The organism is Microvirga sp. CF3062 (assembly GCF_036314045.1).
Taxonomy (GTDB): Bacteria; Pseudomonadota; Alphaproteobacteria; order Rhizobiales; family Beijerinckiaceae; genus Microvirga.
This window is the reverse complement of sequence record NZ_JAYGGN010000014.1, coordinates 1-40,652: the sequence shown is the minus strand read 5'-3', so window position 1 is coordinate 40,652 and position 40,652 is coordinate 1. Positions and strand designations below refer to the sequence as shown.

Genomic DNA, 40,652 nt, shown 5'->3' with positions numbered 1-40,652 from the left:
TCGATGTATCTTACAGCAATTGTTGCCAATCGCCCGCAAGGACACCGCCGCCTACGCTTCTCTTCCCCTCTCAACAATGTCAAAGAGCATGCATCTTTCGATGCAATCGATAAAAGAGACTTCCGCAGAACAGACTTTGTTCCCGACCGAAGTCGGGCCCAGCAGCCCGGTGTCTGAGGAAGCTCTTGGCGCCGTTCGCATCAGCGGCGGCGTCGATGGGCGGTATATAGGCTGAACCTCTTTGGCCTGTCAACGGACTTGTGAAAGTTTTTTGACAGCCTGCGGAGCCGTCATTCCGGAAGGCTGTCGCACAGGTTTTTCCGGCGCTGCCTCACTGCGGACACAGAAAGGCAGGAAGCAAAGCCGCGGCAGGCTCCCCTTCTTAAGGAGTTGGTGTCCTGCACAAGCTTATCTATTGACCTGTGCGGTTGCCGTCTCTTGTGCTAGATGGCCTTCTGGTGTCTGTGACAGCAACCCACACGCATCGACACTCGACAGGGACCATGAGCCATCTCCCCCCCGATGACAGCCATGCCAGAGGCGCCCGCAGGAACGCGTCGCATCTGTCGTCCGGCATCGATCTCGGGCATGAGCCCCCCCTGAACAGCAGCGGCAACACGGCCCTTGAGATCGACAAGTGGGAGGTCAATCTGCGCTGGCTCGGCGCCAGTGTTCTGACCGGGGTCACGGGAGCCGCCCTGATCGGGGCTTCCATCTATATTACCTTCGAAGGTGCGACGATCTCTGCGCTGCCGCCCGAGCGGGCGGCCCTGAGCGGCCGCGCCCTCTCGGCCAGGGATGAGGAGCGGGCGGCGAATGTCGCCCGCAAGGCCGATCGGCTGAACATGACGGAGAACACGGTCTCCGCGCGCCAGAGCTTCAAAGCCCCGATGACGATCCGCAACGGCGAGCGCGAGGCCATCAAGGTTCGCCAGTTTGTGCGGGTCGCCACGAACCTGTCGCTCACCTCCGGCACCTATGCGGCCGACATTCCGCCTTTCAATCCCTTGCGCCTGTTCGCCGAAGAGACGGAAGGACGGGTCGAGCCGGCCCCCGAGGTCGCCGATGCCGATGTCTCGGTTCTCAGGCGCGATCTTGCGCTGGTCGCCGTCGAGGCGAGCGCCCCGTCGCTGACTGACAATGACGTGCTGGCGATCCTCGAGGAGGAACGTCGGGTCTTCAACGAGGCGGGCCGCCGAACCACCGTGCCGATCCCCGCTCAGCAGATGCTGTCCAGAACGCTGCGGCCGCCGGAGGCCTTGGGCGACGCCCTCGGCTATGCCCGCGTGGTCGATGCGCCCTTCAGCACGATCGAGGTCCGGGTCGTGCCGGAGAACGTGACAGATCTTCCAAAGGTCGAACAGAAGGCCATGCCTCCTCTCGTCGAAGAGCGCGACGTTGTTCTCCGCAAGGGGGAAACTCTCGAGACGGCCCTGCGCAGCTACGGGGGAAGCCCGGAGCAGATCGCCGCCATCACCGCCGCCCTCTCGGCCCGGATGAGGGTGGAGGGCATGACCGAGGGCCAGCGGCTGCGCATCCTGATCGCCCCGGGTCCTCGCCTGGGAGATCCCCGGCAGATCGTGCGCGTGATCGCGTTCGGCGAGCGCGGCATCGAAGGGATCGCCGCCACCAACGATCGCGGCGTCTTCGTGTCCGTCACGCCTCCCCAGGATCCAGCGACGCAGCAGATCGCGGATGCGTCCGAGGAGGAAGGCGAGGAGGATGGCCGCGGCGGCGTACGTCTTTACGAGAGCCTCTACGAGACGGCTCTCAAGAACGACCTTCCCCGGCAAACCGTGGACGAGCTCGTGCGCATCTTCGGCTACGACGTCGATTTCCAGCGCCGGGTCTCCCAGGGCGATTCGTTTGAGGTCTTCTTCGGCTCAGACGACGAGAACGGGGCGCCGGAAGTTCTCTACGCCTCCCTGACAGTGGGCGGGGAGCCGCGCCGCGTCTATCGCTATCAGGGCGACGATGGCACCGTCGATTTCTTCGATGAGGCCGGCCGCTCGCTCAAGAAATTCCTCATCCGCAAACCGATCGCCGACGGCATCCTGCGCTCGGGCTTCGGCTCGCGCTACCACCCGATCCTGGGCTACTCGCGCCCCCATACCGGGGTCGACTGGGCCCACAGAGTCGGCACGCCCATCATCGCTGCCGGCAATGGCACCGTTATCAAGTCGGAATGGGATTCCGGCTACGGCCGCCGGGTCGAGCTCCAGCACACCAACGGCTATGTGACCGCCTACTCGCACATGTCGAGCTTCGCCAAGGGCATTGCACCCGGGAAGCGGGTACAGCAGGGGCAGATCATCGGCTATGTGGGCAATTCAGGCCTCTCGACAGGCCCGCACCTCCATTATGAGGTGATCATCAACGGCAGCTTCGTCGATCCGCTGAAGATCCGCCTGCCCCGCGGGCGCGAGCTCGAGGGCCGTGGCCTGGTGGAGTTCAAGCGTCAGCGCGAGCAGGTGGACGAGCTGATGTCTCACAGCGTGGCCGCCGTCAGCCTCTCCCAGCGCGCCGAACTCCGATAAACTCGCATGCTTGAGCTGTTCGCGATCGTCCTGCCGGTCTTCGGCCTGATCGGCATCGGCTATGTCGCGCGCCAGACAGGCTTCGTCTCCGAGCGGGTCGGCGAAGGGCTGTCCGAGTTCGTCTTCACCCTCTCCCTCCCCTGCCTGATCTTCCGCACTCTCGTCCAGGCCGAGATCCCGGCGGTCCAACCCTGGGGCTACTGGATCTCGTACTTCGCCGGTGTGGCCGTAGTCTGGCTTCTGGCCACCATGATCGGCCGGCATTTCTTCGGCATCAAAGGCGTCTCCGGCGTCGTCGCAGGCTTCGCGGCGGGCCAGGCGAACACGGTCTTCGTCGGCATCCCAATGATCCTCAAGGCCTATGGCGACGAGGGCGCCGTGCCGCTCTTCCTCCTGATCGCTGTCCATCTTCCCGTCACCATGACCCTGGCGACGATCCTGGCCGAGGGACGGCAGGCCTCGCCCCTTCTCATCCTGCGCCGCCTCGTGACACACCCGATCGTCGTCGCCATCCTGGCAGGATCCGCCTTCCGCCCGATCGCCTCCTATGTGCCCGCACCGGCCTGGCAGGTGATGGACCTGCTCGCGAGCGCGGCCGTGCCCTGCGCCCTGATCTCCATGGGAATTGCGCTGCGCCGCTACGGCCTGCAGATGGGCTGGAAGCTGCCGACAATGATCTCGTTCCTGAAGCTCGTGGTGCATCCCCTGGTGGTGCTGCTGCTCGCCACGCATGTCTTCCAGATGCCGCCGGTCTGGGCCGGCGTGGCGGTGCTCTTCGCCTCCTGCCCGTCGGGCATCAATGCCTACCTGTTCGCCGAGCGCTACGGAGAGGGCGTGGCCCTGGCTTCCAGCGCCGTAACGCTCTCGACCTTCCTGGCTCTGGGGAGCACCCTCGTCTGGCTCTACGTGCTGGGAGTCGGCTGAGGCTTAGAAACCGAGGCGCTGCCGAATGGCCTGCGGCGTAGCGCCTGCGGCCCGCAGCTCCGCCAAGGCCTGCGACTGACGGCTCTTCGCCAGCTTGTCGCCCTCAGGATCGAGCACGAGCCCGTGGTGATGATAGAGAGGCGTTGGGAGCCCGAGCAGGACCTGCAGCAGAACATGGAGATCGGTAGCGGCTTCGAGATCCTGGCCGCGGACCACATGGGTGACGCCCTGCAGCGTATCGTCCACTACCACGGAGAGATGATAGCTCGTCGGCGTATCCTTGCGCACGATGACCGCATCGCCCCAGCGCCAGGGATCTGCCGCCATCCTCTCCTCATGGCCGTCACAGTCGAACCTGTGATAGCCATGCGGCCCTGGCAGCAGCTTCTTCAGGGCCGCCATATCGAACCGCCAGGCATGACGCTCGCCGGCTGCGATGCGCGGTTCGATTTCGACGGCCGATAAGTTTCGGCAGGTGCCGGGATAGAGCGGGGCGCCGTCCGGATCGTGCGGCCAAGCCCTGCCGGTCTCCGCCTCCCGGCAGGCCACCGCCTCCGCAATGTCCTTGCGGGAGCAGAAGCAGGGATAGGCGACTCCCCTCCCCTTCAGGGTGCGGAAGGCAGCGCGGTAATCGCCGAAATGCTCCGATTGGCGCCGGACCGGCTCTTCCCATCGCAACCCGAGCCAGGCGAGATCCTCATAGATCGCTTCCTCGAATTCGGGACGGCAGCGGGTGATATCGATATCCTCGATGCGCAGAAGCAGGCGGCCCTCGAAGCGGCGGGCGAAATCGGCATTGAGCAGGGCCGAATAGGCATGGCCTAAGTGAAGCCGTCCATTGGGGCTGGGAGCGAATCGGAATACGGGCTTCGTCACGGGAGCCTGTGGATCAGAAGGAGCGAAAAAAGAATGGCCACCCTCCTCGAAACGGACGCGGTTCTCAAGAGGGGCCTTAAGGCACTGTCGAAGGCAGACCCGGTCATGGCGCGCCTTTCCGCCGAGGGCGCCATGCCGCAGCTCCGCAAGCGCCCGCCCGGTTTCGAGGGGCTAGCTTGGATCGTGGTGGGTCAACAGGTCTCGACTGCAAGCGCCGCGGCGATCTGGGGTCGCCTGCGAGCGCTGCTCGAACCTGCGACCCCGGAGGCCTTTCTGCGGCTGTCCGAGGAGGAGCTGCGGGCGGCAGGTCTCTCGGCCGGCAAGGTCCGGACTCTCCGCGCCGCCGCAGCGGACATCATCGAAGGGCGGCTGCCGCTGGACGAACTCCATGATTTTGCGGCCGACGAGGCGCACAGCCTCCTCACGCGGGTGAAAGGGATCGGCCCCTGGACCGCCGACATCTATCTCCTGTTCTGTCTCGGGCATCCGGATGCATTTCCGAGCGGGGACCTGGCCGTACAGGAGGCGGCCCGCCTCGCCTATGGCCTGGAACAGAGGCCGGATGCGAAGGCGCTCACGGTCCTGGCCGAAAGCTGGCGGCCTTGGCGCGGCGTCGCCGCCAAGGTGCTCTGGGCCTATTACCGGATGGTCAAGGCGCGGGAGGGAGCACCGGCTTGACGGGCGGGCCGTTCCGCCATGCAATCGATGCGCCTTCAACGATCGGGGATACGCTTCATGACCAGCATCGACGGTCCGCGCCTGGCGCCGCAATCCGGCGTGGTGAAGCAGCTCGTGGTCTTTCTCCACGGGCTGGGAGCGGATGGAAGCGACCTGATCGAGCTCGGGGAACAGTGGCGTGCTTGGCTGCCTGACGCCGCTTTCGTGGCTCCGCATGCGCCCGATCCCTGCGGCAATGTGCCGATGGGCCGGGAATGGTTCCCACTCACCCTGACCGATCCGAGGGAGTTCTGGCGCGGCGTGACCTATGCGGGGCCGGGTCTCGATGCCTTTCTGGACCAGGAGCTGGCCCGTCATGCCCTGCCGCCCTCAAAGCTCGCCCTCGTGGGCTTCAGCCAGGGCGCCATGATGGCGCTCCATCTGGGCCTACGCCGTCAGATGCCGCCGGCTGCCGTCCTGGGCTATTCGGGCCTGCTCGTGCTGGAAGACGGTGAGGGGCCGGAGGGCCTGATGCCCCTGGCGCGAACGGCTCCGCCGATCCTGCTGATCCACGGAGACCAGGACGACGTGGTGCCGGTCGAGATGTTCTTCTTCTCGAAGGAGGCCCTGGGTGCTGCGGAAATCCCCTGCCAGTGGCATCTTTCGGCGGGGCTCACCCACGGGATCGACGGGGAGGGCCTCCGGCAGGGAGGCCTCTTCCTCGCCCAGTCCTTCGGCCTTCCTTACCCTGAGACAGCTTAGGCCCTGGCGACCGCAAGCGCCGCATGGGCCCCGGCGCGCAGCATGGAGATGTCGCTGCCGATGGCGACCATGTGGAAGCCCTTGGCGGACAGCTCTGCCGCCCGCGCGCCCGACACCGCGTAGATGGCCGCGATCTTGCCGGCGGCCTTCACCCGGGCGAGGGCATGATCCAGCGCCTTGTCCACCTCGGCGCCGGTCGGGTCCAGCCCCTTCCCGCCCGAGAGGGCGATCGACAGGTCGGAGGGGCCGATGAAGACTCCGTCGATCCCCGGCACCGCCAAGATGTCGTCGATGATGGCAAGCGCCTCCCGGGTCTCTACCATGGCGAAGGAGACTGTCGTCTCGTTGGCTACCCGGAGATACTCGCCCGGTTCAAGCCCCGTGAGGGCAAGCGCCCCATAGGCGCCCCAGCTGCGCTCGCCCACAGGTGGGAACTTGGTGAAGGCGGCAAGCCGCCGGGCATCCTCGACGGTGTTGATCATGGGGGCGATGATGCCCGACACCCCGGCGTCGAGGTAGCGCGACGCGGAGGCGAAGTCCCCGACCGGGATGCGCACCAGGGCCGGCTTTCCCGCTGCCGCGATCAGGGGAATGGCCTGAAGAGAGGCAGCTAAATCGATGGAGCCGTGCTGCGTGTCCAAGGTGACGGCGTCGAAATCCTCGCGGGCCAGAATTCCGGCCACGGATGGGTCCGGCAGACCGCACCAGGCCGTCAGAACTGGCGTTCCGCCTTTCAGGCGCTCTGGGAACGATGAAGTGGTCGGCATGACGCCCTTTCGGCAGATTGCGGGTTCTGGGGCAGGGTGGCGGGTGAAATGGGCCGTTACCGGCCCACCTTGACCTCCTCGATCGCGCGCCCGGTCAGCTCGTTGAGCTTGGCCTGAAGCTCGGCATCGCCCGTCGTATTACCGGCGCCGTCGAGATCCCGGCGAACCTTGCGCAGGACATCCGCATCGCCAGCCTCTTCGAAATCCGCCAGCACGACGCTCTTGGCGTAAGCTTCGGCTTCATCGCCGGTCTTGCCCAGATGCTCGGCAACCCAGAGCCCAAACAGCTTGTTTCGGCGGGCGGTCGCCTTGAAGCGCAGATCCTCGTCGTGGGCGAACTGCTTCTCGAAGGCGTTTCTCCGGTCGTCGAAAGAGGTCATTCCGTCATTCTCCTTAGCTTTAAGCCTTCATGCGATATAAGGGCGCACTCGCGCGGATGCCAGACACTCCCCATCTTTAAGATCGGCGCCTCGATCTCGCTTGCCGCCTTCAACTCTCCTCCGCGTTGTGCTTGCCCGAGGGATCGGATAGGTTGCTTCTTCAAGCGGAGCGCCGGTAAATAGCCGCGCTTAACGCCAGCCGCGGATCTAAAAAATGAACGTCCCCAGGAGCCCCGGCAAATGGATTTTCTCAAACCTCGGTACACGCCTATGAATCGTCGCCGTCGCATCTATGAGGGCAAGGCGAAGGTCCTCTATGAGGGCCCGGAACCCGGTACGCTCATCCAGCACTTCAAGGATGACGCGACCGCCCTCGATGCCAAGAAGCATGAAGTCATCGACGGCAAGGGCGTGCTCAACAACCGGATCTCGGAATACCTGTTCCAGCATCTGAACGACATCGGCATTCCGACCCACTTCATCCGCCGCCTCAACATGCGCGAGCAGCTGATTCGCGAGGTGGAGATCATCCCGCTGCAGGTTGTCGTGCGCAACGTCGCGGCAGGCTCGCTTGCCACCCGCCTCGGCATCGAGGAAGGCACGCAGCTTCCCCGCTCGATCATCGAATTCTATTACAAGAACGAAGCTCTCAGCCACCCGATGGTGTCGGAGGAGCACATCACCGCCTTCGGCTGGGCTTCCCCTCAGGAGCTCGACGACGTCATGGCGCTTGCCATCCGGGTCAACGACTTCCTGTCCGGCCTCTTCCTCGGCGTCGGCATCCGCCTCGTCGATTTCAAGCTCGAGACCGGCCGTCTCTGGGAAGGCGAGATGATGCGCATCGTCGTCGCCGACGAGATCTCCCCGGATTCCTGCCGCCTCTGGGACATCAAGTCCAAGGACAAGCTCGACAAGGACCGGTTCCGCCGGGACATGGGCGGTCTGGTTGAGGCCTATACGGAGGTCGCCCGCCGGCTCGGCATCCTGTCGGAGAACGAGAACCCGGTCACCGGCGGCCCGCGCCTCGTGCAGTAAGCGGCCCTTTATCAACCTTCCTCAAGCCCGGCCCCGTGCCGGGCTTTTGTTTGAAGAGTGGTATACCATTTCCCTCCGAACCTGTTTCGCGCATAAATGACGGCCATGCCCTTCCTACAGTTGCGTTCCTGCCTTTTGATCCTGGCCGTTGCCCTCTCGTTGAGCAGCTGCGGCTACATACCCCGGCCCGTGGCGGGTGTGCCGCCCGGCACGCCCTGGGACGCCTTGCCCCTACGCAAGTGGCTGGCCGAGGACCGGGCCGAACCCGTTGCCCTGTCTTTCTGCGCTCCTCCCGAATGCAGCCCCGGCCTCGCCGTGAGCGTGATCCGCCTCACCGGCAAGGATGCCGAGGTGACCGAGGCTCTCCTCAAGGAGCCAGAACGGTTGGCGCGGGGCCTGCGCTCGCCGGCAGGGCGCGCGAAACCGGTGAAGACCCGGATCACGGTCGAGCGCCTGCGAGACGGCCCGTTGCCGGGCTTTGCCATCGATCTTGCCCCCGCCGACGGCGGTAAGCCCCCTGCCTATGGCGCGGCGTTCGGAAAACGCGAGGGCGAGATCCTGTCCGTGGTCCTGGTCATCGGCGAGGCTCAGGACGCCGTGCTTGCCACGGCCCGGCAAGTGGCTGCCCGTGAATTGGGCTCATAAGTTTTTGGCTTGCCGCACGATCTTGCGGTGAACCGCACTCACTTCACCGGATCGTGCTCCGAGGCCGTTGTCTCTTACGCTTAATGCCTTTATGGCGTGGGGCACATCTTGAAACAGCCCGAGGCCCCCATGAAAGCGCGTGTCACCGTGACCCTCAAGAACGGCGTTCTCGACCCCCAAGGCAAGGCCATCGAAGGCGCGCTCAAGTCGCTGGGCGTCGAGGGCATCGACGGCGTGCGCCAGGGCAAGGTCTTCGACATCGAGCTTGGAACCGCCGACAAGGCTCAGGCCGAAGCCCAGCTCAAGGCCGCCTGCGAGAAGCTGCTGGCGAACACCGTCATCGAGAATTACCGCGTCGAGCTGACCTGACCGTCATGCCCGGACTTAATCCGGGCATCCACGTTTGTCCGCGCCTCAAGGCGTGGATGGCCGGGACAAGCCCGGCCATGACGATAGAAGGATGAACTGATGAAATCTGCCGTCATCGTCTTCCCCGGCTCCAATCGCGAAGGCGATGTGGTGCGGGCGCTGAAATCCGCTGGCTCTCAAGCTGAGAAGATCTGGCATGCCGAGACCGAGCTGCCGAAGGGCACAGACCTCGTGGTTCTTCCCGGCGGCTTTTCTTATGGCGACTACCTGCGCTGCGGCGCCATCGCAGGTCGCGCCACGGTGATGGATGCAGTTCGCGCGCATGCAGCGCGCGGCGGCTTGGTGCTCGGCATCTGCAACGGCTTCCAGATCCTGTGCGAGTCGGGTCTTCTTCCCGGCATCCTGATGCGCAACGCCAACCTCAAGTTCATCTGCCACCGTCAGTTCCTGCGGGTGGAGCGCAACGACACCGCCTTCACCAGGGCTTATGCCAAGGGCCAGCCGATCGATGTCTGCGTGGCGCATGGCGAGGGCAACTACACGGCTGACGAAGAGACCCTGAAGCGGCTCGAAGGCGACGGCCTCGTGGCCTTCCGCTATGCGGATGCGCAGGGGCACATCACGCAGGATGCTAACCGCAACGGCTCCATGAACTCCATTGCGGGCATCTACTCCGACAAGCTCAATGTGCTGGGCATGATGCCCCATCCGGAAAACCTGATCGAGGACCTCGTGGGCGGCACCGATGGGCGAGGCCTGTTCGAGAGCCTCGTGTCGTCCTTCTCCCGCGCTGCCTGATTTCTGAACTTATGGTCGCATTCTTCGGGCGGCGAACCGGTTTACACTTCGCCTAAGAATGCTCAAAAAACGAGACCCCGATGATCCGCAACGACGTCGCCATCACCCCGGAGCTGGTCAAGGAGCACGGGCTGAAACCCGATGAGTACGAGCGCTTCGTGAACCTGATCGGCCGCGAGCCGACCATCACCGAGCTCGGCATCGTGTCGGCCATGTGGAACGAGCATTGCTCGTACAAATCCTCCCGCATCCACCTGCGCGGGCTGCCCACAAAGGCACCGTGGGTGATCCAGGGTCCGGGCGAGAATGCAGGCGTGATCGATATCGGCGACGGGCTCGCCTGCATCTTCAAGATGGAGAGCCACAACCACCCGTCCTTCATCGAGCCCTACCAGGGCGCGGCGACGGGTGTGGGCGGAATCCTGCGCGACGTGTTCACCATGGGCGCGCGGCCCATCGCGGCGCTGAACTTCCTGCGCTTCGGCGAGCCGGATCATCCCAAAACCCCGCACCTCGTCTCCGGCGTGGTGGCGGGCATCGGCGGCTATGGCAATTCCTTCGGCGTGCCCACCGTGGGCGGCTCTGTGGGCTTCGACAAGCGCTACAACGGCAACATCCTGGTCAACGCCATGGCGGTGGGCCTCGCCCGCACGGATGAGATCTGGTACGCGAAGGCCACCGGAATCGGAAATCCGATCGTCTATCTCGGCTCCAAGACCGGCCGCGACGGTATCCACGGCGCCACCATGGCGTCCGCCGAGTTCGACGATGCATCGGAAGAGAAGCGCCCCACCGTGCAGGTGGGCGACCCCTTCGCCGAGAAGCTGCTGCTGGAAGCCTGCCTCGAGCTCATGAAGTCGGGTGCGGTCATCGCGATCCAGGACATGGGTGCTGCAGGCCTCACCAGCTCGGCGGTCGAGATGGGCGCCAAGGGCAATCTTGGCATCGAGCTCGACCTCGACAAGGTGCCCTGCCGCGAGGAGGGCATGACGGCCTACGAGATGATGCTGTCCGAGAGCCAGGAGCGCATGCTCATGGTCTTGAAGCCCGGCATGGAGAAGGAGGCGCAGGCCATCTTCCACAAATGGGGCCTCGACTTCGCGGTGATCGGCAAGACCACCGATACGCTCCGCTTCGTCATCAAGCACCAGGGCGAGGTGAAGGCCGATCTTCCGATCAAGGAACTCGGCGACGAGGCGCCTCTCTATGACCGCCCCTGGGTGGAGAGCCCCAAGTTCCCCGTCATCGCTCCCGATAGCGTCAAGGCTCCGATGTCCGAGGCCGAGGCGCTTCTCAAGCTCGTCGGCTCGCCGGACCAGTGCTCCAAGCGCTGGGTCTGGGAGCAGTACGATCATCTCATCCTCGGCAACACGGTCCAGGCGCCTGGCGGCGATGCGGCCATCGTGCGCGTCGAGGACGGGCCGAAGGGCCTGGCGCTCACCACCGACGTGACGCCGCGCTATTGCGAGGCCGATCCGTTCGAGGGTGGCAAGCAGGCTGTGGCCGAAGCCTGGCGTAACATCACGGCGGTGGGCGGCCTGCCGCTGGCCATTACCGACAACCTCAACTTCGCGAGCCCCGAGCGGCCCGAATCCATGGGCCAGTTCGTGGGCTGCCTCAAAGGCATCGGCGAGGCCTGCAAGGTGCTCGATTTCCCCGTCGTGTCCGGCAACGTGTCCCTTTACAACGAGACCAACGGCCAGGGCATCCTGCCGACGCCTGCTATCGGCGGCGTGGGTCTCCTCGACGACGTAACGGTGAATGCCTCCATCGCCTTCAAGCGCGAGGGCGAGGCGATCATCCTCATCGGCGAAAGCCAAGGCTGGCTCGGACAGTCGATCTACCTGCGCGACGTCTGCGGCCGCGAGGAAGGCGCTCCGCCGCCGGTCGATCTGGCGAGTGAGAAGCGCAACGGCAATTTCGTGCGCCAGCTCATCCGCTCCGGTCAGGTGACGACCGTGCATGACCTCTCGGACGGCGGCATCGCGCTCAGCTTAGCCGAAATGGCCATGGCAGGCGGCGTGGGCGCCGAGATCACGGCTTATCCTGAGGGCATGCCCCTCCATGCCTTCCTGTTCGGCGAGGATCAGGCCCGCTACCTCATCGCCGTCGATGAGGACGTGGCCGCCGACATCCTCTACGAGGCCGGCGCCATCGGCATTCCGGCCGTGACGCTCGGGCTGACCGGGGGCGATGCGTTGATTCTGCCTGGGCAGCAGGCCATATCGGTGAAGCAACTGAAGGCGGCCCACGAAGCCTGGCTGCCAGCCTACATGACCGGCAAATCGTGACCGAAAGGTCGTAAGGAGTTTGATCCATGCCAATGGACGCGCGTGAAATCGAGAGCATGATCAAGGCCGCCCTGCCGGATGCGGTGGTGGAGATCAAGGATCTGGCGGGCGATGGCGACCATTACGCCGCCACCGTCACGTCCTCGGCCTTCAAGGGCAAGTCGCGGGTGCAGCAGCACCAGTTGGTCTATGCAGCGCTACAGGGCCACATGGGCGGCACGCTGCATGCCCTTGCATTGACGACGCTGGCACCCGACAATTGAAAGCATGAGCCCGGCGCCTTGACCGCCGTGGAACAGGAGACATTCATGGCTGACGCCAACCAGATCATCGACAACGAAGTGAAGTCCAACGACGTCGTTCTCTTCATGAAGGGCACGCCGCAATTCCCCATGTGTGGGTTTTCGGGGCAAGTGGTCCAGATCCTCAACTACCTTGGCGTGCCCTATAAGGGCGTCAACGTGCTCGAGGACGAGACCGTCCGCCAGGGCATCAAGGACTATTCCAACTGGCCGACCATTCCCCAGCTCTACGTGAAGGGCGAATTCGTCGGCGGCTGCGACATCACCCGCGAGATGTTCCAGGCCGGCGAGCTGCAGCAGCTCTTCGCCGACAAGGGCATCCAGGTTCAGCAGAGCGCCTAAATCAAGCGCTCTCCCTAGCGGAGTCGAGGCGGGGCCGGTGCCCCGCCTTTTTCTTTTGAAACAGCGTGAGCTGGTTCCCTTCACCTCTCCCCGGTGGGGAGAGGTCGAGCGTAGCGAGGGTGAGGGGGAGAGCGCTCTCCGGATAGAGCTGTAACCCCTCACCCGGACCTGACGGTCCGACCTCTCCCTCAGGGAGAGGTGAGACGGCGTCACGCCTGCCGCTTAATCAATGACCTCTCTAGAACAGGGGGCGTCTTATGTCGCATTCCGTCTAAGGCCCCGTTTCCGGCACAATGGCCGCTCTGACTGGATCGGCCGCTGCCACAACAAACAGAATGCAGCGGCTTGAATTGGGGGCTTTTCATGCTGGAACCGGAGACGAACGTCGTCGCCTTCAAGCCGCGCGCGGCCGTAGTGCATCACCCTAAGAGCCTCATGGAGCGGGTCTATGCCGCCGGCTCGCTCTCGTTGCGGGCCGACGACCGGGCCACCAAGGCGGCAGCCGTGATGCTGCAGGCGCTGGGCTTCCTGGTGATCGAGGAGATCACGGCCGACGGGGCACCGCGCCGGCTCCAGCGCGGGGAGGCCAAGGGAGCCATGGACCGGCCCTGGCGGCTCTCGAAGCCGGCATTTTCCGGAACCATCGGCATTCCCGACGGCGGGGCCGTTCCGACCTAGCTCTGACTGTTCTGTTGGTCCTTGGCCGACCTGGGTGTAGCCTGTCCAGAGCGGTATCCGAACTCGGCCTTGAGCGATACCGAGTGGTTCAGGTCTGCTGCCTGCCGATCTGAACGCCCATACGATCTGGAAGGGGACCCGTGAATGTCGCCCGCCCAATCCCGGATCTGCAAAGGCTGCTGGCAGCAATTGCGGGTTCCCGTGCCTCTGCACGGTCTGGCCTCCGTGCCGTTTCGTGCCTTCGGCATCCGCCCGAGCCGGATGAACCCGAACACCTGCACGGTCTGCGAACTCATGTTCACGCGCATCATGAAGGCGCGCAAGATCCCGGTCGACGTCTCCATCCTGTTTGCCGATCTCCGGGGTTATACGGCCCTGTCTCAGTCGCTTCCGCCAGACGCGGTCTCGTCCCTGCTCGATGCCTTCTATGACGAATGTGCCGAGGCCATCTGGGACTATGACGGCCTCCTCAACAAGACCATCGGCGATTCCATCATGGCCATCTTCAACTTCCCGATTCAGCAGCCTAACCACGCCGAGCAGGCCGTGCGGGCGGCCCGCGAGATCCAGCGCCGCTGCGAGGTTCGCCGCAAGACCCTCCTGGCCGAGAACAGGGGCCTTGAGGGGAGCGAGCTCGGGGTCGGGATCGGCATCGACTCAGGGACAGCCAGCTTCGGGGAATTCGGCCGGGCGCATCGTGACCTGACCGCCATCGGGCCCGTGGTGAACACGGCCGCCCGCGCGCAGGCTGCCGCCGGAACGGGCGAAATCCTGGTGACCCGGACCGTCTTTGAGCGGGCCGGGCGCGACCTGGTCAGAGGCGAAGGGCGGGACTACCAGCTGAAGGGCATCGAGGCCCCGGTAGAGCTCTACGCGGTTTAAGAGCGGTTCAGCGCCGCCTTCATGAAGGCAACGGCATCGGGCGAGGCCCATTCGGCCGGCCCTTTCAGCAGCGCGATTTCGCAGCCTAAAGCATCGACCACGAAGGTTGTCGGCAACCCGACCACATGGCCGGACTTCTGCAGGACCTGCAGGATCTTGCCCTCGGGATCGGCATGGTAGGCCAGATTCGTGATGCCGTTCTCCTTAAGCCAGGCTTTCGGCTTCTCGCGGTTGCGGGTGTCCACGTTGATGGCGACCACCTGGAAATCGGGACCGCCCAGTTCCGCCTGCAGCTTGTCGAGGGCCGGCATCTCCTCCCGGCACGGCACGCACCAGGTCGCCCAGAGATTGACCAGGATGGTCTTGCCCTTGAAATCGGCAAGGCTCATGGGCTGACCCTCGGGACCCGTGAAGGCGATCGTCGGGGGCGGCTTGGGAGCGCTGTTCACCCCGACCGCAGCCACCTCGCCCTTGGCCAGCGGCTTCAGGCGCTCCGTTGTCTCCTTCGAGGTCCGGCACTCGGCAACGCCAGCCACCATGGAATCGCGGGGCGCAAGGCCGTACCAGGCCGCACCGCCCCCGGCGAGCACGAGAGCAGCGAGTCCTGCAATCCAGGCGCGGCTGCGGATCGTGGAAGATAGTTGGGTCGTCGACATGGAATGGATGTGGCGCCTTTCACAGCGAACCTCAAGCGCTAAAGGCTTCTTGGACTTGTCCCCAGGCTTCACGATGCTGTAAGCGCCGCGCTTCACGTCCAAAAGTCCTGGCGGTTTTGCCGCCAGGACTTTCACTCCTCATCCAGTTTAGATGATAAAGATGTCCGCTGCTGTCAGATTGACGTTGTTGAAGTCGGCGATCTTGACCGCAGCGCCTCGGCCGGAGCCATCAGCATCGTAGAACAGGTCATCCGTGGCGCGATTGAAGATGAGATAATCATTTCTATCAAGTGCCTGGTCTCCAACACGGAAGTAAGCGGAACTCAGCTTGCCCGGATTGGCTTCCGTGCCTCTTCCAAGCGTCCGGAAGATCGCGTTATCGAGCATGACGGAATCATCCCGAACGTTGAAGTCGAGAATTCGGTCGACGTTCGAGCGTGTCGGACGGTCATCGAACTTGAAAAAGTCCTTGCCCAGCCCACCACGCAGGTCGTCGAGGCCACGGCCGCCATCGAGCACATCGTTGCCGCCGAACCCGAGAAGCACGTCGCGACCGTTACCCCCGACGATCGTGTTGGCGAACTCGGAGCCGCCCAGCCGAACAGCCGCGTTGGTACCGGAGACGAGGAACTCGACCTCAGCACTTGCCGCGAGCGAGAACCTGGACGTGACGCGAACCGTGTCAATGCCGCCACCGGCGGCTTCCGTCACCACATCGAACGTGCTGTCGACGAGGTAAGTATCGTTCCCGAGGCCGCCTGCCATGGTGTCGGCACCGGCACCGCCATCGAGGATGTTGGCGCCGCTGTTACCGGTCAGTACGTTGGCCGCAGCATTGCCTGTGAAGTTAACGGCTCCTGTACCGCCGGCTCGCATGTTCTCAAGTCCAGTCGCGAGGGTGTAGCTCGACAGGAAGGACACGACCGTGTCGACCCCGTCGCTGTCGATGATCACGTCGCCAGCGTTGTCGATGACATAGGTGTCGTCGTTGGCACCTCCATCTAGACGGTCGGCACCGGCACCGCCGTCAAGCGTGTCGTTGCCCGCGCCGCCGACAAGGTTGTTGACGCCGGCGTTGCCGGTCAGGCTGTTATTACCTGCGTTGCCGGTTGCATTGAGTGCTGCGCTGCCAATGAGAATGACGTTCTCAAGGTTGGCTTGGGCCGCAATGGAATATGTGATCGAAGCATTGACGGTGTCGGTTCCTCCGGCCGCCGCCTCCGTAACCTCGTCATCGACGCTATCCACCACGTAGGTGTCATTGCCGGCTCCGCCCGTCATTTCGTCGTTGCCGGTTCCGCCATCGAGAAGGTCGCTGCCGTCACCCCCCAATAGATCGTCATCGTCGGTGCCGCCGAACAGGGCGTCATCGCCGCCCGCGCCATCGAGGATATTGGCACCCGTATTGCCTGTCAGAGTGTTGGCGAGAGCGTTGCCTGTGCCGTTAATGGCCGCGATGCCGATCAAGGTGAGATTCTCGACGAACGCAGCCGTTCCCGTTAGGGAAAAATTCACGCTGGAGCGGACCGTGTCGGTACCTCCGTTTTCCAATTCGGTCACGACGTCGCCGTCATCATCGACAACATAGGTGTCGTTACCACCGCCCCCGTTGAGGGAGTCAGCCCCGGCGGCGCCATTCAGGATATTATCGAATGCATTGCCTGTGATCGTGTTGGCATCATCGTTACCCAGAACATTGAATGCACCATCGGCCTCTGCAAGGGTGAAGGTTGTGTCACCATCTTCCAGAACTACGAGACGGAATTCGTCATAGCGTATCGGCATATTGGTCACTCCTAGGCCCCTGTTTCGAGTTACCTGAGGCTGCTCGAAAATGATGTATTATTGCCTTCAGGTCATACGTAACGTCATGAGATACAGGATGTTCCAACATTTCTCTTGCGGGCTTTAACTTGAAATTATATTTCAAGATTGAAGAGTTCCCAGGCCTGTACCCATCAGCTTTGCCTCTCGCATCTGAAACCGCTTCCCGCTATGGTGCCGCCACGTTTCGGAGCCTCTTGATGTCGCCCAGCCTGTCTCTCTCCCGCACGATCCTGGTTGCGGGCATTGTTGTTTTAAGTCTTTCGGCCTGCGGCCGCCGCGGCGCGCTCGAGCCGCCGCCGAGCGCTTCCGCGCCGGCCGCCGAGACCCAGCAGGCCACGGCGGGCGAATCCACCCTGCCCTCGCCGGTCGGGACGCCCCGCTCCTCGCCGCGCCAGGGCTACACGATCCCCAACAAGCCTTTCATTCTCGATCCGCTGCTTTAGGCCTTTTCGATGCACCATTTTGCCTATCGCGACGGTGTCCTCCATGCAGAGGGCGTCGATCTGTGCCGCCTCGCGGATGAGGTCGGCACTCCGTTCTACTGCTATTCCAGCGCCACCCTGGAGCGGCACTACCGCGTGTTCGCCGAGGCCTTTGCCGACACGGACGCCCTCGTCTGTTACGCCATGAAGGCGAATTCCAACCAGGCGGTGCTCAAGACCCTGAGCCGTCTCGGCGCCGGCATGGACATCGTGTCCGAGGGTGAGCTGCGCCGGGCGCTTGCTGCCGGCACTCCGGGCGAACGCATCGTGTTCTCCGGTGTCGGCAAGACAAGGCCCGAGATGACCTTTGCGCTCGACAGCGGCATCCTGTGCTTCAACGTGGAATCCGAGCCCGAGCTCGAGGCGCTGTCCGAGGTCGCCGTCTCGAAGGGATTGCGCGCCCCGGTCTCGATCCGCATCAACCCGGACGTGGATGCCAAGACGCACGCAAAGATCTCGACCGGCAAGTCCGAGAACAAGTTCGGCATCCCGATTTCCCGCGCCCGCGAGGTCTATGCCCGCGCCGCCGCCCTCAAGGGCATCACGGTCACCGGCGTCGACATGCATATCGGCAGCCAGATCACAGATATGAGTCCGTTCGACAACGCCACCGCGCTGCTGGCCGAGCTCGCCCGCGACCTGATGGCCGACGGGCACAAGCTGCATCACATCGATCTCGGCGGCGGCCTCGGCGTGCCCTATCGCGAGAACAACGAACCGCCCCCCGATCCGCAGGCATACTCCGCGATCATCAAGCGCCACACCAAGGATCTCGGCCTCAAGCTCGTGTTCGAGATGGGTCGCCTGATCGCCGGCAACGCGGGCGTGCTGATTGCCCGGGTGATCTACGTCAAGCAAGGCGCCGACAAGCCTTTCGTGATCGTCGATGCGGCGATGAACGACCTCATACGCCCGACGCTCTATGAGGCGTACCATGACATCAAGCCGGTGACGGAAGCCTCGCCCGACACGCCGCGCATCGTCGCCGACGTTGTTGGGCCCGTTTGCGAAACCGGCGATTATCTGGCGCTGTCCCGCGACATGCCACAGGTGAAAGCCGGCGACCTCATCGCCATCATGACCGCCGGCGCCTACGGGGCCGTTCAGGCCAACACCTACAACACGCGACTTCTCGTGCCCGAAGTGCTGGTGCGCGGCGACGACCATGCCGTGGTGCGCCCGCGCCCAACTTACGAGGATCTCATCGGCCTCGATCAGGTCCCTGGCTGGCTGCGCTGAAGAGATTGATCTTTCTATCTAAGTAAAAACCCCGGCGCTGTTCACGCCGGGGTTTTTATTGAGCCTGTTTCTCCGCTCAGATCACGAAGAAATCCTTCTCGGTGAGCGGGAGGCCCTTCTTGATCGTCGCGATCTTGACCTGCGCGGCGCGGCCGGTGCCGTCCTGGTCATAGTAGAGCGCGCCCGTGGCCTTGTCGTAGACGATCCGGTCGGAGACGTCGTGCGCGGCCTTGCCGGTCCAGAACAGATCCTTGGCGAGCTTGCCGGGCTTAAGTTCCGTGCCCTTGCCGATCCTGGTGAACACCGCGTTTTCGAGCCAGATCGAGTCGTCCTTGACCGAGAAGTCGCTGATCTTGTCGACATTGGTCTTCTTGTTCGTTGTGGTATCGAACACGAAGATGTCCTTGCCTTTGCCGCCGGTAAGCACGTCATTGCCCAGCCCGCCCCAGAGCATATCGTTGCCAAGGCCGCCGCCCAGCGTGTCCTTGCCCGCACCGCCCTTGACCACGTCGTCGCCGGACGAGCCGGCCGTGCTTTCGGGGCTCACGTCGACGACCTTTATCGACACTATCCTGTCATTCGACAGCCCCTGCGCATCGGTGGCGCGGAGGGTGAAGGTGTAGGACGCCTTCTGCTCGGCATCGAGCTTGATCCCGCTCGTCACCACGAGCCGGGTGACGCCGCCCTGCGTGACAAGCTGGAACGGCGCATCCTCGGCCCCTACGAGCGAGTACCGGAGCGTGTCGCCCGCATTCGGATCGGTGCTGCTTACCGTACCCACCTCTGTGCCGTCTGCTGCCAGCTCCTTGACCTCGCTGTTCGACAGCTGAGGCTGCCCCGGAGCCCGGTTCGCCGTCACGGCCTCGACCGTGACGGTCTTCGCCTCGGGGGACAAACCCGTGTCATCGACCACCGAGATCGTGAAGGTTGTAGTCTCCGCCGTGCCGATCGGATCACCCCGGTCGCGTGGATCGAACAGCAGCGTTTGCAGGTCCTGTGTGACGTTGTACGGGTGACCCTTCACGGTATAGGTGCCCAGAACCGGATCGTAGGTGCCCTTGTTCTTGGCCCCCAGGATCAGACGTCCGTTCGCCGCTGCGAAGCTGACCGTCACGGTTACCTCAAAGCTGTCCTTGTCATCGACAACCACATCCGAGAAGGGCGCAACGAAACCCGTGTCGGCGACGGGACCGACCTCGCTCACCGGTACGATCACGACCGGGGTGGAGACCTGAGTCGAAATTTGCACATTGACGAAGGCCCATGTCACGGAATCGCCTGCGTCCTTGAGGGAAATCGTGACATCCCGAGCATTGGTGACAGGTGCCCCGGTTGCGATGTTCTGATAGGACAAGGCCCGCACGAGCTCCTGCACACGATCCGGTGTCGCCTCATTAAACAGGTTGATCACCAAGCTGGCCACATCGGCAGTGTTGTCGATCGCCCCGATAGCGACGCCATTGACGGAAACGACCCCGCCTTGAACCTTCACTGTAGCATTCTGGGCGATGACGATGCGGTCCTGGGTCAACACCGCGTTTGCGATCGTCACCGTCACTTGGCTGTAATAGGGCGGCGTGGTGGGCACCACGGCGTCTGCATTCACATCGAGGGCTACTGTTCCGCCTACCGCAGCGACGCGCTGATCGCCGTTCAGATTGAGAATTTCGCCGAGACTCTTCACAAAAGTGCCGCTGTCATCCTTGACTGTCTCAATCCCCTGGCGGAACAGCTGATAGCGTTCCAGCTTCGACAAGGTCGCGCCGGAAAGTACGACCCTGTCATCGTCGAAATCATCGCCATGGATCAGCAGAGCGGTTGCCACATCGTCGACCGTTACGGTCGCTGAGGCTCCTGTCAGCTTGATGCTTTCGATCCCATTGAGGGCGATGTCGGTCAGGTTGAACGCTCCGCCGCCGGCCAGTTCCAACGTATCGTTCCCGCTACCGCCGCTGATCGACTCGATGCCGCTCAGTCGCGCTCCATTCGTGATGATCGTTTCTTCCCCTCCGGTCCCCAGGATAGCCTCGAAGCCAGCGAACTCCAGGGGCGCCCGAAGGTCGAGCGTTCCGGCCTCAATCATCATCAGGATGTCTTCGCCGTCACCGCCATCGACCCGATCGCCGGACGAGAGACCACCCTCCCGCACAAACAGAGTCTCGGCCGCCGCTCCTGCCGTGCCGAAGACAGCCTCGGCATCCACCGTCAGCACGGGCATGTCTGCAAGGGTGAAGACACGCTGTGCGACACCGCTTTGCTGGTCTTCGCCCTGGTTCCAGTTGGACCAGGCGGCGACCCAACGTCCGTCGCCGATATAGGAGATATCCGCTTCCCGGTTCCACTGGCTTCCGAGCCAAGCCGCGATGGGCATCTCCGGGCCGATCGGGTTACCGTCGCTATCGAAAAGGCGCTGGAACACGTCGTAGCCGGACGAGTACGTGACGATCCAATTCCCATTCGGCAGAACCTCAAGCTTGGGTTCATGCTGATTGCCCATCTCAACAGCGTTGATCTTGAGAGGCTGGGTGAATTGCGCTTCCCCTTGCGTATTGAACTTCTGCAGGAACACGCCTTGTCCGTCCGAATCCGCTCCTGTCCACACCACGAGGAACCCGTCGCCGAGGGCCTTGATCTGAGGCATCGGAGATTTGGCCATGCCTGAGGCAATCACCTGTTCAGTGGTGAAAATCGGGGTGCCGCTTGGATCCAGGATCTGCAGAACGATCTCGTGAGGAGCATCGGATCTTGCCTGCTTTGACCAAACGACCGCGGTGCCACCGTTGATCGCCGTCGCATCCTGCGTTCCCATTTCGGATCGAGGCAGAGCGCTGATGCGTCGGTCGACAGCTTTGCCCAGCTCGTCCAGATACTGAGCCTCACCATCGGCGTTGTACCGCTGTTGGAAGACACCTCCTTGATACTGATCTACCCAGGTCACGAGCCATCCGTCCGACAGGACGGTGATCTTGGAGTCGACTTGGCGTCCAATTGACGCCTGATTGACCTTGATCTCGGTTTCGAAGAGCGGGTTTCCATTGGCGTCGAAGCGCTGGACGAAGATGTCCTCATCATTTCCTCGCGCCCATGTCACCAGCCATCCGCCTTCAAAAGCCACGACTGACGAATCTCGATCGGCTTCCGATGCGTTGGTGGTCTCGAGAATGTTGATGCGCCGCTCCTGCGTGAAAGCCGGCGTACCATTGCTGTTATAAACCTGCTGATAGACGCCTCGCCCCGCCGGGCCGTAGCCGTCCCAGGTGACAACCCAGCGTCCATCGCCCAGAGATGTCACGGACGGATCGCCCTGGTAGACCTTCTGAGGGTCACTTCCTTCAGAATTGACCTGAGTCTCTTCCCCTGATCGAAGTACAATGAAAGCCATTGGCGTGTTCCCCCAGACAAGCTGATGTCTCACACCCATGGGGACGTTTCTGCTGAGGCAAGACCATGAGTGAGAAAGACTTCCCATCATAGTATTGAACTAATATAGTATTACAAGCGTTATCCGAGAAATGATCTATTGCAATATAGTTACTTATTTGATCTTTGTGAATAGTCCCGATGTAAACAGCTCCCGGCCAAGGTTGAGCTGGCAGCGCCCGCGCTAGTCAAATAAAATTTAGCCGGATGGCGAAGTGAGCCGCCATCCGGCTAGTCGAGCCTGGCTTCACCTGCTCCAGATCAGATTACGAAGAAGTCCTTGTAGGTTATGGCGAGCTTCTTGGAGAGCGTGGCGACCTCCACGGCAGCTTTGGATCCCGAACCGTCGACATCATAAGACAGCTTGCCGGTCTTCTTGCTGTAGATGATGTAATCGTCCTTATCCTTGGCCTTCTCCAAAGCGAACATGGACTTCTTGAGTTGGGCCGGAGCCGCCTCGGAGCCCTTCTTGCCGAGCTTGGTGAAGATCTTATTCTCCAGCCAGATGGAATCGTCCACCACTTTGAAATCGACAACCTTGTCGAGATTAGTCTTCTTGTTGGGCTTGGAGTCGAACACGAAGACGTCCTGGCCGCCGCCGCCGGTCAGGATGTCCTTGCCGGAGAAGCCTTTGATGATGTCTCGGCCAGCAGTCCCATTCAGATTGTCGGCCTTCTTCGTTCCAGTAAGAACATCGATGCCATCAATCATATTGATGGTGAAGTTTCCGCGAACTGAATTCTCTCCATCGGATGCTGTTAGGGTAATTTGATGATGAATAGGCGTTTCATAGTTGAGCCTAACGCCTTGGCGGACTTCAACATCATACCCCCCCACTTCATTCTCGACCAAGTTGAAGAACTGTGAGCTTTCCGAGTTCAATGTATAAGTTACATCGTCATCCTCGGGGTCAACCGCTGTGAGTCTGCCGACGATAGAACCGCTCCCCGCGTGCTCATTCACCTTGACCGATGTGAACGTAATGGTGGATTTTTCATTCACATCCGTTAGATTAATTGCAACAGTTTCTGCGACACTATTGGTTCCGTCGGACAGCGTCATCTTGAAATTATGAAAGGTGGCACTCTCGTAATCGAGAGACACACCGTCACGAACGACGACCTCGTAGATCCCATAGCTTTTGTACACTAACCTGAATAGTTTCGCGCTCTCCGCGGACAGGTTGCAATCGAGATTACCATTCTCAGGGTCAGCTACGGTAAGTATACCGACAACACTGCCACCAGCGGCGCCCTCGCTGATTGTCTCCGCCTCGAAATCTGCCTCTGGCTTTTCATTCACATCAGTGAGGTTGATCAGCAGCGTGTTGACTACTGGATCAATGCTGTCTGAAACCTCAACTTCGAGAGAGCGATGGTCTTCATTCTCATAGTCGAGGATGACACCAGCGCGAACGACGACATCGTATCCGCCATTTGAATTTTGCACCAAATCGAAAAGCTCGGCGCTCGCATCCGACAAGGAATAGATGAGTTCATCACCGTCGAAATCCGTCGCTGCAAGCTTTCCAATGACCGTGCCTGCTCCCCCGCCTTCTTTCACACTGATGGGAGTGAAGGTTGTTTTCGGAAGGGTGTTTCCGAATACCAGTTCGAAGCTTTCTTCGAATGAGTTGAACCCGTCGGATACCGTCACGGTAAAGCTGCGTTGCGCTTCATCCATGTAGTCGAGAGCCGCGCCCTGCTTGACGAAGACACCGTATGTGCCGCTCGCGTTCTTCACGAGAGTGAACAGACCGGCGCTCTCGCCCGAGAGGATGTATTCGACCGTTTGCCCCTCCGGATCATATCCCACGAGCGTTCCGACAAGGGTGCCGGCCGGCGTGTTCTTTTCGACTTCCAGGAATTCGAAGGTGGCCTCCGGCTCCAGGTTTTCGTTGATATTGAGAAAGACAGTTTCCAGTGTCGTGTTGTTGGCGTCGTCGGACACCTCAATCACGAAGCTCTGAAAAGCGGTTCTGTCGGAACGCAGGGTGATTCCTTGCTTCACCACAACATTCCAGGTGCTGTCCCCGTTGTCGATGAGGGTAAACCACTGAGCACTGCCTGTAGACAGCTTATAGGTCAACGGACCGCCCTCAGGATCTCCAGCGCTAATTACAGCGACGAGGATTCCTCCTTTCGAGCCATCGAGCACCTCTATCGGCTCAGCACTCACCTCCGGCGCTTCGTTCACGGGCGTCACGGTGAGCGAGACCTGCTTCACGTAAGAAAGGCCTTTGGCATCTGTGACCTTCACATAAACCGGCATGGAACCGATGGGGGCATCGTAGAGGTCGGATTTGACGACGATCTCGCTCCCGGAAACCCCGAAATAAGGGTGGTCGTATTCGGCCGTGCCGGTCTCGTCCTCGACAATTGTATAGGTCAGCAGGTCGCCCCGATCAGGATCCTGGCCCGCCAATGTGGCGACGGTTGCGCCCAAGATGGCGTTGTCTCCGATGGTGCCGCCGGTGACCAGGATGTCCGTGGGCGCTTCGTTCACATTGGTGAGGTTGATCACCACCGGCACGGCCTCGACCTGTGTGCCCTGGGACCCGGTCACTTGGATGTTGAGCGTGAACTGTTTCTGAGACCCTTCGAAGTCGAAGCTGCCGGCCTTCACGACGAGCTGATTTCCATTGATGATCTGGAAGCGCTCATCCTCAAGAATGAACGTGAAGGTCTCGCCCTCGACAACCTCGCCGGCGACGCTGAGGGTGCCCACGAGAGCACCTGCCTCAGCATTCTCGGCAAGTGTATTGGACGATAGAACAAGCGTAGCCATGGAAGTGCCCCGAAGATAAAATGTAATTATGTTATTATGAAATTATGTATCGTCATGGTACTCCTGACGTCAAGGAATTTCGCCGCTCCAACCCTTTCGTCACGGCCGTGAACCGGGGCGGCTTGAGCCACGTTTCCATGCAGGCCTCGGTCACCTCTTCTTGAACCTCCGTGCCGATTTGACCGCTGGTCATCCGAGGCTGCCGTGCTAGCTTTCTCGAGGGGGCGTCTGCACATGCGGTGCAGCGGGAGACTTGTTGCATGAGCGAAGGCCCGAACCCGACACCTGGGCAGAGCCGCCTGAACCAGCGGTTTGGCCGGCTTGTGACTCATGCGCGCTGGTCCCTCTGGTGGGAGGAGGCCTGGCCCCGGCTCTGGCTGCCGCTTGCCATCGTTCTCACATTTCTCACCCTGTCGTGGCTCGGCCTCTGGCTCGATTTGCCCGTTTTGTGGCGCACGATCGGGATCAGCCTGTTTGCCGGGGCTTTTCTGCTCTCCCTCTGGCCAATCTTAAGCCTGCGGATGCCGAACCGGACGCGGGCGCTTGACCGCCTCGACCGGGAGACCGGCCTCGCCACCGGCCCGGCCAGGGTCCTCGACGATTCCCTGGCCCTGGGTACCGCCGATCCGGGCACCCGGGCTCTATGGGCCCTCCATCGCAAGCGCGCGGAAGAGACGGTGAGCCGGATGCGCGTGGGCCTGCCGCGGCCGGACATGCCGCGGCGCGACCGCTATGCGCTCAGAGCCGCCGGTCTGCTCGCCCTGGTGACGAGCGCCTTCGTGGCCGGTCCCGAGATCGGCTCGCGCTTGGCCGCGGCCTTCGACTGGCGCGATCCGGAGGTAGCAACCGCCTCCTTCCGCATCGACGGCTGGATCGATCCGCCCCTCTACACCCGCACCCCGCCGCTCATGATCGACCTCGCCCGCGGGCAAAGCCTGAAGGCGCCGGTCAATTCGACGGTGGTGATCCGCATCGCCGGCGAAGGCAGCGGTGAGGTCAAGCCGGGCAAGGGCCTTACGCCTTTAGCCCCAAAGGCCGGCCAGCGCACCGACATGCGCGAGGAGCGCTACACGCTCAACAGCTCCAGCGAGCTGACGGTCAGCACGGGCTTTGCCAACAGCGTCACCCTCACCATCGAGGCCATTCCCGACCGACTACCCGAGATCGCCTTCACCACGCCGCCCGAGGTGAATGCGCGCGGCACCTTCACCCTCTCCTACAAGGGCAAGGACGATTACGGCATCACGGCGCTCGAAGGCATCGTGGAGAAGGCCGACAACAGCCGGGGCCGCTCCCTCGTGCCGGCGCCCCAGCTGACGCTCGCGCTCCCGGGCCATGAGGAGAATGCGCCGGACACCAAGTCTCCCGTCGACCTCACCAACCATGCCTGGGCCGGCGCCCCGGTGACGATCCAGCTCAAGGCCAAGGACGAGGCCGGCCAGGAAGCCCAGAGCGAGAAGATCACCTTCACCCTGCCGCAGCGTCCCTTCACCAACCCGCTCGCCAAGGCCCTGGTGGAGCAGCGGCGCAACCTCATGCTTGCCGCCGACGACCGCAAGCGCGTGCAGGTGGCGCTCGATGCGCTGCTGATCGCTCCGGAGCAATACACCCCGCAATGGGGCGTGTTCATGGGGCTGCGCCAGGGAGCGGAGCGCCTGCGGGCGGCCAAGACCGACCAGGATCTGCTCGATGTGGCCGATTGGCTCTGGACCATGGCGCTGCAGATCGAGGATGGCGGGCTTTCCGATGCGGAGCGGGAGCTGCGCGCCGCCCAGGAGCGCCTGAAGGAGGCCATGGAGCGGGGCGCGACGGACGAGGAGATGCGGCGCCTGACGGAGGAACTGCGTCAGGCCATGGACAAGTTCCTGCAGGAATTCGCCCAGCGCATGCAGCAGAACCAGCAACAATCGCAGAACCAGAACCAGCGCGCGCCGGAGCGGATGATCTCGCAGGACGATCTCAACCGCATGCTGAAGCAGATGGAAGAGGCCATGCGCCGCGGCGACGTGGCCGAGGCCCAGCGCCTGCTCGAGCAGTTGCGCAATATCCTGGAGAACCTGCAGACTGCCCAGCCCAACAGCCGCATGACCGACCCGCTCGGCCGCGAGATGAACCAGGCCATGCAGGACATGGAGGACATGGCGCGCGAGCAGCAGAACCTGCGCGACGAAACCTTCCGCGAGGGCCAGAACCGGCGCATGCAGCAGGGCGACCGCAACGGCCAGCGTCAGCAGGGTCAAAGGCAGGGCCAGCGCCAGCAGGGACAGCGCCAGCCCGGTCAACAGGGCCAGCAGGGCGAGCAGGGCGAAGGCCAGGAGCCGGGCGAGAACGGCCAAGCCGGGCCGGACCAGGATCCCCTGGGTATGAAGCAGCGGCAGCAGGCCCTGAGAGAACGGCTTGAGGAGCTGCAGCGGCGCATGCAGGGCATGGGCATGCAGGGCGAGCAGGGCCTCGGCGAGGCCGAGCAGGCCATGCGCGATGCCGAAGGCGCCCTCGGCCAGGGCCAGGACGGCCCGGCGGTCGATGCCCAAGGCCGGGCTCTCGAGAGCCTCCGGCGCGGCATGCAGGGCATGGCCCAGCAGATGCAGCAAATGCAGCAGGGCGAAGGCCAGGGGAACGAGCAGGCCGGCGACCAGCCCGGTCAGGGCAACCCGCAAGGAAACCAGCAGGCCGGCCAGCGCGACACCGACCCATTGGGAAGGCCGACCCGAAACAGGGAGTATTCCGACGGCCGTGTCGAGGTGCCCAGTGCCGGTGCGTCACCGGCGCAGCGTGCGCAGCAGATCCTCGAGGAGTTGCGACGCAAGCTGGGCGATCCCTCGCGAGCACAGGAGGAGCTCGAGTATTTCGAGCGGCTGCTGCGCAGAAACTGATATCCGGGTCAACGCACCCCTTGTCACCTCATAAGGTTCGGGCCACGGTCGCCCGAACCTATCCATGGAATCACGATGTCCGGTTTTGTCGATCTGCTTGTGCCGATAGCGGTTGTCGCTGTCGCGTTCGTCCTGCTTCTCGGCCTCTTCAACATGCTGCGCGGCGGCAATGCCAGTCGGTCGCAGCATCTCATGCGCCTGCGCGTGCTGCTGCAGTTCATCGCCATCATCGTCATCATGGGCGTGATCTGGTGGCGAGCCGCGTGAGCATGAGAGCATTTCCCATGCGTGAGATCCTGCGATGCGAATCCCAGGGTGGCTCATAAGCGTGGACAACGGGCACTACCTGTCCTGTTAACGCTCCGGGCTTCCACGTATTGACACGTTTTCGCCACGGTTTGTATTAAGAGATCGTTAGCCATAAAGGCGTAGCCTGTTGGCCTTGATTTTTATTGAGTTATGGACCTTTTAATGCGCACCAGCCCGGCCTTAGGCCTGAGTCTTCTGGTCCTGTTTATGGGATCGGCAGGCGCTTTGGGCTCCGATTTCAAGCGACCGGCCAACACTTCCCAAACGGCATATCAACCAAGCATCCTGTCGGAATTCCGTTTTGGATTGTCCGCTCAGGATCCGTGGGGCCGAGAAGGTAACGACGGATCGGCCAACCTGACCGGCGAAATCCTTTTCGACAAGCCTTTCACCGCATCGGACCTTTTCACCAGCTATTTCATCCCCCGCCCGCATATCGGCGGCAGCCTGAATTTCGACGACCGCACCAGCTTCGCCTATGCGGGCCTGTCCTGGACTATCGACGTAACACCGAACATCTTCGTGGAAGGCAGCTTCGGCGGGGCCATCCATAACGGCGGCGACTCTTCGCATCCGCTCTCGGACCGCCAGTCGTTAAGCTGCTCGCCTCTGTTCCGCGAATCCGGCTCGGTGGGTGTGCGGCTTTCCGCCAACTGGAGCGTGATGGCCACAATCGAGCACCTGTCCGATGGCGGAACCTGCTCGGACGAGAATAGAGGCTTGACGAATGTCGGCGCGCGGGTTGGGTATTCGTTCTAGCGAATCCTAACCGTCGGGCCCCTTATGGTCGTTCTGAACCGTATCTACACCCGCACCGGCGACAACGGCAGCACCGCGCTGGCGGCCGGCGGGCGGCGCCCCAAGCACGATCTCCGCATCGAAGCCTATGGCACGGTGGACGAGACCAATGCCTGCATCGGGCTGGTCCGCCTTCACACCACCGGCCATGAGATCGACCCGATGCTCGGCCGCATCCAGAACGACCTGTTCGATCTCGGCGCCGATCTCGCGACGGTCGAAACGGACAAGCCCCTCCCCTACGAGCCCCTGCGCATCACGCAAGCCCAGGTGGATCGTCTGGAACAGGAAATCGACCGCCTGAACGGCGAATTGTCGGTGCTCCGCTCCTTCGTGCTCCCGGGCGGGACGCCCGCCGCCGCCGCACTCCACCTCGCCCGCACGATCTGCCGCCGCGCGGAACGTCATGTGGTCGAGCTCATGGAGAAGCCGGACGAGAAGGTCTCTTCTGAGGCGGTGAAATACCTGAACCGTCTGTCCGACTTTTTGTTCGTCGCATCCCGCTACGTTAATGATAAGGGTGCGCTCGACGTTCTCTGGGTGCCGGGGCAGAACCGGTAGGACACAGCACCATGTTTCTCCCGCTTCACGACGGCGTCCCACTCAAGAACATGAAGACGCCGCTCGCGACGCGGTTTTTGATAGGCCTTTGCATCGTCGCCTACCTCGTCACGTTCTATGCCCCGCCAGGTCCGGATGCCATGGTGGGGGGCCTGGGCTTCATCCCCTCGGTCCTGTTCGGCACGGAAGCGCTGCCCGAGGGCTATCCCTTCGTGCCGGTGGAGCTGACGCTTGCCACGAACATCTTCCTGCACGGATCCCTGTTTCACCTGATCGGCAACATGCTGTTTCTGTGGGTGTTCGGCGACAACGTAGAGGATGCCATGGGGCACCTCCGTTTCGTCGCGTTCTTTCTGCTCTGTGGAACCGCAGCGAGCCTGGCCCATGCCTATATCACTCCGGAGCCGCACCGGCCCCTGATCGGCGCCTCCGGCGGCGTCTCAGGCGTGGTGGCGGCCTATCTCATCCTCTACCCGCGGGTGAAGATCTGGGGCCTCTTTCTCAAAGGCATTCCGCTGCACCTGCCGGCTTACTGGACCATCGGCTTCTGGTTCGCGCTTCAGTTCGCCTCGGCGTTCCTCGGCGGCGATGACAGTGTTGGCTGGTTCGCCCATCTTGGCGGCTTCCTCGTGGGCGCTATTCTCATCCCCTTCATGCGCCGCCGCTACGACCCCGTGCTCGCCCGCGTACAGGCGCAGGAACTGCAAGCGCCGCGTTGACAATCGGATAGTGACCGCCTGCGCATCGTGCGGAAAAGTGGATCCGGTTTTCCGGTCCACACGATGCGTGGACCAAAAATGAGCATCGGATCGACCCCAAAAGTGCATTCCACTTTTGGGTCCGATGCTCTAGGGTCCCATCCGCCTTTTTCCTATATGTCCGGAGGGCCGGGTTTCGGCCATATCCGGGGATCTGACCATTGGTGAGGACGGACGAATGAAGCTTCTTGTGTGTGTGAAGCGGGTTGTGGACTACAACGTGAAGATCCGGGTGAAGCCGGACGGGTCCGGCGTGGAACTCGCCAACATCAAGATGTCCATGAACCCCTTCGACGAAATCGCCGTCGAGGAAGCGGTTCGCCTGAAGGAGCAGGGCAAGGCCACCGAGATCGTCGCCGTCTCCATCGGTCCGCAGCAGGCCGGTGAGACCATCCGCACGGCGCTCGCCATGGGCGCCGACCGCGGCATCCTGGTCAAGACCGACGCCATCGTCGAGCCGCTTGCGGTTGCCAAGATCCTGGCCAAGGTGGTCGAGCAGGAGAAGCCCGACCTCATCATCATGGGCAAACAGGCCATCGACGACGATTCCAACCAGACCGGCCAGATGCTGGCGGCACTCCTGGGCTGGCCGCAGGGCACCTTCGCGTTCAAGGTCAATGTGGGCGAGGGCTCCATCGACGTGACTCGCGAGGTCGACGGCGGCCTGCAGACGGTGGGCCTCAAGCTGCCTGCCATCGTCACCACGGACCTGCGCCTCAACGAGCCGCGCTATGCGTCCCTGCCCAACATCATGAAGGCCAAGAAGAAGCCGCTCGACGAGACCTCTCCTGAAACGCTGGGCGTCGATGTGGCGCCGCGCCTGAAGGTCGTGAAGACCGCGGAGCCGGGCGGCCGCAAGGCCGGCGTGAAGGTCGGCTCCGTGGCCGAACTGGTCTCGAAGCTCAAAGTCGAAGCCGGCGTGCTCTAAGGAGACCAAAGACAATGACCACCTTGCTGATTGCCGAGCACGACAACGCTCACCTGAAGGATGCCACCCACAAGGCACTATCCGCCGCCACGGCACTCGGCGCGCCCGTGCACGTGCTGGTGGCCGGCTCCAACGCCCGCGCGGCGGCTGAAGCAGCCGCCAAGCTCGCGGGCGTGGAGAAGGTGCTGCTGGCGGATGCGCCCGCTTACGAGCACCAGCTCGCCGAGCCGACCGCTGCGCTCATCGTTTCGCTCGCAGGCTCCTACGATGCCCTGGTGGCGCCTGCCACCAGCAAGGGCAAGAACGTCATGCCGAGGGTCGCGGCGCTGCTCGACGTGATGCAGGTCTCGGACATCATCAAGGTGGTGTCGTCCGACACCTTCGAGCGGCCGATCTATGCCGGCAATGCCATCCAGACTGTGCAGGCGACCGACGCCAAGAAAGTGATCACCGTACGCACCGCCGCCTTCCCGGCAGCTAGCGAGGGCGGCTCTGCCGCCATCGAGACGGTGAACGCGGCAGACGATCCGGGCCTGTCGAGCTTCAAGGGCGAGGAGATCGCTAAGAACGACCGGCCTGAGCTGACCTCGGCCCGGATCATCATCTCCGGCGGCCGCTCGCTCGGCTCGGCCGATGCCTTCAAGCACTACATCGAGCCGATCGCCGATCAGCTCGGCGCCGCCATGGGCGCCTCGCGGGCGGCTGTCGATGCAGGCTATGCCCCCAACGATTGGCAGGTGGGCCAGACCGGCAAGGTGGTGGCACCCGACCTCTACATCGCGGTCGGTATTTCAGGCGCCATTCAGCACCTGGCAGGTATGAAAGACTCCAAGGTGATCGTGGCGATCAACAAGGACGAGGAGGCTCCCATCTTCCAGGTGGCCGATTACGGCCTCGTTGGCGACCTCTTCACAATCCTCCCCGAACTGAAGGAGGAGTTGACCAAAGCCGGTCAATAAGGTCAGGAATAGTGACGGACCGGGCGGAACCTCCACCTGGCCGGTTTGACGGTGGATGCAGGCAGCAGATCGATGGGCATTGAGATCAAGACAGTTGGCGTGATCGGCGCAGGTCAGATGGGCAGCGGCATCGCTCATGTCTGTTCGAGCGCGGGGTTCAACGTCCGGCTCAATGATCTCTCCGAGGAACGGATCAATACCGGCCTCGCTACGATCAACGGCAACATGGCCCGCCAGGTCTCCAAGGGGGCCATCACCGAGGCCGACCGGCAGGCCGCGCTCGAGCGCATCAAGCCCGCACGCTCCTACGACGACCTGTCCACCTGCGATATCGTCATCGAGGCGGCAACCGAGAATGAGGAGGTGAAGCGCAAGATCTTCACCAATCTCTGCCCGTCGCTCCGGTCCGACGCGATGGTTGCCACCAACACCTCGTCGATCTCCATCACGAGGCTCGCGGCCGCCACGGATCGGCCCGAGAAGTTCATCGGCATTCATTTCATGAACCCGGTGCCGGTGATGCAGCTCGTCGAGCTGATCCGCGGCATTGCGACCGACGACGCGACCTACGAGTCATCCAAGGAATTCATCCACAAGCTCGGCAAGACCTCGACGGCTGCCGAGGATTTCCCGGCCTTCATCGTCAACCGCATTCTTCTGCCGATGATCAATGAGGCGATCTACACGCTCTATGAGGGCGTGGGTTCCGTCGAGGCCATCGATACGGCCATGCGGCTGGGCGCCAACCACCCCATGGGCCCGCTCCAGCTTGCCGACTTCATCGGCCTCGACACCTGCCTGTCGATCATGCAGGTTCTGCACGAGGGCCTGGCCGATTCCAAGTACCGCCCCTGCCCGCTTCTAGTGAAATATGTCGAAGCCGGCTGGCTCGGACGGAAGACCAAGCGCGGCTTCTACGACTACCGGGGCGAGAAGCCGGTTCCGACCCGCTAAAAGTTCCGTTGCGACAGGCCTGAGAGCGCTTCCACATCCTGTGGGTGCGTCACAGATGTCCCGGCTTTGATCTTCACAACAGCGTCACACTGCCTATAGTCTATTCACACGGGATATGACTCTTCTCTTTCCCAAAGGGGAGGTGCGGTGACGATACACGTCCAGCCTGTTGTGCGGCCGGAGGCCTGCCCGGCCCTCGTTCTCAATGCCGATTTCCGGCCGTTGAGCTACTATCCCCTGTCCATCTGGTGCTGGCAGGATGCGATCAAGGCGGTCTTCCTCGACCGGGTCAACATCGTCTCGGAATACGACAAGGTCGTGCGAAGTCCGACCTTTGAATTTCGTCTCCCCTCGGTCATCTCCTTAAAAACCTACGTCAAGCCGTCACGGCACCCGGCCTTCACCCGCTTCAACGTCTTCCTGCGCGACCGCTTCAGCTGCCAATATTGCGGCATTCGCGAGGACCTCACCTTTGATCACGTCATTCCCCGGTCCAAGGGCGGGCAGACCACCTGGGAAAATGTCGTCGCCGCCTGCGCGCCCTGCAATCTCAGGAAGGGGGACAAGCTGCCCCGCGAGGTGGAGATGTGGCCGAGGCAGAGCCCTTTCGCCCCCACGATCCACGACCTCCACTCCAACGGCCGCCTCTTCCCGCCGAACTATCTGCACGACAGCTGGATGGACTATCTCTACTGGGACAGCGAACTGGAGCCTTAAGGCCTCTTATCTTCAGGCCGTCAGCGGCCGAGGGAGAAACCTTTGCCGGCTGCCGCCCTGGCGGCGAAGGCTGCAAGCGCGAGCGAGATCAGCACGTTCCACCCTGCCAGCGACAGGCCGAGGAAGCGCCATGCGGCTTCCGTGCAGCTGACCACACGGGTGTTCTGGAGCTGGTTCAGGAAATCGCCCACATTGCCCGCGCCCTGGCCCGCCCCGCCGCCGCAATCGCTCGGCCCTGCGAAGAATCCCCACTCGACCCCTGAATGATAGGCGCCAAGGCCCGCGCTCACGATGAACACGAGGGCGAGGAGCCAAAGGCCAGCCCTGGTCCAGCGCGGCGGCAGGAGGGTCGCCGCGAGGCCGAGCGGAATCGCGATATAATAGGGATTGCGCTGGGCGAGGCAGAGCTTGCAGGGCACATAGCCGAAGACATGCTCGAAGACGAGCGCTCCGCCGACAGTGGTTGCAGCCGCCAAAGCAATGGCCAGGGCGGCTTGGCGCATGGAGAAAGCGAGGCGCATCGCCTCCCTCCTTAGAACAGGTAGCGGAAGGCCACGAACCCGCCGACGAGGGCGACGATCCCCAGCCCGGCCACCAGGTTGAAGTTGTTGTCGATGATCGATTTGATGCGCGGTCCGAACTGGCTCATCAGCAGGGCGACAAGGAAGAACCGGGCGCCGCGGGTCAGGATGGACAGCGCGATGAACCAGCCCAGGTGATAGCCCGCGAAACCTGAGGTTATGGTCACGAGCTTGTACGGGATCGGGGTCAGGCCTTTCAGCAGGATCACCCAGTGGCCGTAATCCGCATAGGCGTGCCGGAACGTCTCCGCCCCCTCGTCAAGGCCGTAGAGCTGAAAGAGCCACGCGCCGACGGAGTCGTAGAGGCCCAGTCCGATGAAATAGCCCAGAATGCCGCCGAGAACCGAGGTAATCGTGCAGATCAGGGCATAGGACCAAGCCTTGTCCGGCCGCGCCAGCATCATGGGCACGAGCATCACGTCCGGCGGGACCGGGAAGAAGGAGCTTTCCGCGAAGGACACAGCCGCCAGCGCATAGGGGGCGGAAGGCCGCGCCGCGAGGGAGAGGGTCCAATCGTAAAGGCGTCTGAGCATGAGGTTCCGACCGGTTTGAGGGGCTCACCGCGCCCCGCGCCCCTTTGAGCACAAGGCGCCCGGAAAGGCGAGAGGGCGGCCTGCGGCGTCCCTTCACATCTGGCACATTGACCAGCCTTCACGCGTCATGGTACGTCGCAGGTCCTTGCCCCTGTGGCGGAATTGGTAGACGCGCTCGACTCAAAATCGAGTTCCGCAAGGAGTGCTGGTTCGATCCCGGCCAGGGGCACCATCGCCTTTAGATCGCATTGTTTTTCCTCGCATTTTCAGCGCTATTTGTCCCACCATCTTCAACCGAGTCCGAAAGTGGGACAGTTTCGTTCTCGGTTTGACGCGGCACCATGAGGTGCGCGGCATCTCCAGCAAGCCGCTTCCGATTTGCTTTGCGTGTGTAGAGAGCAGCCATCTTCGGATCAGCCCAGCCGTAGATCGCCATGAGCTGGGACTCGGTCGCACCGTTTTCCGCGGCGATAGTCGCCCCTGCCTTCCTTAGGCCGTGGGGTGAGCAATGGGGTAGCCCAGCATCGTTGCACCAATCCCGGAAGCGGTTGCCGAAGCTGTCGCCGCTTGACCATGGCCGGCCGTGGTCCGAGATCAGAAATGTCAGGTCGCCTTTCTCCGGAGTGGCCTCAATGACGGCCTGCAGCTGGGACAGGACCGGAATCTCGATCTCAACATGCTTCCGCAACCGGTTCTTGTAGACCCGGAATTTAATCTGACCATCTCGGATATGCTGACGTCCCAATTGCACGACATCTGAGCGGCGCGCGCCGGTATTGAGTAGCATCTCAAGCGCTAAGCGAGCTTTGGTGCCTATGGGATGGCGCCCCCGATATTTGAATACTTCCTCCACCGTCCACGTATGCCAACCCTCTGGATTCCGGCTCCGAAGCTTCTTCACGCTAATGGTAGGATCAACGTTGACATGCTCATATTGGACGGCGAACGCAAACAGTCCGCGTAGCGCTTTCAAAAAGTCGTTGGCCGCTTCTGGCTTTTCTCGCCTACGATCCATGCCTTTACGGATCACCTTAGCGGTGATGTTTGCAATAGACTCATCTCCTGCTTTCTCGCACATTGCCTCCAACTCACGGCGGCGAACCTGGCGTGTCCTTGGCGCTGAGCAGCGATCTAAGAAGAAGGCGGAACCAAGGTACTGCTCCACGAGCCAGCGGAGAGTGTTGGGCTTTGCCTTCTGCCGCTTCACCACCAAGTCGGGCTGAAGCATACCCTCTAAAGCAAGGCAATATGCCTCCATGAACGGCTCGGAGAACGGGATGCCTTTCAGCCTGATTTTTTTCTGACGAGGGCGTCGGAAGTAGACTCTCGGATTGCCATGACGGTCCAAGTCTTCTGAGCAGTACTTCGGCAATCTGCGGGGCATGTTAAAGTTCGATTTCCCGGCCATCCGTCACATCTGGATTGGAGATCAAATCGATAGCTGCATCAAGCCTTCGAACATCCCACAGCACACAACCATCAAGCCGGAACGGCTGCGGCATCCGGCCATCGGCAACGAGTTGGTCAAACTTTGTTGGGCTAACACCGAGATAATGCGCCGCCTCTTCTCGCCGCATGCCCCTATGAGGCCGCACATCGAAGCGGGTATATGAAGTAGGGCTAGCTTGGGCTTCGCGTGGTGGCGCAAGCCCTCGTGCGCTTCCACCCTGCGCGCCCTTAGCGCCGAAGGCGTTGCTAGGAGTAAGGTTGTGGCGGCTCATGTCAGATCAACTTCATCGGCGCCCGGCCAACCACGCCCTGGACGCATTTAGGGTTCGCATTTCCGCGAAACCGGGGCCGATGAAGGTCTCAGATCTCGCGTCCCCGCCGTGGTTGCGGCGGAATCAGTTGAGATTTGGGCTTTTGAGGCTAGCTCCCTGGCTTGTGAAGCACCCAATTCAAAAAAGAACATTGCGCTGTGAATACCTTAACCAGTCATTTACCTTAGTGGCTTCGCGGCGTGCCTCGCCCATTACGTATCTATACGAAATTGAGGGAAGCTATCTCCAACGATGAACACCACCCTGCAGGACAGTGCTGGTGCCTCACCTGCGGCCCGGTGGTACGATAGGAGCCTGTACGGCCAATGACAGCTAGTACGGTATTGGAAGGCAGTTCAGCTGAAGTCGGTGATGTGGAAAGTTTGAGCCACATCGGAGCTGGAGCGCATTGAAACAGTCAAACGTTTCCTGCCAACCCCACGCCGGTCGAGCTACCAATTAGGTTGTGTGCACAACTAAGCAGGGCGGACGTCTCGATCCGATGTCGTAGGGACCAAACCGCAGCACGAAAGGAGCAAAGTCACTTGTCGCTTCCGTTTTTCCATTGGAGCACAGTGCCTGTAGAAGGTTGGTGCGTCCACCGGTTAACCGTCACTGGTGAGTTAACCCACTTGAAGCTGATAGAGCCGTCGAAGGTGTGGCTACCACGCTTTGATCGTTCGGCAGCTACTACTCACGTAACATCACTTCGTGAGGCTCCGCTCGGAAGCTAATATGGTCGGCACTCCATCTTTTAAACAACAGAGACTGTGCGTAGGTCATTGCCTGATCCGAGATTGAGACACATTCAACAAGCTCAATCTCCTGCCAAGTATCTTCCTGTTTTTTATAACATTTTCCCTTGAACAATTTTTCTATATCAGAAGCTACTTTGTCTGTTGCTTTCTCTGCCGCTTCGGGATCATGTTCTGTACTATATAGGAAGTATATGATTAGCGAGTACGTATCCTCTGCTCCATTCCGGATATGCTCCTCTCCTGCATCAACATCGAAGAACACGGCGGTTATATGCTCGCCAGAAGGCTTGAGAATCTTCGTTAGGCGCTCTTTCAGCCCAGTTTCTCCGAGGCGGCGATCAAACTCGTCAGGAAAGGCTGAACGTCTGTATCTCGCTGCAAGCCAGTATTGTAGAATGGAACGCTCACTTGCGGTGGGGACTACCGAAGTGTCTGGCTCATAATCCGCGAGCTTTTCCTTTGGGATGTAAGCTCTGTTATTAGCGATTAGGTCAATATTGGCTGAATCACGGCCGCCCGTAATCGGAAGATGAAGGCGACGAGCATTTTTTGCATGTGTATAATTTCCGTCTGGTTTATCTATACGCCTGCCAAAGATGATTTCCACCATCGGCTCAGCAGCCGGAAGCTGTGCAACGTCGCAGTCGTGGGTGATCACGACTGCGACGTCGTATGGAGGGTCAGCTTTCGGTATATCGATTAACTGCAACGCGTCAGCAGGCAGGAGATGGCCTTGCCGCCAGGGCGTCTGACGCCTCCACTCTCCCATTCCGCCTTACCCTTGCTCGTCTAGGGAGGGCATACCCAAATCATGATGGGTTACCGGAATCCGCTTTCGTGCTGCCAATCGGGCATCAATAGCTTTTCGCTGTTCAAGCTCCTTACGGATCAGTTGAACCAATGTTCGAGCTGCCTCTTCTGCTGATCCGCCGAAGCGGACCATGTCAAAGAAACTCTTTCCGCCTCTGATTGAACGACGCAACATCTGGTTTGACGTTGTCAGCCCTTCTGCCGCAAACACGTCAGCAGCCCGCGCCAAATCATCTAACTTTGCAGCGTTCTCAGCAGTAATTGGCTGTCCATTCTGCCAGTCGTAGATTGCTTGGCGCGATACTTCGAGTACGTTAGCAAGTTCAGTTACAGTAGGTTTTAATATAGTACGAATTCGAGCTAGGTTTTCTCTTGGGGTTGGATCTGCATCTAACCCATCAGAAGCTGAAACATCATAAACAGCTAATGGATATCCCTTACCGCCTTTAGCGATATAGTATCCAGCAGTTGCACTCCCTCCAGTGCCAACTTGGAGACCAATAGCAGTAAAAGGAAGGAGCATGCCCGCGAGTACGGTTGCTGTCGGTCGATTATACGACTTAAGAAAGCGTCCCATTGTCGTTGCGGTCATGCCCACACTCTCATTGCACTGTCGGTAACTGTAGCCCGAAATGATTTAGCTATCTCGCCATGTATCTCCAGTAGCCGAGACTTCACATTTGCAATGTCAAACGCCTCACGCCGCTCATGTGATCCATCCATGTCTAGGATTGCATGCGGCCCCCTAAGCGATGTGAACCGCTCAGGAACAACAAGTGATCCTGGTGCTAAGTCAGGCGGAAAACCAATTGCACCATTTTGCATAATGCTTCGAGCTGTGATTTGAGCAGAGGCTGTTTTCAATACCGTCTCTACAAAGGAGTGAACTATTTCTCCATCTATTCTGCCAGATAAACCCATCATCCAAGGATTCAAATAGTCTTCTATGCTCTCTCCAGCTCTTGGGAATATTGCATCAAGGTATCTGAAACCAATTCTGTCTGTATAGCTTAACTGGACTGTATCATGAACAATCTTAAGTCCATTGAAGAATTCTTGAGAAAAGGTCTCAAATACATCGTATTCAGTAGTTTGATAGGACAATGATCCTGGATCAAGAAAAAACCCTGCAGTTTTTTCCATATTCTGAAATACATAGCGCCCAGTGTGAGCAACCGGGACTTGGGATTGGTTACCATCCGGAGCGCCCATATTAAGGTTGAAAGTTGCCAGGAAATTCTTCTCAAAATCGGGATATCCAAGCTTTCTGAAACGCTCCTGGATTTCAGCAGCGTAGGAATCCAAAGCCATGATTGGATTGAACCTCGCTTGCACTATCGTGAAATAGACGGGAGCATTGCTCAGTTTGCGGCTCATCGTGTCCCCCTCAGCCTTACACCTGTCTTTACACTTTACATATGGGTTGACAAGCCAAAAGGGGTAGGAGGGTTCCGGCAATCTCGGAGCATAACGGGTGTTACCCCTATCGAGGTAGAGCACTTCCAAATCGGTAAATAATGGCTTCGATTCAGAAAATCCGCGTTTGACCTCAACCACTTGAGCAAGAATATTGCTTTGGATAACTTAGTTACATATCGTCCGGCAGCCCTCGCAATCGTGATCCAGGTGTCCGAAACGCTAAGCCCTTTCCACAACCCTTTGAACTTGAACTGCCGTCCATCTGCCACCCCTTGCAGTTGGAATTCCCCGCTCGTTTAGGCCAGCTGCAATTTGCCGAAGGGATATAGCGCCGGAGGCTTTTAGGTCCGCAATGATTTCGGCCATATCAGCCGCGCGCCTATCCGCCTTGGCTTTGATGGCCTTAACCCCTAGCGTAGAACCCTGCTTAGCTACAGCCGGAAGGTTGCCACGATCCCCACCGAGCTTCGTACCCCTAGCCTTTGCAGCGGCAAGGGCTGCCTTGGTGCGGGTGCTGATCATAGCGGCTTCATGCTCGGCCACGGCAGCCAGGATGTAAACCGTCAAGCGGTTAGCTTGAGGGAAGTCCACTGCCGTGAACTCGACACCCGATTCCATTAGGTTTGAGATAAAGGCCACGTTGCGGGCGAGACGGTCCAACTTGGCAATAATCAGGGTAGCACCATGGAGGCGGCAAAGCCGCAGGGCCTCTTTCAGCTTGGGGCGGTCGTTACGCTTGCCGCTCTCGATCTCGACAACTTCGGCAACAAGGCTCCAATCGCCACCATTCAGATAGGACCGCACCGCCTCTTGTTGCGCCTCAAGGCCAAGGCCGCTCTTGCCCTGCTTGTCGGTGGAGACGCGAAAGTATGCGACGAACTTGCCGTGTGCCATGTACCGTCTCCAGCCCTGTAACGATTCCAACTATGTTAGTTGCTGAATTTGTAACGCGTCACGTCTGACTGTCAAGCTTGGTAGGCCGCTGCGCGAGGTCCATCGTAGTTGGTTTTGGCGTCACAGTTCGGTCTGAACCGAACACACAGCAATTGTGAATCGGTTCGGAATTGGCACAGGGTGGGCATACCCAACCTGCACCAGGCGCTAAATTTAAAGGCTGAGCTACTGAGAATGGGAGGGCCGCTATCACGTTCAGAGCGGACCTTTACACAGCCGCGCTCAAAGACCTCGTTTGACCGAGGTCGTGTGAAAACGCGATTTCGAGCGACGTGTGATGGCAGCTGTTTGGGCGTGATCCGCGGCGGCAAAAGGGTTCAGACT

At 61.3% G+C, this 40,652-nt stretch carries 40 protein-coding genes and 1 tRNA gene; 26 read left to right on the top strand and 15 right to left on the bottom strand.

All coding sequences use genetic code 11. From position 1 onward, the window contains the following. The 3 genes from VB618_RS19455 to VB618_RS19445 form a co-directional block, all read left to right on the top strand. The coding region (locus VB618_RS19455) for a hypothetical protein (protein WP_329798408.1) at positions 1–235 on the top strand (235 nt) is incomplete at its 5' end. 268 nt (positions 236–503) lie between these two features. After that, positions 504–2,537, top strand: coding sequence for a M23 family metallopeptidase (locus tag VB618_RS19450; protein WP_329798407.1), 2,034 nt, complete (start codon positions 504–506; stop codon positions 2,535–2,537). 6 nt (positions 2,538–2,543) lie between these two features. After that, on the top strand, positions 2,544–3,461 hold the full coding sequence (locus tag VB618_RS19445) for an AEC family transporter (RefSeq protein WP_329798406.1): 918 nt from the start codon (positions 2,544–2,546) through the stop codon (positions 3,459–3,461). A gap of 3 nt (positions 3,462–3,464) precedes the next feature. Here the strand turns inward: VB618_RS19445 and gluQRS are convergent, their stop codons facing one another. After that, positions 3,465–4,337: a tRNA glutamyl-Q(34) synthetase GluQRS gene (gene gluQRS / locus VB618_RS19440; protein ID WP_329798405.1), complete on the bottom strand. Its 873-nt coding sequence runs from the start codon at positions 4,335–4,337 to the stop codon at positions 3,465–3,467. Positions 4,338–4,370: 33 nt separating this feature from the next. Between gluQRS and VB618_RS19435 the strand changes: the two genes are divergently transcribed. Both VB618_RS19435 and VB618_RS19430 read left to right on the top strand, forming a co-directional pair. Then, entirely contained in the window at positions 4,371–5,015 is a 645-nt protein-coding gene (locus tag VB618_RS19435; RefSeq protein ID WP_329798404.1) for a DNA-3-methyladenine glycosylase family protein, read from the top strand. 57 nt (positions 5,016–5,072) lie between these two features. Next, positions 5,073–5,756, top strand: coding sequence for an alpha/beta hydrolase (locus tag VB618_RS19430; RefSeq protein WP_329798403.1), 684 nt, complete (start codon positions 5,073–5,075; stop codon positions 5,754–5,756). Here VB618_RS19430 and VB618_RS19425 read toward each other — a convergent pair. Further along, entirely contained in the window at positions 5,753–6,523 is a 771-nt protein-coding gene (locus VB618_RS19425; RefSeq protein WP_329798402.1) for an HpcH/HpaI aldolase family protein, read from the bottom strand. The genes VB618_RS19430 and VB618_RS19425 overlap by 4 nt on opposite strands. Positions 6,524–6,579: 56 nt before the next feature. Further along, positions 6,580–6,903: a DUF1476 domain-containing protein gene (locus VB618_RS19420; protein ID WP_329798401.1), complete on the bottom strand. Its 324-nt coding sequence runs from the start codon at positions 6,901–6,903 to the stop codon at positions 6,580–6,582. Between the two features lie 240 nt (positions 6,904–7,143). On the opposite strand from VB618_RS19420, the gene purC reads away from it, so the two are divergent. The 9 genes from purC (at position 7,144) to VB618_RS19375 (ending at position 14,245) form a co-directional block, all read left to right on the top strand. Beyond that, entirely contained in the window at positions 7,144–7,938 is a 795-nt protein-coding gene (gene purC / locus VB618_RS19415; RefSeq protein WP_329798400.1) for a phosphoribosylaminoimidazolesuccinocarboxamide synthase, read from the top strand. A gap of 105 nt (positions 7,939–8,043) precedes the next feature. Continuing rightward, the gene (locus VB618_RS19410; protein WP_329798399.1) at positions 8,044–8,583 is read left to right on the top strand and encodes a hypothetical protein; all 540 of its coding nucleotides are present in this window, start codon (positions 8,044–8,046) and stop codon (positions 8,581–8,583) included. 129 nt (positions 8,584–8,712) lie between these two features. Then, positions 8,713–8,952, top strand: coding sequence for a phosphoribosylformylglycinamidine synthase subunit PurS (purS, locus tag VB618_RS19405; RefSeq protein ID WP_201835135.1), 240 nt, complete (start codon positions 8,713–8,715; stop codon positions 8,950–8,952). A gap of 99 nt (positions 8,953–9,051) precedes the next feature. Further along, complete coding sequence (purQ, locus tag VB618_RS19400) at positions 9,052–9,750, top strand: phosphoribosylformylglycinamidine synthase subunit PurQ (protein WP_329798398.1); 699 nt, start codon at positions 9,052–9,054, stop codon at positions 9,748–9,750. 80 nt (positions 9,751–9,830) lie between these two features. Next, the gene (gene purL, locus VB618_RS19395; RefSeq protein ID WP_329798397.1) at positions 9,831–12,041 is read left to right on the top strand and encodes a phosphoribosylformylglycinamidine synthase subunit PurL; all 2,211 of its coding nucleotides are present in this window, start codon (positions 9,831–9,833) and stop codon (positions 12,039–12,041) included. Between the two features lie 26 nt (positions 12,042–12,067). Next, complete coding sequence (locus VB618_RS19390) at positions 12,068–12,304, top strand: BolA family protein (protein WP_329798396.1); 237 nt, start codon at positions 12,068–12,070, stop codon at positions 12,302–12,304. A 45-nt stretch (positions 12,305–12,349) separates the two neighbouring features. Then, on the top strand, positions 12,350–12,685 hold the full coding sequence (gene grxD / locus VB618_RS19385; RefSeq protein WP_183452452.1) for a Grx4 family monothiol glutaredoxin: 336 nt from the start codon (positions 12,350–12,352) through the stop codon (positions 12,683–12,685). A gap of 363 nt (positions 12,686–13,048) precedes the next feature. Further along, positions 13,049–13,363 carry a hypothetical protein gene (locus VB618_RS19380; protein WP_329798395.1) on the top strand — a complete coding sequence of 105 codons (315 nt, stop codon included), beginning with the start codon at positions 13,049–13,051 and terminating at the stop codon, positions 13,361–13,363. A gap of 144 nt (positions 13,364–13,507) precedes the next feature. Further along, the gene (locus VB618_RS19375) at positions 13,508–14,245 is read left to right on the top strand and encodes an adenylate/guanylate cyclase domain-containing protein (RefSeq protein WP_329798394.1); all 738 of its coding nucleotides are present in this window, start codon (positions 13,508–13,510) and stop codon (positions 14,243–14,245) included. On the opposite strand, the gene tlpA is transcribed toward VB618_RS19375, so the two are convergent. Together tlpA and VB618_RS19365 are read right to left on the bottom strand one after the other, a co-directional pair. Continuing rightward, positions 14,242–14,997, bottom strand: a complete 756-nt coding sequence (gene tlpA / locus VB618_RS19370) for a thiol:disulfide interchange protein TlpA (protein WP_329798393.1) — start codon at positions 14,995–14,997, stop codon at positions 14,242–14,244. The two genes, VB618_RS19375 and tlpA, sit on opposite strands and share 4 nt — an antisense overlap. A 51-nt stretch (positions 14,998–15,048) precedes the next feature. Then, positions 15,049–16,686, bottom strand: coding sequence for a calcium-binding protein (locus VB618_RS19365; RefSeq protein WP_329798392.1), 1,638 nt, complete (start codon positions 16,684–16,686; stop codon positions 15,049–15,051). Positions 16,687–16,925: 239 nt separating this feature from the next. Between VB618_RS19365 and lptM the strand changes: the two genes are divergently transcribed. Together lptM and lysA are read left to right on the top strand one after the other, a co-directional pair. Next, positions 16,926–17,171, top strand: a complete 246-nt coding sequence (lptM, locus tag VB618_RS19360) for an LPS translocon maturation chaperone LptM (protein ID WP_329798391.1) — start codon at positions 16,926–16,928, stop codon at positions 17,169–17,171. A gap of 9 nt (positions 17,172–17,180) precedes the next feature. After that, on the top strand, positions 17,181–18,449 hold the full coding sequence (lysA, locus tag VB618_RS19355; protein ID WP_329798390.1) for a diaminopimelate decarboxylase: 1,269 nt from the start codon (positions 17,181–17,183) through the stop codon (positions 18,447–18,449). 76 nt (positions 18,450–18,525) lie between these two features. On the opposite strand, the gene VB618_RS19350 is transcribed toward lysA, so the two are convergent. Both VB618_RS19350 and VB618_RS19345 read right to left on the bottom strand, forming a co-directional pair. Then, positions 18,526–21,831, bottom strand: coding sequence for a cadherin domain-containing protein (locus VB618_RS19350; RefSeq protein ID WP_329798389.1), 3,306 nt, complete (start codon positions 21,829–21,831; stop codon positions 18,526–18,528). A 299-nt stretch (positions 21,832–22,130) separates the two neighbouring features. Continuing rightward, entirely contained in the window at positions 22,131–24,656 is a 2,526-nt protein-coding gene (locus VB618_RS19345) for a hypothetical protein (protein ID WP_329798388.1), read from the bottom strand. Between the two features lie 260 nt (positions 24,657–24,916). On the opposite strand from VB618_RS19345, the gene VB618_RS19340 reads away from it, so the two are divergent. From VB618_RS19340 to VB618_RS19300, 9 genes are all read left to right on the top strand, one after another. Further along, positions 24,917–27,529 (top strand): TIGR02302 family protein, encoded by a 2,613-nt coding sequence (locus VB618_RS19340; RefSeq protein WP_329798387.1) that lies wholly within the window; start codon positions 24,917–24,919, stop codon positions 27,527–27,529. Positions 27,530–27,604: 75 nt separating this feature from the next. Next, entirely contained in the window at positions 27,605–27,796 is a 192-nt protein-coding gene (locus VB618_RS19335) for a twin transmembrane helix small protein (protein WP_329798386.1), read from the top strand. 348 nt (positions 27,797–28,144) lie between these two features. After that, the gene (locus VB618_RS19330) at positions 28,145–28,597 is read left to right on the top strand and encodes an acyloxyacyl hydrolase (RefSeq protein ID WP_329798385.1); all 453 of its coding nucleotides are present in this window, start codon (positions 28,145–28,147) and stop codon (positions 28,595–28,597) included. A 24-nt stretch (positions 28,598–28,621) separates the two neighbouring features. Further along, positions 28,622–29,197: a cob(I)yrinic acid a,c-diamide adenosyltransferase gene (locus VB618_RS19325; RefSeq protein WP_329798384.1), complete on the top strand. Its 576-nt coding sequence runs from the start codon at positions 28,622–28,624 to the stop codon at positions 29,195–29,197. A gap of 11 nt (positions 29,198–29,208) precedes the next feature. Further along, positions 29,209–29,916: a rhomboid family intramembrane serine protease gene (locus VB618_RS19320; protein ID WP_329798383.1), complete on the top strand. Its 708-nt coding sequence runs from the start codon at positions 29,209–29,211 to the stop codon at positions 29,914–29,916. A 217-nt stretch (positions 29,917–30,133) separates the two neighbouring features. Further along, positions 30,134–30,883, top strand: a complete 750-nt coding sequence (locus tag VB618_RS19315; protein ID WP_329798382.1) for an electron transfer flavoprotein subunit beta/FixA family protein — start codon at positions 30,134–30,136, stop codon at positions 30,881–30,883. Between the two features lie 14 nt (positions 30,884–30,897). After that, positions 30,898–31,842: an electron transfer flavoprotein subunit alpha/FixB family protein gene (locus VB618_RS19310; RefSeq protein ID WP_329798381.1), complete on the top strand. Its 945-nt coding sequence runs from the start codon at positions 30,898–30,900 to the stop codon at positions 31,840–31,842. Between the two features lie 72 nt (positions 31,843–31,914). Beyond that, a complete protein-coding gene (locus VB618_RS19305) occupies positions 31,915–32,796 on the top strand; it encodes a 3-hydroxybutyryl-CoA dehydrogenase (RefSeq protein WP_329798380.1) in 882 nt (293 codons plus the stop codon). Between the two features lie 147 nt (positions 32,797–32,943). Next, positions 32,944–33,513, top strand: coding sequence for an HNH endonuclease (locus tag VB618_RS19300; protein ID WP_329798379.1), 570 nt, complete (start codon positions 32,944–32,946; stop codon positions 33,511–33,513). 20 nt (positions 33,514–33,533) lie between these two features. Here VB618_RS19300 and VB618_RS19295 read toward each other — a convergent pair whose 3' ends face one another. Continuing rightward, complete coding sequence (locus VB618_RS19295; protein WP_329798378.1) at positions 33,534–34,034, bottom strand: disulfide bond formation protein B; 501 nt, start codon at positions 34,032–34,034, stop codon at positions 33,534–33,536. An 11-nt stretch (positions 34,035–34,045) separates the two neighbouring features. After that, positions 34,046–34,627, bottom strand: coding sequence for a YqaA family protein (locus VB618_RS19290; protein ID WP_329798377.1), 582 nt, complete (start codon positions 34,625–34,627; stop codon positions 34,046–34,048). A gap of 147 nt (positions 34,628–34,774) precedes the next feature. On the opposite strand from VB618_RS19290, the gene VB618_RS19285 reads away from it, so the two are divergent. Beyond that, positions 34,775–34,859 (top strand) — tRNA-Leu (locus VB618_RS19285). 6 nt (positions 34,860–34,865) lie between these two features. Here VB618_RS19285 and VB618_RS19280 read toward each other — a convergent pair. The 6 genes from VB618_RS19280 to VB618_RS19255 form a co-directional block, all read right to left on the bottom strand. Then, the gene (locus VB618_RS19280) at positions 34,866–36,011 is read right to left on the bottom strand and encodes a tyrosine-type recombinase/integrase (RefSeq protein ID WP_329798376.1); all 1,146 of its coding nucleotides are present in this window, start codon (positions 36,009–36,011) and stop codon (positions 34,866–34,868) included. A 1-nt stretch (position 36,012) separates the two neighbouring features. Continuing rightward, positions 36,013–36,348 (bottom strand): helix-turn-helix transcriptional regulator, encoded by a 336-nt coding sequence (locus VB618_RS19850; protein WP_442931870.1) that lies wholly within the window; start codon positions 36,346–36,348, stop codon positions 36,013–36,015. A 729-nt stretch (positions 36,349–37,077) separates the two neighbouring features. Further along, entirely contained in the window at positions 37,078–37,803 is a 726-nt protein-coding gene (locus VB618_RS19270) for a hypothetical protein (protein WP_329798375.1), read from the bottom strand. Between the two features lie 117 nt (positions 37,804–37,920). After that, entirely contained in the window at positions 37,921–38,547 is a 627-nt protein-coding gene (locus VB618_RS19265) for a hypothetical protein (RefSeq protein ID WP_329798374.1), read from the bottom strand. Continuing rightward, positions 38,544–39,332, bottom strand: a complete 789-nt coding sequence (locus VB618_RS19260) for a TIGR04255 family protein (RefSeq protein WP_329798373.1) — start codon at positions 39,330–39,332, stop codon at positions 38,544–38,546. The genes VB618_RS19265 and VB618_RS19260 overlap by 4 nt, the downstream gene beginning before the upstream one ends. Positions 39,333–39,593: 261 nt before the next feature. Continuing rightward, complete coding sequence (locus VB618_RS19255) at positions 39,594–40,268, bottom strand: recombinase family protein (RefSeq protein WP_329798372.1); 675 nt, start codon at positions 40,266–40,268, stop codon at positions 39,594–39,596. Between the last annotated feature and the right edge of the window lie 384 nt (positions 40,269–40,652).

Bases quoted from the DNA above. Each gene is read 5' to 3' on its own strand.
- purS (WP_201835135.1), top strand. From the start codon at position 8,713: ATGAAAGCGCGTGTCACCGTGACCCTCAAGAACGGCGTTCTCGACCCC.
- VB618_RS19425 (WP_329798402.1), bottom strand. From the start codon at position 6,523: ATGCCGACCACTTCATCGTTCCCAGAGCGCCTGAAAGGCGGAACGCCA.
- VB618_RS19260 (WP_329798373.1), bottom strand. From the start codon at position 39,332: ATGAGCCGCAAACTGAGCAATGCTCCCGTCTATTTCACGATAGTGCAA.
- VB618_RS19255 (WP_329798372.1), bottom strand. From the start codon at position 40,268: ATGGCACACGGCAAGTTCGTCGCATACTTTCGCGTCTCCACCGACAAG.
- VB618_RS19435 (WP_329798404.1), top strand. From the start codon at position 4,371: ATGGCCACCCTCCTCGAAACGGACGCGGTTCTCAAGAGGGGCCTTAAG.
- VB618_RS19365 (WP_329798392.1), bottom strand. From the start codon at position 16,686: ATGCCGATACGCTATGACGAATTCCGTCTCGTAGTTCTGGAAGATGGT.
- lysA (WP_329798390.1), top strand. From the start codon at position 17,181: ATGCACCATTTTGCCTATCGCGACGGTGTCCTCCATGCAGAGGGCGTC.
- VB618_RS19315 (WP_329798382.1), top strand. From the start codon at position 30,134: ATGAAGCTTCTTGTGTGTGTGAAGCGGGTTGTGGACTACAACGTGAAG.
- VB618_RS19410 (WP_329798399.1), top strand. From the start codon at position 8,044: ATGCCCTTCCTACAGTTGCGTTCCTGCCTTTTGATCCTGGCCGTTGCC.
- VB618_RS19850 (WP_442931870.1), bottom strand. From the start codon at position 36,348: ATGAGCCGCCACAACCTTACTCCTAGCAACGCCTTCGGCGCTAAGGGC.
- VB618_RS19325 (WP_329798384.1), top strand. From the start codon at position 28,622: ATGGTCGTTCTGAACCGTATCTACACCCGCACCGGCGACAACGGCAGC.
- purL (WP_329798397.1), top strand. From the start codon at position 9,831: ATGATCCGCAACGACGTCGCCATCACCCCGGAGCTGGTCAAGGAGCAC.
- purQ (WP_329798398.1), top strand. From the start codon at position 9,052: ATGAAATCTGCCGTCATCGTCTTCCCCGGCTCCAATCGCGAAGGCGAT.
- VB618_RS19380 (WP_329798395.1), top strand. From the start codon at position 13,049: ATGCTGGAACCGGAGACGAACGTCGTCGCCTTCAAGCCGCGCGCGGCC.
- lptM (WP_329798391.1), top strand. From the start codon at position 16,926: ATGTCGCCCAGCCTGTCTCTCTCCCGCACGATCCTGGTTGCGGGCATT.
- VB618_RS19445 (WP_329798406.1), top strand. From the start codon at position 2,544: ATGCTTGAGCTGTTCGCGATCGTCCTGCCGGTCTTCGGCCTGATCGGC.
- VB618_RS19345 (WP_329798388.1), bottom strand. From the start codon at position 24,656: ATGGCTACGCTTGTTCTATCGTCCAATACACTTGCCGAGAATGCTGAG.
- VB618_RS19420 (WP_329798401.1), bottom strand. From the start codon at position 6,903: ATGACCTCTTTCGACGACCGGAGAAACGCCTTCGAGAAGCAGTTCGCC.
- VB618_RS19350 (WP_329798389.1), bottom strand. From the start codon at position 21,831: ATGGCTTTCATTGTACTTCGATCAGGGGAAGAGACTCAGGTCAATTCT.
- VB618_RS19390 (WP_329798396.1), top strand. From the start codon at position 12,068: ATGCCAATGGACGCGCGTGAAATCGAGAGCATGATCAAGGCCGCCCTG.
- VB618_RS19320 (WP_329798383.1), top strand. From the start codon at position 29,209: ATGTTTCTCCCGCTTCACGACGGCGTCCCACTCAAGAACATGAAGACG.
- grxD (WP_183452452.1), top strand. From the start codon at position 12,350: ATGGCTGACGCCAACCAGATCATCGACAACGAAGTGAAGTCCAACGAC.
- VB618_RS19295 (WP_329798378.1), bottom strand. From the start codon at position 34,034: ATGCGCCTCGCTTTCTCCATGCGCCAAGCCGCCCTGGCCATTGCTTTG.
- VB618_RS19375 (WP_329798394.1), top strand. From the start codon at position 13,508: ATGTCGCCCGCCCAATCCCGGATCTGCAAAGGCTGCTGGCAGCAATTG.
- VB618_RS19430 (WP_329798403.1), top strand. From the start codon at position 5,073: ATGACCAGCATCGACGGTCCGCGCCTGGCGCCGCAATCCGGCGTGGTG.
- VB618_RS19305 (WP_329798380.1), top strand. From the start codon at position 31,915: ATGGGCATTGAGATCAAGACAGTTGGCGTGATCGGCGCAGGTCAGATG.
- VB618_RS19310 (WP_329798381.1), top strand. From the start codon at position 30,898: ATGACCACCTTGCTGATTGCCGAGCACGACAACGCTCACCTGAAGGAT.
- VB618_RS19290 (WP_329798377.1), bottom strand. From the start codon at position 34,627: ATGCTCAGACGCCTTTACGATTGGACCCTCTCCCTCGCGGCGCGGCCT.
- VB618_RS19450 (WP_329798407.1), top strand. From the start codon at position 504: ATGAGCCATCTCCCCCCCGATGACAGCCATGCCAGAGGCGCCCGCAGG.
- VB618_RS19280 (WP_329798376.1), bottom strand. From the start codon at position 36,011: ATGCCCCGCAGATTGCCGAAGTACTGCTCAGAAGACTTGGACCGTCAT.
- VB618_RS19335 (WP_329798386.1), top strand. From the start codon at position 27,605: ATGTCCGGTTTTGTCGATCTGCTTGTGCCGATAGCGGTTGTCGCTGTC.
- VB618_RS19340 (WP_329798387.1), top strand. From the start codon at position 24,917: ATGAGCGAAGGCCCGAACCCGACACCTGGGCAGAGCCGCCTGAACCAG.
- purC (WP_329798400.1), top strand. From the start codon at position 7,144: ATGGATTTTCTCAAACCTCGGTACACGCCTATGAATCGTCGCCGTCGC.
- VB618_RS19265 (WP_329798374.1), bottom strand. From the start codon at position 38,547: ATGACCGCAACGACAATGGGACGCTTTCTTAAGTCGTATAATCGACCG.